Origin of the sequence: Ensifer sp. NPDC090286 (assembly GCF_044769565.1) — a bacterium.
GTDB lineage: Bacteria > Pseudomonadota > Alphaproteobacteria > Rhizobiales > Rhizobiaceae > Ensifer.
Genome location: NZ_JBIVYF010000004.1, coordinates 1 through 56,106, shown reverse-complemented (window position 1 = coordinate 56,106; position 56,106 = coordinate 1). Strand labels below are relative to the sequence as shown.

Sequence of the window (56,106 nt, the reverse complement as noted above, 5' to 3'; positions counted from 1 at the left end):
CCGGTTCACCGGCTGCGCGACCTGATCCGCAACGACTACGCCTGGGCCTTCAACCTCAACCTCGAACTTCCCGCCTCCGAGCGCTATGTTTGGTACAAGTCGGTGACTGCGGAAGAACCGCGTCGCGGACTGACAACAGAGGTCGGCCAGGATGTCGTCAATCTCGGCCTCGACCTGCCACGCCTCGTCGTTGCGCTTGATCGCGACCTCGCTAGCGCCGACCCGAACCTCAGCACGGCCCGCTTCCTCCTCGCCCATCCGGAGCACCGAGCCATCGCAACTCGCGTCCAGGCGCTTGCCGGCACGAGCCTGCATTCGCCCCAGGCCGACATCATGAGCGGCTCGTTTACGCCAGCTCATATCACCCGTCTCCTCAATGTCGGCATTCACGGCATCGACAAGACACGCGACTTTCTCGACCGCAACCTGCGCGGCGTCCTTTTCCATGGTGCGCCCATTCCCGAAGACATTGCTTCTGGGAGCGCCGACGAGATGTGGTTCTATCCTGCGGAGCCAAACCTGTGAGCACTTGCCAGTCCAATCTTCCTACTTCCATGACCGTCAGCCTGCGCGAGATGCGAATGGTGTTCGAGCGCCTGCTTCAGGTCACCCGTATCGAAAGCGGCATCGTGCCGGCCCTTCGCGATTGCGCACTTTATTCGGCCGCTCTCGGCCTCGGTGGGTTTTCTCGGCTGACGACAACACTCGAGTCGATCAGCAAGGCCATTCCCAAAGCCCTGACGCTCGACTCATCGGATGATCTCGTCATCGACTGTGGCGGCCAGCATGCCTGGCTTGCCGCCGACGCTGCTCTCGATCTGGCGGTCGATAACCTGAAGACGGGTGGCGGCGGTATTGTCACCGTACGCAACGCTGCGGAGATCGACGAATTGCGCGTCATTGAGGCGCTGGCGCAGCGCTTCGGCTTGAAGGCAACCGTCGCTGTCAGCGCCGATCGCGCGGCTATTGCCGTCACGCCAGCGACCGATCCCAAGGATATCGCCCTGCTCGACAGGATCCGCCGCAATGGCGTTGCCGTCGACGCGGCAACCTGGTGGGAACTCTACCATCGCTCGGCGCAAGCCCTCGCGCCCGACAGCTATCTTTCGCGCCGCCATGCCGGACCGATCATCGTTGAGGCCGACGGCAAGGTGATCGGACGCCAGGACGAGGATGAGACCGATTTTTCGTTGCTTCTCGCTGACGCGCCCAAAAGCGCCGCTTCCGCCAAACATTGAACGGAATGACCATGATTATCGATGCTCTGCAATGCGGCCATTTCAACCGCGAATCCTTCGAAGCCCTGAAACGTGGCGGCTACAGCGCCGTCACACCGACGCTCGGATTCTGGGAAGGGACGATGGAATCGCTGGATTCGCTTGCCCGCTGGCGCGATATGGAGCGTGACAACGCTGATATCGTCCTCATTGCTCGTACAGCCGCCGATATCGAAAAGGCCGAGCGCGAGGGCAAGCTAGCAATCGTGCTCGGCTATCAGAACTCCAACCTCTTCGAAGACCGCATCGCCTATGTGGAGTTCTTCGCCGAGCTCGGCGTTCGTGTCGTCCAGCTCACCTACAACAACCAGAACGAACTCGGCGGCTCCTGCTACGAGGAGAATGACAGCGGACTTGCCCGTTTCGGCAGGGACGTCGTGCGCGAAATGAACCGCGTCGGCATGCTCGTTGATCTCTCGCATGTCGGAGATAGGACCACGCTCGACGCGATCGAATGGTCCGAAAAGCCCGTAGCGATCACTCACGCCAACGCGGCCTCGCTCTTTGCGCATAAGCGCAACAAGTCCGACAAGGTGATCAAGGCGCTTGCCGAGCGTGGCGGCGTGATCGGTTGCGTCGCTTACCGCAACATCACGCCCGACAGCGCTTGCGCCACGGTCGACGGCTGGTGCAAGATGGTGGCGCGAACGGTCGACATTGCCGGCATCGATCATGTCGGCATCGGCACCGACATTTCTCACAACCATACCCAGCGTGACTACGACTGGATGCGCAAGGGACGCTGGACGCGCTCCGTCCAGTACGGCGCCGGATCGGCGGCTACCCCTGGTGCCGTGCCGAAGCCGGAATGGCTGTTGAAGCCGGAAAACCTTCAGGACGTGGCGCAGGCGCTCAAGCGCGTCGGTTTCAACCAGGAAGAGGCAAACAAGATCCTCAGAGACAACTGGCTGCGTCTCTATGGAGCGGTCTTCCGCGCCGACTGATCGACAGCAAAACGGAATCCAACAACAGAAGGGCCGCCGCCAGGATCGCGAGCGGCCACAGGGAACAGCAATCAACGACCGTTCGACTAAGGAGAACAACGAATGGATACGTTCAAAAAAGCATCGGCAATCCCGGTATCGCGACGCGCGGTACTCGGTGCGGGCCTCTTCGGGGCCGCAATGCTCGCATCGCCCTTCGTGCGCCGCGCAAGCGCAGAGGGCAATGTACTTTATGTCAACACGTGGGGTGGCGATTGGGAGGCCTCCGTCAAGAAGTTCCTCTTCGATCCCTTCACAGCGGATACCGGCATTGAGATCCGTACGGTCTCTCCGATCTCGTTTGCCAAGCTCGCAGCGCAGAAGACCACTGGTGTCTTCGAGTTCGACGTTACCACGCTCGGAGTCGCCGACGTCGCCCGTGCGAATGCAGCTGGCCTTCTGGAAACACTGGGTGACCACGTCGATGCCTCGAAACTGTGGCAGGGCGCCATTTATGAAAACGGCCTCTCGACCCATGGCTTCGCCACGCAGATGGCCTACAACAAGACGAAATACCCGGACGGCCTGAAGAACTGGGGGGATTTCTTCAACGTCGAAAAATTCCCGGGCAACCGCAGTCTGCAACGTCATGCCGCCCGCGTTCTGGCCATCGCACTGCTCGCCGACGGTGTTTCGCCCGACCAATTGTTCCCCTATGATCTCGACCGCGCCTTCGCCTCGCTCGACAAGGTCAAGGACAATGTGCGTGTCTGGTGGACAGCAGGTCCGCAGGCCCGCCAGATCCTGACGGATGGCGAGGTCGATATGGCCGGCCTCTGGGACAGCGATGCGGCCGGCGCCAAGAAGGCGTCCAAAGAGCCGATCGAGATCGTTTGGGATCAGGCGATCGTAGACCAGGCGTGCTGGATCGTCGCCAAGGATAGCCCACGAGCTGAAAACGGCTTCAAGCTGATCAGCCATATCGGCCAGAATGCCGAGGGCCTCGCGAAGTTCTGCATCGCCGACCAGAACGGCCCGATGAACCCGAAGTCGTTCGACTTCATCCCGCCTGACGTGGCCAAGACGATGCCGACCTATCCGGATCACCTCGCCCGCGCCGTCATGCTCGACGGCGCCAAGCTGACGCCGCAGATCGACGAACTGACCAGCCGCTTCGAGAGCTGGGTCGGCCTTTGATGTGAACTCCCGGTTCCGCGACAAGCGGAACCGGGAGCATCTGAAACAGGTGCATTGCCCGCAGGCGCCTCGCCGCTGGCATGAGGATCGGGTTACCCCCGATCAGGGTACTGAGGGAGCAGTGACATGAAACAGAGATCGTTTTCGCCAATTGCGGAGGGGCCGATACCGCTGATGGCCCCGGCGGCGGTCTTCCTCGCGGTGTTCTTCCTGGTGCCGCTTGCCTATGTCGGCTGGATGAGCATCTCGCAGCCCGTGCTCGGCCTACAGAACTTCGGGCGGCTGCTGCATTCGAGCCTGTTTGCGTCCGTGCTTTATCAGACCTTCAGGACCGCCTTCCTGGTCACCGCACTTGCGCTCCTGTTCGCCTATCCACTGGCCTATGCGGCCGCCAACGGATCGAAACGTTTCGCGACCTTCCTTTTGACCGTGGTCGCTCTCTCGTTCTGGACGAGCTATCTCGTGCGCACCTATGCCTGGATGGTTATCCTCGGCAACCAGGGACCGGTCACAGCACTCCTTTCCTGGATCGGCTGGGATCCCGCGCCCAAACTCCTCTTCACCACCTTCAGCGCAACGCTTGCCATGACCCATGCTCTCATCCCATTCATGACCATGTCGCTGTTCTCGGTGATGAAGCGCATCGATCCGCTCTATGTCCGCGCCGCCGAAAGCCTAGGCGCCAGCCCAGTTCGGGCCTTCCTCGCGGTATATCTGCCACTTTCGGCACCCGGCGTCGTCAATGGCTGTACGCTCGTCTTCATCTCGTGCCTCGGCTTCTACGTGATGCCCGTTCTGCTCGGCAGCCCGCGCGACCAGATGATCGCAGGCATCATCGGCGATCAGATCGAACAGACGCTCGACTTCGGACTTGGATCCGCTATCTCGATCGTGTTGCTCGGTCTAACGCTCGCCGTCTACGCCCTTTACAACCGCTTCTTCGGCCTTGACCGGCTCTGGGCAGGAGGTGGCCGATGAACCCGTTCGTCCGCGCGCTGGCGCTCCTCATCGCCTTTTTCGTCGCTGCACCGATGTTCATCGTCATCCCGATGTCCTTCAGTTCCGCCGCCTCGCTGACTTTCCCGCCGCCGGGCTATACGCTCGCGAACTACATCAATTTCTTCTCGGACCCGAACTGGACCGAACCGCTGGTCAACAGCATCATCATCGGTCTCGGCACGGTCTTCGTGACGCTCTGCCTTGCCATCCCAGCGTCCTTTGCCCTGGTGCGACACGTTTTCCTCGGCCGTGGCCTGTTCAATCTCGTGATCATGCTGCCGATGATCGTGCCGACCATCGTCATGGCGCTCGGCTACTACATGTACTTCGGGCAACTGCGCCTGGTGCAGAGCTACCTTGGCGTCATCCTCGCACATAGCTGCATCGCCATGCCGATGGCGACACTGATCCTGACGGCAGCACTCAAAGGATTCGACCGTTCTGTCGAACGCGCCGCCATGAACCTTGGCGCATCGCCGTTCACGACGTTTCGACTAGTCACCTTTCCGATACTGCGCCCCGCCTTCACCGTTGCCGGCCTTTTTGCCTTCATCGCCTCCTTCGACGAAGCCGTTATCGCGCTCTTCATCTCCGGCCGAGACAAGGCAACCCTTCCGCGCCAGATGTTCAATGCGGTCCGCCAGGAGGCGGATCCCACGATCTCGGCGGCATCTTCCTTCCTGTTCCTGCTCGTTCTGGCTGGCGTCTGCGTCTGGCTTGCGCCGCAATTCGTGCGCCGCCGGTCCGGTTCCACACGTCAGCCGATGGAAAACGGCGCAACCAACACCGCTACCGCGGCATCCTGATCAAGGAGCAAAGCCATGAACGCCCGTTCCCTCACACTTCTGAACGTCAACAAAAGCTACGACGGCAAGCATATGGCGGCCGACAACGTGTCGCTCGACATCAAGGCCGGGGAATTCGTCTCATTCCTTGGACCTTCCGGTTCCGGCAAGACAACGACGTTGATGATGATTGCCGGTTTCCAGCATCCAACGAGCGGCGAAATCCGCCTCGGCGAGCGTGCCATCGACAAGCTGCCGCCGCACAAGCGAAACATCGGCATGGTCTTCCAAAACTATGCGCTTTTCCCGCACATGACGATTGCCGACAACGTCGCCTTTCCGCTTCGCATGCGGAGCGTAGAGAAGACAGAGAAGGAACGCCGGTCGCGGGAGGCGCTGGCCAAGGTCGGACTGCAGGGCTTCGAGAAGCGCGTTCCCTCGGAACTATCCGGCGGGCAGCAACAGCGTGTTGCCCTTGCCCGCGCGCTCGTCTTTGAGCCCGACATCATTCTGCTCGACGAACCGCTCGGCGCCCTCGACAAGGCGCTTCGCGAGCATATGCAGGTGGAGTTGAAGCGCATCCACCGCGACCTCGGCGTAACCATGGTCTATGTCACCCACGACCAATCCGAAGCGATGACCATGTCGGACCGGATCGCCGTTTTCAACGAGGGACGCATCGAGCAGGTTGGTACCCCGAACGAGATCTATTTCGCACCGAAGACCCGTTTCGTCGCCTCCTTCATCGGGGACAGCAACATTATCGCGGCCACTTCGCTTGGCGATGGCCAATTCGAGACGCCAGTCGGCGTCGTCGAAACCAAGGTCGCAAGTGGCAACCGAAACAGCAAGGCCGAACTCCTGCTGCGTCCGGAAATGATCCGTCTGGCTGCCGGAGCGGAGGCTCAGCGTCAGCCGATGAAGATCGACAGCACCATCAACTACGGCGACAACCTTCTGGTCATCGGCAAGCTCGGCACGCAGGCGATCCGCATGCGTGTACCCGGAGCCGATGCGCGAAGGCTCGACGGCGCTTCCGAGTGCCACGTCACCTGGCGAAGCGAAGACGTGCACGTCATTGCCTGACGACTGCCACGCGCTATTCAAGCATACCCCCTGGAGCCTGCCATGAACGATCGTCCCAACTCCCTCCACGCCCTGGACCGGCAAAGCCTCGTCCATCCCTACACCAACCTTGCGGTTCACCAGGAAGTGGGTCCGCATGTAATCACCGGCGGTGAAGGCATCTACGTCGTCGACGATCAGGGAAAGCGCTACATCGAAGGTCTCGCCGGCCTCTTCTGCGCGGGACTGGGCTTCAGCGAACCGCGTTTGGTGGAAGCGGCGACGCGGCAGTTGAAGACGATGCCGTTCTATCATTCCTTCGCCCACAAATCGACGGAACCCGGGATTCGCCTTGCCGACAAGCTGCTCGAAATGGCGCCTGTTCCGATGTCGAAGGTGTTCTTCGCCGGCTCTGGCTCCGAAGCGAACGACACGGCGATCAAGCTTGTCTGGTACTACAACAACGCGGTCGGACGACCTGAGAAGAAGAAGATCATTTCGCGCCGGAAGGCCTACCATGGCGTAACGGTCGCGACTGCCAGCCTGACGGGCCTGCCGTTCAACCATCGTGACTTCGATCTGCCGATTGCCAACATCCTCCACACCGATTGCCCGCATTACTGGCGCTTTGCCGAAGCCGGTGAGAGCGAGGAAGATTTCGCAACCCGGCTCGTCGCCAATCTAGAGGCCATGATCCTCGAGGAGGGCCCGGAGACAGTAGCCGCCTTCTTCGCCGAACCGGTGATGGTCTCTGGGGGAGTGATCACACCACCAAGGACCTATTTCGAAAAACTCCAGGCGGTCCTGATGAAGTACGACATCCTTCTGGTGGCAGACGAAGTCATCTGCGGCTTCGGGCGTACGGGCAACATGTTCGGGTCGGAAACCTACGGGCTCAAACCGGACATGATCAGTTGCGCAAAGCAACTTTCGGCCGCCTACATGCCAATCTCCGCTTTGATGATTAACGAGAAGATTTCTGACGCCCTCCTCGACCAGAGCCGCAAGATCGGAACATTCTCGCACGGCTACACCTATGGCGGTCATCCTGTTGCCGCGGCTGTCGCGCTGGAGGCCCTGACGATCTATCAGGAGATCGACATCGTCTCCCACGTGCGCACCGTCGGCCCACGCTTTCAGGAGGGCATCGCCAAGCTCGGCCAACATCCACTGATCGGTGAAGCCCGCGGTGTGGGTCTTGTCGGCGGCCTCGAATTCGTCAAAGACAAGGTGACGAAAGAGAACTTCCCGCCCGCCTGGCAGGTCGCCAACCATGCCGGCAAGTTTGCAACCGAGCGCGGCGTCCTTACGCGCGGGCTTGGCGACATGGTGAGCCTGTGCCCGGCCATGATCATCTCCGAAGACGAGATCGACGATCTCATGAAGCGCATGCAGCTTGCCCTCGACGACACACTTTCGTGGGCACGCAGCCAAGGCTACATCGCATGATGCCGGAGATTGCCATGTCCACCCGCCCGCCCCATTCCTATGAACGGCTTGGCATGCTGATCGGCGGCCGCTGGATCTATGAGACCGAGCGGAGCGACGCTGTCTTCGACCCCGCCACCGGCGCGGTCATCGGCTATTTGCCCTGCGCCACCGATGCCGACCTTGCGGCCGCCGTCGCTTCCGCGCAGCGTGCATTCGAAAGCTGGAAGGATCGCTCACCGCTCGACCGCGGGCAGATCTTGCGGCGCTTCGCCGATCTTGCCCGAAACCACGCCGAGGAGGTCGGACGCAGCATGGTCCTTGACCAGGGCAAACCGCTCACGGAAGCGATCGGCGAGATCAGATTTGCGGCCGACCATGCCGATTGGCATGCGGAGGAAGCGCGACGCATCTACGGCCGCCTCATCCCCTCGCGTGATCCGCGTGTCCAGCAGGCCGTTACCCGCGAACCCGTGGGCGTCTGCATTGCCTTCACCCCCTGGAACTTTCCCTTCAGCCAGGCGCTTCGCAAGGTCGTCGCGGCTTTGGCGAGCGGCTGCACGATCATTCTCAAGGGTCCGGCGGAAGCGCCCTCCTCCACCGTCGCGATCGGCCGGCTTATGCAGGAGGCGGGCCTACCCGACGGTTGCCTCAACATCGTCTGGGGATCGTCTTCGTATATTTCCGAGACGCTGCTTGAGGCCCCCGAAGTGAAGAAGATTTCCTTCACTGGATCTGTAGAGGTCGGCAAATTGCTCGCTTCGCTCGCTGGCCGCCATATGAAGCGTTCTACGATGGAGCTCGGCGGCCACGCTCCAGTTATCGTCTTTAATGACGCAGATATTGACGCGTCCGCCGACGCGCTTGCCGCGCAGAAGGTCCGCAACGCCGGACAGGTCTGCGTTTCGCCGACACGCTTCTACGTTCAGGAAAGAGCGTATGACCGTTTCCTTTCACGCTTCGCCGAAAAGGTGTCCGCCACGAAGGTTGGCAATGGCTTTGACGAAGGTGTGCAGATGGGTCCGCTCTGCCACGCCCGCCGGGTGACGGCCATGGAAGGCTTCGTACAGGATGCCCGCGAACGGGGGGCGGAGATCGCGACCGGCGGCAATCGCATCGGCAATGCAGGCTTCTTCTATGCGCCGACGGTGGTCGCCGGCGGCTTCGACGCGTTGCGGCTGATGACCGAGGAGCCCTTTGGTCCCATTGCGGTCGTCACACCGTTTTCCGGTTTTGACGACGTGATTCGCCGCGCCAACAGCCTCCCTTTCGGCCTTGCGTCCTACGTGTTCACCGCATCCAGCAGTCGGGCCCAGCACACCGCACAAGCGATTGCCGCCGGGATGGTCAGCATCAATCACTTCGGCCTGGCGCTACCCGAAACGCCTTTCGGTGGCATCAACGACAGCGGCTATGGTAGCGAAGGCGGAACTGAAACCTTCGACGGTTATCTCAACACGAAATTCGTGACCCGCTTCGACGCGCGACCCGAATGAGCCGCACTATACTTTTTGGAGAACAAAATGTTTGAAGCCATCGATACCGGATCAGACCCCTGCGATGTGCCGGTCAGCGAAGTCGTCCGCGCCGGCAATCTCGTCTGGTCGGTCCATATTTCGGAAGACCCCGTCAATGGCGACCTCGTCACCGGCGACATCGAAGCCCAGACGCGCCGAACACTCGGAAATCTCGACATCGCAATCCGTGCGGCGGGCGGCACGCTCGCCGATGTCGTGCAAGTCCAGGTTTTCCTCACCGAAAGATCGGACGCACCAGGCATGAACAGGGTCTATGCCGAGTTCTTCAAGGAGCCCTATCCGGTACGTGCGACCGTGGTCGTAAAGGAGCTCTTGGCCGAAGGCCTTCGCATCGAAATCCTTGCCCACGCGGTTCTCGGAAACAGCGCATAGGGGCCGATCATGTTTGAGAAAATCGAAACGGGTATCGCTTCGTCAAAAGCGCCTCTGAGTGCCACGGTCAAGGCAGGGCGCATCGTGCGCTCCGCGCATATTGCTAAGAACCCGGCGACCGGCGAGCTGATCACTGGTGACATCAAGACACAGGCACGTCAGGTGTTCCTGAACCTTCGACAGGCGCTCGAGGCGGCAGGCGGCACGCTCGCCGATGTCGTGCAAATTCAGGCATATCTTACGGATAAGGCCGACGCAGCCGGCATGAACCAAGTTTACCGGCAGTTCTTTTCGGCTCCCTATCCTGTTCGCGCCACCGTCGTGGTCGATCTTCTCTCGGACGGGATACGCCTGGAAGTACTCGCAACCGCTATCCTGTCTTCCTCGGCGTGACGATCATGCCCTGCCTGTAAGCCAACGGTTACCCTCCTGTGGCGTTGCGAGCGCCCCCTCGATACATTATGCGATCCCAGATGCACACAACGGAAACAAACACGGCACATTCGTCGCGTCGCCCTGAAGCGTCGACCTTCCCGACCTGATCGGATCAATCAATTTGCTGTCGCCAGAAACTTTTAGCTCAATGGTCAGAGCCGTCGGCTTGAAATCGATTGGCGGCAGCATTCGCCACCTGCTTCCATTTTTTGATCTGAAGAGCAAGTCGCGCGATGGGGTACATCGAAGCGATTCGTTGGGCCAGAAAGATAATGCTGTCCGCAGACAGGAGCGCTCAATCCATCCTGCGAAAAGACCCTCTTGCTGACTAAGCTGCGGTCGCTTTGAGCCACTCAATAAACGCTCGCGAGCTTTCTTTCTTCGGCTTTCTCGCCGGGGTTACGACGAAGTATGCTGCTCTCGTTTGGATCGACGCGTCCGTCAGCCGTACCAGCCGCGATTGCTGAATGAGATCGGAGACCAAACGGCTCCAGCCAAGCGCTATGCCCTGTCCGTTCATGGCGGCGTAGATCGCCTCGGTGTAGAAGCTGCATCGCAAGCCACGGCCCTTCTTGGCCGTCTTGACTGAGAAGGCCGCGAGCCATTCGTCCCAGCCCGTCCAAGTCGGGTCGTCTATATCGCTTGAGATCAGCGGATGACCGACGAGGTCTTGCGGCGTCCGGATTGGAGTGGCTGCCTGCAAATAATCCATGCTACAGATCGGGAAGACCTCGTCCTCGAACAGAAACTCCGCCTGGCCGTCCGCCCAGGTGCCTGTCCCGTAACGGATCGCCAGATCCACATCGCTCGCCTCGATGCTCGTCCGAGTATCCTGCGTGATGATGCGAAGCTTGATTTCGGGGTGCGCACGCGAAAATGCGGCGATCCTTGGGAGCAGCCAGAAATGCGAGAAGGAGATGGTCGCAGAAATCGCCAGCTCGTCGTCTGCCCCTTCCGACCGAAGATCGGCGACGGTGTCGGCAATCAGGTTGAACGCATCACCGGCTGCCGCGGAAAGCAGCCTGCCCTTTTCCGTCAGTTCGATCTTGCGGTGCAGCCGTCGAAACAAGGGGAAACCGAAATCGTCTTCCAGCACATGAATTTGCCGACTGATCGCTGCCTGGGTCACGCCGAGCTCCATTGCAGCCCGTGTGAAGCTGGACAGACGCGCCGCCGCCTCAAAGGCGGTCAAGGCGGTCAGCGGCGGCAATTTCTTTCTCAGGTTTGCCATCTTTTTCCATTACATCTGGTAATGTCACGCGTGCATATTTATGCCGTTGAGCGCCTGCGACACCTGAGCGATCCTACCTTTGGAACCCATCGACCTCTCGATTGGCACATAAGGTGGAATTATGCTGCAGACATTTTCTTCTCCCATATCGTCGCTACTCGATGCAAGAGCGGAAGGACATTCGCTTCCGGCGGATCTCTATACGCGAGAGGATGTCTTCGAGGCGGACCTAGAAGTCTTTTTCCGCCGGCACTGGATCTGTATCGGCCTTGAATGCGACGTGCCAGAACCCGGGGATGCAACGGTTGTCGACATCGGCAAGACGAGCCTCATTCTCCTTCGTGACGACGACGGCGAGATCCGCGTCATGCACAACGTTTGCCGTCACCGCGGTTCCCGTCTGCTGGATCCGGGCAAGACGATCGTTTCGAAACTCGTCTGTCCCTATCACACCTGGACCTATGAACTGACGGGCGAGTTGAGTTACGCGCCCCACATGGGCAAGGGCTTCGACAAGGAGTGCCGCAGCCTCAAGCCCGTCACCTTCAAGTCGGTCGGCGGTCTCATCTATGTCTGTCTTTCGGAAAACCCGCCCGAAGACATCGACCGCCTCGTCGACGTGATGGCCGAACGTCTTGCTCCCTACGACATCGGCAATGCCAAGGTGGCCTATGAATCCGATCTCATCGAAGACGGCAACTGGAAGCTCACGATCGAGAACAACCGGGAATGCTACCACTGCTCCGCCAACCACCCCGAACTCTGCGTCTCCTTCGTCGATCTCGATTTCGGCTTTGACCCGGAGGCATTGAGCCCGGAAGATCGCGCGCAGGCAGAGGAGCATTTTTCTCTTTATGAGGAGCGCACCAGGTTGTGGGAGGCCGATGGCTACCCGTCATCCGCTGTCGAGCAATTGGTGGACTGCACCACCAATTTTCGAACTCAGCGGCTGATCATTTCTGGCGCGGGTGAAAGCCAGACCCCCGATGCAACCGCGGCCTCGGCAAAGTTGCTTGGCACCATGTCACGCAAGGACCTCGGTGACATGCATCTCTGGGGCCATAACGGCTGGAACCACTTCATGGGCGACCATGCGGTCGTTGCGATCGTCATACCGCTTTCGGCCGGCAAGACGCTCGTACGCACGAAATGGCTCGTGCATAAGGATGCGGTCGAAGGCGTCGACTACGATCTCGAAAAGCTGACCAACGTCTGGATCGCCACGACCGAGCAGGACGCCGAACTCGTCGCCCGTTCCCATGCCGGCGTCGAGGATCCGGCCTATGTGCCAGGCCCTTACTCACCGTTCTCCGAAACCAACCTCGACAAGTTTGCGTCGTGGTACATCGACCGGATGCGCGCCCATGGATACTAAGACCACTTTTTCCCCGGCAGAACGCCTTGAGCTTGTGGACCTGTGGAAGCGCGACACGGATGAAGATCTGGTCTGCATCGACGTGCATCAGGAAACGCATGACGTAAAGACATTCACCTTTGCGTCCACGCAGGGCAAGCGTTTTGCCTTCGAGGCCGGCCAATACTTCCTGTTCGACCTTGATGTCGACGGCGAACCGGAAAGCCGTTGCTACAGCATCTCGTCGTCACCGAAGCGCAGCAATGCGTTTTCGGTGACGGTCAAGCGTGTGGCCGGCGGCAAGATTTCAAACTGGTTCCACGACAACATGGCGATCAATGCCAGGATCAAGGCGAACGGCCCTCTCGGCCAGTTTACGCGCCCGAACGCCAGGAAGTATCTGCTTCTGTCCGCAGGGTCAGGCATCACGCCTGTCATGGCGATGGTTCGCGAGCTCGCCGACACGTGCGAACCTGCCGACGTCGTCTTCATGCATGCGGCGCGAACCCCGAAGGACCTCATCTTTCGCGAAGAACTCGCGACACTCGCCAACAGGGTGAAAGGCCTGCGGCTTCAGTTTCTGCCGGAACTCGTATCCGGCGAGGCCAATTGGCCCGGACTGACCGGACGTATATCGCCGGCCTACATGAAACTTGCGGTGCCGGATATTGCCGAGCGCGTCGTGATGTGTTGCGGTCCGGCGCCTTTCATGGCGGCGGCGCGCGCGATCACTGGCGAATTGGGCGTCACCCCGGCGAACTACATCGAGGAGAGCTTTGATGCGGCCGCGATCGACGACGCTGATGTTGCCGTTGTCGATGAGCCTGCCACCCGAACATTCCAGGTGGAGTTCTCCAAGCAGGCTCGCAAGCTCGAGATAGCGGGCGAGCAGACCGTGCTTTCCTGCGCGAAGAAGGCAGGCGTGAAGCTTCCCTCATCCTGTTCGAACGGCGTATGCGGCACGTGCAAGTCCAAGCTCGTTTCCGGCTCGGTCGAGATGAACCACAATGGCGGCATCAGGCAACGCGAAATCGATGCCGGGCTTTTCCTGCCCTGCTGTTCGAAGCCGCTGAGCGATCTCGTCATCGACCGCTAGGCACGCCGGTTGAGTGATCCCGACCCAGCCATCGCTGGGCCGGGATATGTCATGCCGGGAGCGCGCCGCTCTTCTTGGCAGCCCATGTGGCGATCACATCCATCAGGACCGGGTTGAGGCAATCATAGGGTTCAAGTCCCAGCTCGCGCAGCCGACCGCGCACGCCGTCCATTTTCGCTGGATCGTAGCCGCTCTCGATGATCGAGGAGACGAAGGCGGCAAAGCCGGGCTTCGCCCAGCCGCTTTCCTGGAACCGTTCGGGATGCAGGAAGGAAAGGCCTTTGAACGCATGATCGCGTTCGACCGGGCCGTACATGTGCACGCCACACTCCTTGCAGGCATGGCGCTGGATCAGCGCTGCCGGATCCACAACGGCGAGCTTGTCGCCGTTTTCGAGCACCTCGACATTGGCCGTCGGCGCGACGGCGACGACCGAGAACACGGCGCCATCGGGTTTCCAGCACTTGGTGCAGCCACAGGCGTGGTTGTGGGCGATGTCACCCTTGACGCGGACCTGCACGGGATTGCTCGCGCAGTTGCAGACGATCGTGCCGCCGGAAAAGGCGGCGTCCGTCGCCTTGAACCCGCCGTCGATGGATGGATGGATCGCTATGCTTGGCATGGGCTTCTCCTCCTTGTGGCCGGTGCACGACGCCCGGCGCCCGTTGGCGCCGCCCGCAGGAGCGCGGCGGCGCGAAAATGCGCTTTCAGTCTGGAAACAGTCCTCAACCCGCACTCAATATAGCACCACCGAGCGGATGCTCTCGCCCGAATGCATCAGTTCGAAGCCCTTGTTGATGTCTTCGAGCGGCATGGTGTGGGTGATCATCGGATCGATCTGGATCTTGCCCTCCATGTACCAGTCGACGATCTTCGGCACATCGGTGCGCCCGCGCGCGCCACCAAACGCCGTGCCCATCCAGGTGCGGCCGGTAACCAGCTGGAACGGACGGGTGGAGATCTCCTGGCCGGCGCCGGCAACGCCGATGACGACCGACTTGCCCCAGCCGCGATGCGAGGCTTCGAGCGCCTGGCGCATCACCTTGGTATTGCCGGTGCAGTCGAAGGTGTAGTCGGCGCCACCGATCTGGTCGGCGCCGCGCTTGGTCATGTTGACGAGGTAGGGAACGATGTCGTCGCCGACTTCCTTCGGGTTGACGAAATGCGTCATACCGAAGCGCTCGCCCCAGGCCTTCTTGTCGTTGTTGAGGTCGACGCCGATGATCATGTCGGCGCCGGCAAGACGCAGGCCCTGGATGACGTTGAGGCCGATGCCGCCGAGACCGAAGACGATCGCGGTCGCGCCCATTTCCACCTGTGCGGTGTTGATGACCGCGCCGATGCCGGTCGTCACGCCGCAGCCGATGTAGCAGATCTTGTCGAACGGCGCGTCCGGGTTGACCTTGGCAACCGCGATCTCCGGCAGAACCGTGTAGTTGGCGAAGGTCGAGCAGCCCATGTAGTGGTGGATCTTGTCCTTGCCGATCGAGAAGCGCGAGGTGCCGTCCGGCATCAGGCCTTGCCCTTGCGTCGAGCGGATCGCGGTGCACAGATTGGTCTTGCGCGACAGACACGACGGGCAGGAGCGGCACTCTGGCGTATAAAGCGGAATGACATGGTCGCCGTTCTTCACCGAGGTAACACCCGGGCCGACGTCGACGACGATGCCAGCACCCTCATGGCCGAGGATCGCCGGGAACAGGCCTTCCGGGTCCGCACCCGACAGCGTGAAATCGTCGGTGTGGCAGATGCCTGTGGCCTTTACCTCGATCAGGACTTCGCCGGCCCGCGGGCCTTCGAGCTGAACCGTCATGACCTCAAGCGGCTTGCCTGCCTGAACGGCAACGGCGGCGCGTACATCCATCGTCGAATTCCCTCTTTTGGTGGCTTAATGGCGGAAGTGGCCGGCCGCGGATCGACCAGCCAGCTATCAAATTGGATGGCCTTGAACGCTCACGACGCCTTCTGCAACTCCGGCAGAGCATCGAACAGGTCGGCAACCAGGCCGTAGTCGGCGACCTGGAAGATCGGCGCCTCTTCGTCCTTGTTGATCGCGACGATGACCTTGCTGTCCTTCATGCCGGCGAGGTGCTGGATGGCACCGGAAATGCCGCAGGCGATGTAGAGATCGGGCGCGACGACCTTGCCGGTCTGGCCGACCTGCCAGTCGTTCGGCGCGTAACCGGCGTCGACGGCAGCGCGCGAAGCGCCGACGGCAGCGCCGAGCTTGTCGGCAACCGGCAGGATCACTTCCTGGAACTTCTCGGACGAGCCGAGCGCACGGCCGCCGGAGATGATGATCTTGGCAGAGGTGAGCTCCGGACGGTCGGACGACGACAGGGCGTCGGCGACGAAGGAGGAAACGCCGGGGTTGGCGGCAGCCGAAACGCTTTCGATCGCAGCCGAACCGCCTTCAGCGGCGGAAGCGAAGGAGGCGGTGCGCACGGTGATGACGCGCTTGGCTTCCGTCGTCTGCACGGTCTGGATGGCGTTGCCGGCATAGATCGGGCGCAGATAAGTGTCGGAAGAGACAACTTCGATGATTTCGGAGACCTGGCTGACGTCGAGCAGCGCTGCGACGCGCGGCATGACGTTCTTGCCGACCGAGGTCGCGGCTGCAACGATCGTGTCGTAGTTGCCGGCGAGCGAGACGATCAATGCTGCCAGCGGCTCGGCGAGGTTGTTGGCCAGCGAGGCGTCGTCGGCGACGAGAACCTTCGAAACGCCCGCAAGCTTGGAGGCCTGTTCGGCCGCAGCCTTGGCGCCGGCGCCGGCAACGAGAATGTGCACGTCGCCGCCGATCTTGGAGGCAGCGCTCAGCGCCTTGGCGGTCTGGTCGGAAAGGTGGTTGCTGTCGTGATCAGCCAGAAGAAGAATGGCCATGATGATGTCTCCCTTTCCTGAACTTAAAGTACGCCGGCTTCGGTCTTGAGCTTTTCGACGAGCTCGGCGACCGACTTGACCTTGATGCCAGCCTTGCGGCCCGACGGCTCCTCGGTCTTCAGCACCTTGAGGCGGGCTGACGTGTCGACGCCGAAGTCGGCCGGCGACTTCTTGTCGAGCGGCTTCTTCTTCGCCTTCATGATGTTCGGCAGCGAGGCGTAGCGCGGCTCGTTCAGGCGCAGGTCGGTGGTGACGACCGCCGGCAGCTTGATGTCGATGGTCTGCAGACCGCCGTCGACTTCGCGCGTCACCCTTGCTGTGCCCTCTGGCGCCTTGCCGTCGCCGATCTCGACCTTGGAGGCAAAGGTGCCCTGTGCCCAGCCCAAGAGAGCCGACAGCATCTGGCCGGTCTGGTTGCTGTCATCATCGATCGCCTGCTTGCCGACGATGATCAGGCCCGGCTGTTCGGCCTCGGCCACACCCTTGACGATCTTGGCAACCGCGAGCGGCTCGACCTGGTCTTCGGTCTCAACCAGGATGGCGCGGTCGGCGCCCATGGCAAGTGCTGTGCGCAGCGTCTCTTCGGCCTTGGCCGGACCGACGGATACGACGACGACTTCCTCGGCCTTGCCGGCTTCCTTCAGCCGCAGCGCTTCTTCGACCGAGATTTCGTCGAAGGGGTTCATCGACATCTTCACGTTCGCAAGTTCGACGCCCGAACCGTCTGCCTTCACGCGGATCTTGACGTTGTAGTCAACGACCCGCTTCACCGTCACAAGTATTTTCATGGCAACATTTCTCCCACGCTCGGTTGAGCGCTTTTTCGTCAGTGTCTTGGTCGATCCGGCAACAGCGCCCAGAAGGCGAATAGTGGCCTTTCGCGCGAACGCATGGCGTGCCTGATGCCGGGAGGATTGTAGAACGATCCGCCTACCCCCGGCGTAAACCATTCGGAATCACCGTGTTGAAACTCTCCTTCCGACAGGACGAGATAGGTTTCTTCGGGCGCGTGGTCGTGGTCAGGGTAGCGCACGTTCGGCGCCATCAGCGTCGCGCCGAGCCAAAGATCTCTTCGATCCTCCAGGCCGCCCGGACCAACGATCATCGCATTGCCATGACCGGCCAGGAAATTCTCGCTCGCCGTGTGATCATAGACCGAGCGCCAATTCCATTCGAGCTCAGGCTCAAGCGCCTTGAAGCGTTCGATCAGCACGTCGAGTGATGCTCGCCCGGTGCACGTAGCCAGCATCTGATCCAGGTAGTGGTTACAAACGGGAAGACGCTTGCCCATGTCTAAGCGTTGCGGTTGCGTCGTTTCAAGCTGGGCAAACATCTGCATGATTGACCGGCGTGCTCTCAAATCCTGGGCGAATTGGTCGAACGCGACGAAAGCCGCATCGAGAAAGCCTTGCAGAGCTTCGCGTCGCACCATCGTCAAAGGTCCTTGGCCAGACGCAGCGCGTCGTAGATCGCCGCATGCGTGTTTCGGGCCGCGACCGCGTCGCCGATCCGGAAGAGCTGGTAGGCGCCTTGCGGATTGCGTTCAACCGATTGCGGGCTGCCGACAATGAGCTCGTCGTAGGAGACTTCGCCGAGGTTCCTCGATCCGGGCTTCAGTTCGAAGTAGAGGTCGTCGAGCGGAATGGTGCCGTGGTTCACGACGATCTGGTCGAAGGTCTGTTGCTTGGCGATGCCGCCATAGTCGCTGCCGACATGGGCGACGATCTGATTGCCGCTCTTCTCCGCTGCTTCCAGCCGGTAGGTGACAGTAAATTTCACATCGAGTTTTTGCAGCGAACGCATGTAGGGAACGAGGTTCATCGCCATGACTTCCGGCGCGAAAGACCGGTCCGGGGTCATGATCTCGACCTTGGCGCCGGCTTTGGCGAGGAACTCGGCAGCCTGGAGGCCAGCATGGTCGCCGGCGTCGTCGAAGACGAGGACATTCGTGCCCGGCTTCACGTCGCCTGAGATGATATCCCAGGAGGAAACGACAAGCTCGTTACCCTTCGAAAGAACCTCCGTGTGCGGCAGTCCGCCCGTAGCGACGATGACCACGTCGGGCGCTTCGGCAAGTACAGTGTCAGCCTCCGCCCAGGTGTTGAACCGGAAGGAGACGCCGAGCTTTTCGCACTGGCTCATGCGCCAGTCGATGATGCTGATCATCTCCCGCCGGCGCTCGCTCTGTGCTGTCAAGCGGATCTGGCCGCCCGGATTGTTCGCCGCCTCCAAAACCACGACCTCATGTCCCCGCTCCGCAGACACGCGAGCGGCTTCAAGGCCAGCAGGGCCAGCCCCCACGATCACCACCTTCTTGCGAACGGCAGCCTTCGGGATGCGATGCGGCATTGTTTCTTCGCGGCCGGTCGCCGCATTGTGGATGCAGAAGGCCAGGCCCCCTTGATAGATCCGGTCGAGACAGTAGTTGGCGCCGACGCAGGGGCGGATATCATCCTCGCGCTTTTCCATGATCTTGCGCACGATATGGGGGTCGGTCATGTGCGCGCGGGTCATGCCGATCATGTCCACCTTGCCGGCAGCGATCGCGTGACGGGCGGTCGCCACGTCCTGGATCTTCGCGGCATGGAAAGTCGGAAACTTGGTTGCCGCGCGCACGTCGCCGGCAAAATCCAGATGCGGCGCGCTTGCCATCCCCTGGATCGGGATGACGTCGGTCAGGCCCGGATCCGTATCGATATGACCGCGGATGACGTTCAGGTAATCGATGAGACCGCTTTCCTTGAGACGGCGGGAGATCTCCAGGCCTTCGGCCTTTCCGGTCCCGCCGGGAAGACATTCGTCTGCCGTATAGCGAACGCCGAGGATAAAGTCGTTGCCGACCCTTTCGCGCATCGCCTTGAAGACGTCGAAACAGAAGCGAAGGCGATTGTCGAGCGAACCTCCATAGGGTCCGTCAAGCTCGTTGGTCAGTGGCGAGGTGAACTGGTCGATCAGATGCCCGTAGGCTTCCAGCTCGACACCATCCATGCCGCCCGCCTTCATGCGTTCGGCGGCGTCCGCAAAATCCTTGATGATACGCTCGATGTCCCAGTCTTCGAGCTTCTTGGGAAAGGCGCGGTGCGCTGCCTCGCGATGGTGGGAGGGCGCAACGACCGGGAGCCAGTCGCCCTTGTCCCAACGGGTACGCCTGCCGAGATGCGTGAGCTGGATCATGATCGCAGCGCCTTCGTCATGCACGGCGTCGGTCATCTGCCGGATCCACGGCACGATCTCGTCCTTGTAGGCGAGCAGGTTGTTGAACACCGGAGGGCTGTCCTTGGAGACGGCGGCAGAGCCGGCCGTCATCGTCAGCGCCACGCCGCCCTTTGCCCGCTCGACCGTATAGGCGCGGTAGCGGTCCTTCGGCATACCGTCCTCCGGGTAGGCCGGCTCATGGGAGGTGACGATGATGCGGTTGCGCAGGGTCAAATGCTTCAACTGAAACGGCTGAAGCAGGGGATCGTTCGACATGCGACGGGCTCCGGTCTATGGGGATTTATCACAACGGTAAGCGGAAATGTACATATGTGTCAACAATCAAAAACACCATAGTTTGGTAAATCGACATACATGTACATTTTGCTTGAAACGGCCGATTGGATTTGTTAGGAGGCAATCATGGAACAAGCGATAACGGACAGTGGCTGGCGCGGTTCTCAGGAGGGGTGGCTCGAAGCCGCCTACGACTCCCTGCTCGAATCGGGCGTGGACTCGGTGAAGATCCTGCCGCTGGCCAAGCGGCTCAATCTTTCCCGGACCAGCTTCTATTGGTTCTTCAAGGACCGGGAGGAACTGTTGAGTGCCCTCGTAGCGCGCTGGCGGGAGAAGAATACGGGCAACCTCGTCAAGCAATCCGAGGCCTATGCGGAGTCCTTGGCCGAGGCGATGCTGAACGTCTTCGACTGCTGGGTGAACAAGGAACTGTTCGATTCCCAGTTCGAGTTCGCGGTTCGCAGCTGGGCGCTGCAATCCCCCGAGATACAGGCGGAAGTACACGAAGCCGATCGGGCAAGAATGGAGGCGCTCGGCCGCATGTTCATGCGGTTCGGCTACGAAGCGGGACCGGCGGATGTTCGCGCACGGACGACTTACCTGGTCCAGATCGGATACATCTCGATGCAGTCCCGAGAGGACCTCGCGCTGCGCATGAAGCGCATCCCGGAATACATCGCGATCTACACCGGACAAACGCCGCAGCAGAGGGAGCTCGACCGCTTCTTCGCCCGGCATGGCTACAAACCGGAATAGGCGAAGCATGGGAACGGGCGGACCATTGAGGGTTGGGGTGATTGGCGCCGCCGGATGGCTGGGGGGAGCAATCGCCGAAGCCATCCTCGAGGCCGGCATCGTCAAGCCTCAAGACCTGTCGCTGTCCTATCGGAGCGACCGTCCCGACCGTTTCAATCACGCCTTCTGGACAACAAACAACCAGGCACTTGCCGACCGTTCGGACGTTATCGTTCTCTCCGTCCGCCCGGCCGACTGGCAAGACCTCAGCGTCGATGCCGAAGGCAAGCTGCTCATCTCCGTGATGGCAGGCATTCGCCTGACTGCTCTCAGCGAACGCCACCGTACCGACCGCGTGGCCCGAACCTTGCCCAACGCAGCGGCTGAAGTTCGCAAGTCGTATACCCCTTGGATCGCCAGTGCTGGGCTGCAGCACGGTGATCGCGCGGTCGTGAAGGCGATCTTCGACGCTTGCGGTTCTCAGGATGAAGTGCGCTCGGAGGCCCAGATTGATTATCTGACCGGCCTCACCGGATCGGGCCCAGCCTTTCCGGCGCTGCTCGCTGCAGCGATGATGGCAGACGCCACCTCACGCGGACTGGAGCCCGAGATCGCCAAGCGCGCCGTCAACGCCCTCGTCGTGGGCGCCGGCCGGATGCTGGAACAGCGTGACGACTGTCCGACCGACATTGTCCAGACCTTCCTCGACTATCGCGGCACCACGGCGGCCGCGATCGAGGAAATGCGCGCGGCTGGCTTTGATGCCGCCGTTTCGCGTGGGCTTTCGGCGGCGTTCAGGAAATCGGTTCGCATGGGAGAAGCCTCCTAGCGTCGTAGGGACGGGGTACGCGGCGCCCCGTCTCGGAGAAAAAGCCGCCAAAGAGGGAACGATAATGAAAAGCTTGCTTGCATCGACATGCCTCTTCCTTGGGACCATCGCCGGATCATCACTCGCCAACGCGGCCGAGTGTGGCAGCCTCACCATTGCCAGCATGAACTGGCAAAGTGCGGAGGTGATTTCCAATCTCGACAAGATCATCCTCAATGAAGGCTACGGCTGCAGTGCCGAAATCACTATCGGCGACACCGTGCCGACCATCACCTCGATGGCGGAAAAAGGCGAACCCGATATCGCGCCCGAGGCCTGGATCGATCTGCTCCCAGACGTGGTCAAGAAGGGAACCGAGGAAGGCCGCATCGTGAAGGTCGGCTCCCCGCTTCCCGACGGCGGCGTCCAGGGCTGGTGGATCCCGAAATATTTTGCCGACGCCCATCCGGACATCAAGACAATTCCCGACTTGCTGAAGCACCCCGATCTCATCAAGGATCCTGAGGACCCGAGCAAGGGCGCGATCTTCAACGGACCGCAGGGCTGGGGTGGCACGGTCGTGACCGCACAGCTCTACAAGGCCTTCGAGGCTGAAAAAGCCGGCTGGACTCTCGTCGATACCGGCTCCGCAGCGGGTCTCGATGGCTCGATTGCCAAGGCCTACGAACGCAAGGAAGGCTGGGTCGGCTACTACTGGGCGCCGACCGCCCTGCTGGGCAAATACGAGATGGTGCAGCTCGAAGCGGGCGTGCCCTATGACGCGGCCGAGTGGAAGCGCTGCGTGACGGTTGCCGAATGCACCGACCCGAAACCGAGCGCATGGCCGGTCGACACGATCGTGACGCTGGTCGCCAAGCCCTTCTCCGAAAAGGCAGGCCCTGAGGTCATGGACTACCTCAACAAACGCTCCTGGAGCAACGAGACGATCGCCAAGCTGATGGCCTGGATGACCGACAACCAGGCGAGCGGCGAAGAAGGCGCCAAGCACTTCCTCGAAGAAAACCCGGACATCTGGAAAAAGTGGGTTTCGCCTGAGGCAGCCACAAAGATCGAGGCCGCGCTCTAACCAGCACTGCCAAAAGCCGGTGCGGTGCGCTTCAGCCACCGCACCGTTCCTGCCGACATAACAAGAAGAACGGATCGGCTCTTTCGAGAAGGGGAACCGAATGGACTGGTTTTTTCAATTTCCGCACATGAACGACAACGCGCTTCGAGACCTGAAGAAGGTCATCGACGAGACTTTTCGCGGTTTCACCCGCAGCTACGGCGATCTGATCGAGGGCTTCTTTGCGCCGCTGCAGACGTTTCTGATCGCCGCCGAACGGTTCATGACCAAGACGCCCTGGCCAATCATCACACTGTTGATCCTCGCCATCGCCTGGGCAGCGACCAGAAACATTCGAATCGCCGCCGGCTGTCTCGTGACGCTGTTGCTGATCGGCTACTTCGGCATGTGGGACGACACGATGCGGACAATCTCGATGATCTTTGTCTGCACCGTTCTGTCGATCGCCATCGGACTGCCGATCGGCATACTGATGGCACGCTCCGACAGGGTTCAACGGGTCGTCAATCCCGTGCTCGACGTGATGCAGACCATGCCGAGCTTCGTCTACCTGATCCCCGTCGTGATGCTGCTCGGCATCGGCAAGGTTCCGGGCCTGATCGCCGTCGTCATCTACGCCATCCCGCCGATGATCCGGCTTACCAATCTCGGCATTCGCCTGGTGGACAAGGATGTTCTGGAAGCCGCCGATGCGTTTGGCGCCGACAACAGGCAGAAGCTCTTCAAGGTACAGCTCCCGCTGGCGCTTCCGACCATCATGGCCGGCATCAACCAGACGATCATGATGGCGCTCGCCATGGTCGTCATCGCCTCGATGATCGGCGTTCAGGGGCTTGGCCAGCCGGTGCTGAAGGCAATCGCCAACCAGTATTTCACGCTCGGGATCTTCAACGGTCTCGCCATCGTCGGCATTGCCATCATGTTCGACCGGGTCAGCCAGGCCTATGGCGAACGGCTGCAGAAGCACCGGGAGGTCGTCCATGGCTGACCACGCTTTCGGCGGCATTGCGATCCGCCATCTCTACAAGATCTTCGGGCCGAATGCGCAGTCGCATGTCGAGGCGGTGAAGAACGGTCTGACCAAGGCCGAACTCAACGAACGCTACGGGCATGTGCTCGGCCTCCGCGACATCAACATAGAAATGCCATCCGGCTCCATCCAGGTCATCATGGGGCTTTCCGGCTCGGGCAAGTCGACGCTCATCCGCCACATCAACCGGCTGATCGATCCGACTGCCGGCGAAGTGCTCGTCGACGGCGTCGACGTGGTGAAGATGCCAGAGGCGGAGTTGCGCGAATTCCGCCGCCACCAGACAGCCATGGTGTTCCAGAAGTTCGCGCTGCTTCCGCATCGAAGCGTGCTCGACAACACGATCTTCGGGCTCGAAATCCAGGGTGTCGCGCGTGCGCAGAGCATCGACACCGCGATGCGATGGTTGGAGCGGGTCGGGCTCAAGGGTTTCGAGAAGAAGTACCCCAACCAGTTGTCGGGCGGCATGCAGCAGCGCGTCGGCCTTGCCCGGGCGCTTGCCAATGACGCACCGGTTCTCCTGATGGATGAAGCCTATTCGGCGCTCGATCCGCTTATCCGCACCGACATGCAGACGGTGCTGTTGGACCTGCAAAAGGAGATCAAGAAGACGATCGTCTTCATCACCCATGATCTCGACGAGGCCCTTCGACTGGGTGATCAGATCGCCATCCTTCGCGACGGCGAGGTCATCCAGCAGGGTTCGAGCCAGGATATCGTGCTGAGGCCAGCCGACGAATACGTTGCCAACTTCGTCAAGGAGGTGAACCGGGGCCGCGTCGTGCATGTCGGGGCGATCATGGCGCCGCTCGGTACGACGGCTGCCGGCAGCGGGCAGACGATTGCAGCCGATCTCACGGTCGAAGAGGCGGTGCGTGCGCTTGCGTCAGCACCCGAAGGCGATGTCACCGTCGTTGATCCCGCAGGCAAACCTCTCGGCACGGTCACCTTCCGCCAGCTCGCAAGCGCCATGGTCAATGCGCATGAGACCAACGATCGGACGATGGCGATTGCGGCCACCGCCGCGTGATGCGCCAAACCGACAGTCCAATTGCCTTGCCTCCGGGCGGTGTGTTCGCCGCCCGGAAGGAACGATGAGCCCCCTTCCCAACCCGATCCTCTGCCCCCACCGGAGTTGCGCCATGTCCAAGAAGTTTCCCCGGCTGTTCTCTCCGCTCAAGCTGCGGTCGCATAGGCTGAAGAACAGAATCGTCTTCGGCGCCCACACGGCGAACATGGCCGTCGAAGGCCTGCCGACGGAACGCCATGCTGCCTATTACCGGGAACGCGCGATCGGCGGCGCCGCGATGATTGTCGTCGAACCGATGCCTGTGCATGCTGCCGCGGTTCTGACCCGTGGCAATTTCCGCCATTCCGACGACAGCGTCATCCCCCACTTCAAGAAGGTGGTCGAGGCGATCAAGAAGCATGGGGCCGTTGCCATACAGCAGCTCTACCATGTCGGCGCCCATGGGGACTCCGACAACTCCTTCCATCCGCACTGGTCGCCTTCTGGCGGGCCAAGCTATCACGACAGCGACGGCTCACATCCGATGACCGAGGCCGAAATCCTTGAGACGATCGACGGCTTCGTCGACGCAGCGCGGCGATGTCGGGACGCCGGCTTCGACGGCGTCGAAGTGTGGGCGGCCTATCTTGGCATGGTCGACCAGTTCTGGACCCCCTGGTGCAATCGGCGCGACGACCAATGGGGCGGTTCGCTCGAAAATCGTACACGGATGTCGCGGGAGATCCTGACGCGGATCAGGCAGGTCTGCGGTCCAGACTTCATCGTCGGCCTTGCCGTCAGCGACGAACCGGACGTGAAGGTCGCGCTTCAACGCGACGAACTTGCCGAAATCATCCGTCTGCACGACGAGCTTGGCCTCATCGACTATGTCACCTGTGGCTCGGGCGGCTATCTCGATTTCTACAAGCTGATGCCGACGTTCCTCTATCCCGAGAAACTGGGCGCCGACCTCGCATCCGTCCTGAAGGGTGTCGTCAGGAATGCTGTGGTGATCGCCGAAAGCCACATCCGCACCCCAGAAAATGCCGAGACGGTGCTCGGCGAAGGATCAGCCGACCTCGTTTCGATCGTGCGCGGCCAGATCGCCGATCCCCATCTGGCGACCAAGGCGGGCGACGATCGCCCGGATGACATTCGCGGCTGCATTTCGTGCAATCAGATGTGCTGGGGACGCCGGTCGCGGGACTACTGGATCAGCTGTCTGATCAACCCCTCGGTCGGGCGCGAAACCGAATGGAACGGCGACCGGTTTGTAAAGACCGGCGATCCGAAACGGCTGCTGGTCGTCGGTGGCGGACCCGCCGGTCTCGAGGCGGCGCGGGCGGCAGCAGAACGCGGGCATAAGGTCGTGCTCGCAGAAGCATCGAACCGTCTCGGGGGCAATTTCCTTTTGGCGGGCATGCAGCCGCGAAGGGCACAGATCCTCGATCTCATCGCCTGGTATGAGCGGCAACTCGACAAACTCGGCGTCGAGGTTCGCCTGAACTCCTACGTCGAGGCCGAGGACATCGACGTTGCCGAATTTGACCGCGTCGTCGTTGCCACCGGCTCCTATTCCCCGGAGACTGGCTTCCAGAAGGCGCTGCCGACAGTCGAGACGATGCCAGGCCTGGAGAAGGGCAATGTCTTCACGGTCGAAGCGGTCATGGCGCGCCAGGCGAGACCGGGCAAACGCGTGCTGCTCTTGGATGAAGGTGGCGGCTGGCGCGGTTGCGGCACCGCTTGGAAGCTTGCTGAGGAAGGCCACCAGGTGACGATCCTGACGCCCGATCCGTTCGTCGGCAAGGAGCTCCAGAGAACGGCGGCCGACGTTCCCATGCGGCAGGCGCTGAGGAAACTCGGCATCGAATGGATCGTCGAGGCGAGCGTCACCGAGTGGCATGGCAACGGCGCGACGATCGTCGAACACACGACCGGAGAGCGCCGGTTCATCGAGGCAGACGCCCTTGTCACGGCCACCACGAATTCCCCGGCCGACTGGCTGATGCCCGGGCTCACCGAACGCGATATCGCTGCGCGCCAGATCGGCGACTGCGCCGCGCCACGACAGGCGCCCTATGCATTCTACGAGGGCCGCAAGGCGGGACTGGAGATCTGACATGCAAGAGATCGAACTCAGCGAGAGTGACGCACGAGATCTGGCGCTGAGAGCCTGCCTTGGTGCCGGCGCCAATCCGGCGAGCGCCCGATCGCTCGTGGACGCAACAGTGTCGGCCGCCCGCTTCGGCCCGAGTGCTGTCGGGTTTCCGCACCTCGTCGATTATCTGAACAGTTTTGGCGAGGGGCGCATCAATTGCGCTCCCATGCCGGTCGCCACTCGCCCCTTCCCCGCTTATCTTGCCTGTGATGCCGACCGGGGCATCGCGCAACTCGGTTTCGACCTTGCCTTTCGCGACTTCGTCGATGCCGCCCGCACCTTCGGGATTGCGCTCTTTACTCAGAAGAACAGCTACACGACGGGTGAACTCGGCTACTACGTGCGCCGGCTTGCGCTGGAAGGCTTGAGCAGTCTTGCGGCGACCAACGCCAATGCCATGGTCGTTGCGAAGGCGGGAGGGCCTCCTGTCTACAGCACAAACCCCATCGCCTTCGGATTTCCGCTCGGCGACAACGCGCCGCCGCTCATCGTTGACCAATCGTCGAGTGCGACTGCCTACGTCAACATTGTCGCTGCTGCAGCCGAGGGGCGACCAATCCCCGAAGGATGGGCGGTCGACGCAGAAGGCGCAGATACGCAGGATCCGGAAAAGGCGCTTATAGGCGCTCTTCTCCCGTTCGGTGGCCGCAAGGGTGCGAACGTCGCGCTGGTCATCGAAATGCTGTCGGCCGGCCTCTCGGGCGGATCGTGGTCGCTCGATACGCCGAGCTTCCGGTCGGGTGATGCATCCCCGGCCGTCGGCCTGACGGTGATCGCGATGATGCCGGGTGAGGAGGGCAGCGATCACGTCGCCCGCGCCCACAACCAGGTCCGGCGGCTGGAAGAACTCGGCGTGCACGTCCCAGGCGTCACCGGCAGGCCGGCTGGCTCGATGGAGCAATCGTTGTGCATGTCCCGCGCTGTCTTCGACGCCATTGATCGTTTTGCGTCCAACTGGCCTGACAGACCGGCGTAGCCAGCGACGCAGATCCCGTTACACGCCGAGTGAAATCGCCATCCCTTCCGGAGCGGCATACATCGCCATGTTCTTGCGCGACAGATCGAGATGCGCGCGGATCAACGCCTCCGCCCGGTCAGCATCGTGGTTCGCGATTGCATCGATGATTTCGTCGTGCTGGCGCGACGCCTCATGCAACTCCTCCAGCATGCGCGCGTTGCTCGGCCTGTAGAAAATCTTGCCGATGCGCGCATGATCGATCAGCAGCCGGCGAAGGCTTGGAAGAATGTACGCATTGTTCGCGATCTCGCCGACCCGAAGGTGAAATTTGTCATTGTAGAAGACGCGCCCGTCGACGTCGTTGCTGTGGACCGCGTCGCGAAAGCTGTCCTGTATCTCGCGCAGACCTGCGATATCTGCCTTCGACGCGTGTTCGGCGGCGAGCCGCGTCGCCGCGACATAGATCATCGGCGCGATCAAGAAAAAGTCCCGAAGGGATTGGTAACTCATCGAGGTCACGCGGGCGGGCCGGTTCGCCTCAAGTTCGATGAACCCTTCCCCCGCAAGCTGCCGCATCGCTTCGCGCACCGGAGGGCGGGATAGTCCAAATTCCTCGCTCAGAGCGACTTCGTCCAGAACCGATCCAGGCGCGATCTGCATCGTCAGGATGCGGTGGCGCAAAGTGTGGTTCAGTGCAGCCTTTCGATCCGGACCAACGCCTGCTTCAGGTGAGCTTTGATTGTGCGCCATGACAAACTCCTTCTGCGGGCACCATGTCTACAAAAAGTAGACTGGTCAACATATTTCGATCTTCGTTGACTCTCCCCTGCGACCACGCGGCTCTTTTTGCCCCCTCTTCAGACGATGCGCAAGGCCCGGCCTGTTACGCTTGCGCGTTAGTCCTTCTGCATGTTCGTTCATCGCCGCTCGCTCCGCAAGAGGAGCCGCCGCGCCGCCTTGCCGTCGCATTTCACGTGTCTATTGACAGTAGATCAAATGTCTATCTATTGTATTATGAGAGCTGGCCGATACGAGCATCGAGCCAGGTCGAGCGTTGCGGATGATTTTACGATTGATGGGAGCAGACGAATGACGGAACTTCTGACCAGAGCCCAGTACGAACAAATCGCGTCGAAACTGACCTTCCCTTCAAAGGCCATCATCGACGGCCGCTCGGTCGAGGCGAAGTCGGGACGCACATTTGCCACGACCAATCCCGCGACAGGAGAGAAGCTCGCGGACTTGCCCGCCTGCGGCCCCGAGGACGTCGACGCGGCGGTTGCGAGCGCGCGGCAGTCATTCGCCGGCTGGGCAAAGCAGCATCCCGCCGTCCGCAAGCAGGCGCTTCTTCGCCTTGCCCAGCTTATCGAAGACAACCTCGTCGAGCTCTCCGTCATGGAGAGCCTGGACAGCGGCAAGACGATCCTGGATTGCCAGACCGTCGACGTGCCCGAGACCGTCAACTGCCTGCGCTGGCATGCCGAAGCGATCGACAAGATCTACGATCAGGTCTCTCCGGCCTCGAACGACCACATCGCGCTTGTCGTTCGCGAGCCGGTGGGCGTCGTTGGGCTGGTCCTGCCGTGGAACTTCCCGCTCCTCATGCTTGCCTGGAAGATCGGCCCGGCGCTGGCCGCCGGCTGCAGCCTGGTGGTCAAGCCGGCGGCAGAGACGTCGCTGACGGCGCTTCGGGTGGCTGAACTGGCGCTGGACGCCGGCATCCCGGCCGGCGTCTTCAATGTGGTGACTGGGTCCGGCTCGCAGGTCGGCGAGCCGATCGGCCGGCACATGGACGTCGATGCGGTGTCGTTCACGGGCTCGACCGAGACCGGGCGCCGTTTCCTCAACTATTCCTCGGAGTCCAACCTCAAGGAAGTCGTCCTCGAAATGGGCGGCAAGAACCCCTCAATCGTCATGGACGACGCCGACGACCTGGATGCCGTCGCCGCGCATATCGTCAACGGCGCCTATTGGAACATGGGCGAGAATTGCTCGGCCATTTCTCGGCTGATCGTTCACTCCGCCGTCAAGGGGAAGCTGCTCGACAAGATCGTTGCCGAGGTGAAGAACTGGCACGTGGGCGACCCGCTGGATCCGGACAACCGTGTCGGCCCGCTGGTCTCCGAGGCGCACTACCGGAAGGTTGCGAGCTATCTCGGCGATGGGGTGAAGGTGCTTCACGGTGGCGAAACCAGCAAGGGCCGCTTCGTTCACCCGACCATCGTTGAGGTCGAAAGCAACGCCGCCCGGCATGCGAAGGAAGAGATCTTCGGACCGATCCTGACGGTCATCACCGTCGACAGCCTGAAGGAGGCGGTCGCGATCGCCAACGAGACGGAGTACGGCCTGACCGCTTCCGTCTTCACCGGTAACGGCAAACGGGCCATGCGCGCCGCCCGCGCCCTTCGTGCCGGCACCGTTACCGTCAATTCCTTCGGCGAGGGCGATATCACCACACCGTTCGGCGGCTACAGGCAGTCCGGTTTCGGCGGACGCGACAATTCCGTCCACGCCCACGACCAATACACCCAGCTCAAGACCATCTGGCTCGATCTCAACGACGACGAAACCGCGGACTTCTAATCATGACCAGCTTCCCGTTTCCCGGACTGAACCTCGCAATTGCAACGCCCTTCGACGCGGAAGGCCGCATCGACTACGCCAAGCTCGAGCAGAACATCGAGCATTACCTGGCGCTCGGCGTACCCGGCTTCGTCTTGAGTTCGGGCACCGGCATGCACGTGTATCTGACGAAAGAGGAATCGAAGGAACTCGTGCGGCGCGGCTCAAGGATCATCAATGGTCGTGCCAAGGTGATCGCTCAAACCTCGGCATTGCTGACGGCCGACGTGGTCGAGCGAACGAAGTTCGCGGCCGATTGCGGCGCCGACGGCGTCATGGTCCTGCCACCCTTCTTCGAAGGGCCGACGGACGATGAAGGCATCATCGATTTCTACACGGAGGTGGCTGCCGCCGGTCTTCCGGTCATCGGCTACAACGTCCCTCACGCTGTCGGCGTGACCGTGACGCCGGAGCTTCTCAAGGAGCTTTGCGCGATCCCGAACTTCTGCGCCGTCAAGGACTCCAGTGGCGATCTCGGCAAGCAGGCATCGCTCATTCGTACCGGCCTTCCGGTCATGAACGGCGCCGACCATCTCGTGCCCTTCGCGCTCTGGTCCGGAGCGAGCGGCCTCATCTGGGGCGGCGCCAATTTTGCGCCGCGCACCGCGCTCGCGCTGGTCGCGGCTGCTACCGCCGGCGAATGGGGCAAGGCTCGCGACATCTGGTCCCTGCTCGAACCGGCGATGTCGCTCATTTGGGAAGGCGACTATGTGCAGTCGGTGTATGCCGCCGCGCAACTCACCGGCTTTGGTGCCGGCGCGCCGCGCAAGCCGCTCCGTCCGCTCTCGACAGATCGCGTCGCAACCATCCACGCTGCTCTCGGCAGCCTGATCGAACGGGAAGCCTGAGCCGTGAACTCGCCCTCGAAAAAGGTCTTTGTCGCATCGAGGCTCCCGAAGAACACGGGCGTTTCCGGGTGGGTGGCGATGCTCCCTCCCCGCCAGGCAAAACCCCGGCTCGAGGGGCATATCACCGCTGACGTCGTCATCGTTGGCGGCGGCTTCGCAGGTCTTTCGGCAGCCCGCAGGATCATGGAGCTCGATTCGACACTCCATGTCGCCGTCCTTGAGGCCGGCGTCATCGGGGAGGCCGCGGCCGGACGGAATTCCGGCTTCATCATCGACCTGCCGCATGAGGTCTCCTCCGAGGATTATGGCGGGGAGTCGATCGCAAGAAGCCGCGAGGCCATCGAGATCAGCCGCACCGCAATCGCCCTTGCCAGTACCGTTGCTCAGGAACAGGGCTGGGGCCGCGAGGTCTTCGATCCGTGCGGACGCTATAGCGTTGCCATCAGCGACGAGGGCGACCGGCATCTCATCGACTATGCCAAGGGACTGGCGAAACTTGGCGAAAAGCACCAGCTGCTCAATGCGCGCGAAATCGCCGGCGTGACAGGCACGAACACCTATACGTCAGCGCTTTTTACGCCCGGAACCATCATGGTGCAGCCGGCGGCCTACATTCGCGGCGTCGCAGACAGCCTGCGCGAACCGGTCAGGGTCTACGAAAACACACCTGTAATGCAGTTGGAAAACACCGGTCGCGGGTGGCTCGTCAAGTCGCCCCAAGGCTCGATCAACACAGGCCGGATCATCCTTGCGAACAATGGCCATGCGGAGAGCTTCGGCTTCTTTAAGAGCCAGCTTCTCCATGTATTCACCTTTGCCTCGATGACGAAAGAGTTCGATCCGAGCCTGTTGCCGGGTCAGCGCAAATGGGCGGCGACACCGGCGCTTCCGATGGGCACAACCGTCCGGCGCATTCAGGGTCAGGCAGGCGACCGGATCCTCATCCGCTCCCGCTATACCTATCACCACAACATCGAGGCGAGCGAGGCAACCCTGCGGCGCGCGGGTGTGAAGCATGACCAGAAATACCACGCCCGCTTTCCCCAGTTGCCGGATGTCCCGATGGAGTTTCGCTGGGGCGGCGCCATGGCGCTGACATGGAACTCGGTGCCCGCCTTCGGTGAGATCGAGCCCGGCCTGTTTGCGGCCTGCGGCTGCAACGGCGTCGGCGCCACGAAAGCCACGGCAAACGGCATCGCAGCGGCGGACCTGATGCTCGGCATCAAATCACGTCTGACCGAAATCTTCGCGCGCTTTGACGCACCGAAATCGTTGCCTCGCCAGCCGTTTCGGACGATCGGCGCCAAGGCGAACCTCGCGTTTCGCGAGTGGCGTGCCGGTGGCGAGTAGATAGTCGCCGCGAACAGGCGCGGCAGGTTCTTTCGATAACTAAGCCGGTGCTCGCGGCACTCCGGCTTTGATGGAACACGCCGCCAAAAGAGGGAACGGAAAAATGAAAAAACTGCTTGCATCGACGTGCCTGATGTTCGGCCTGATTGGCGGAGCATCGGTATCCAATGCCGCGGAATGCGGAAGCGTGACCATCGCCAGCATGAATTGGCAGAGCGCCGAGGTGCTGTCGAACCTCGACAAGTTCATCCTCAACGAAGGCTATGGCTGCAGCGCCGAGATCACCATCGGCGACACCGTGCCGACCATCACTTCGATGGCGGAGAAGGGCCAGCCTGACATCGCTCCGGAAGCGTGGATCGACCTCCTGCCCGATATCGTCAAGAAGGGAACGGAAGAAGGCCGCATCATCAAGGTCGGCTCTCCCCTGCCCGATGGCGGCGTGCAGGGCTGGTGGATCCCGAAGTATCTCGCCGACGCTTACCCGGACATCAAGACGATTGGCGATGTGCTGAAGCATCCGGAACTCTTTCCCGATCCGGAAGACGCAAAGAAGGGCGCCATCTTCAACGGCCCGCAGGGCTGGGGCGGCACCGTCGTCACGGCCCAGTATTACAAGGCGTTCGAGGCCGAAAAAGCAGGTTTCACCCTGGTCGATACCGGTTCGGCGGCAGGCCTCGACGGCTCCATCGCCAAGGCCTATGAGCGCAAGGAAGGATGGGCCGGCTACTACTGGGCGCCGACCGCGCTGCTTGGCAAGTATGAGATGGTCAAGCTAGACGCAGGCGTGCCGCTTGATGCCGCCGAATGGAAACGCTGCATCACCGTTGCCGATTGCTCGGATCCCAAGCCAAGCGCCTGGCCGGTCGATACGATCGTGACGCTGGTCGCCAAGCCGTTCTCAGAGAAGGTCGGGCCCGAGGTGATGGACTATCTCAACAAGCGCGCCTGGAGCAACGACACGGTCAGCAAACTGATGGCCTGGATGACCGACAATCAGGCAAGCGGTGAAGAAGGCGCCAAGCACTTCCTCGAAGAGAACGAAGCGGTTTGGTCGAAATGGGTCTCGCCGGAAGCTGCCGAGAAGATCAAATCGGCCCTTTAAGCGTCGTCCGGGTGCGGTGAGCCCAGGCATACCGCACCCATTGCCAAAATCGGAAACTTGCGCCGGCTTCTTCAAAAAGGAGGAACCGAATGGAATGGCTTTATGAATTCCCACACATGAACGACGACGCTCTTCGCGCGCTGAAGAAGGCGATCGACGAAGGTTTCCGGTCGTTCACGCGCGCCTATGGCGACGTCATCGAGGGCTTCTTTTCACCCCTCCAGAGCTTCCTGATCGCCTCCGAGCGCTTCATGACCCAGACGCCCTGGCCCATTATTATCATCATCATCCTGGCGATCGCCTGGGGTGCGAGCAGAAGCTTGAAGGTCGTGCTCGGCTGTCTGGTGACCCTCTTGGCGATCGGGTATTTCGACATGTGGGACGACACGATGCGGACGATCTCGATGATCTTCGTCTGCACGCTGCTGTCGATCGCCATCGGCATTCCGATCGGCATTCTGATGTCGCGGTCCGACCGCTTGCAGCGGGTCGTCAACCCGGTGCTCGACGTCATGCAGACGATGCCGAGCTTCGTCTATCTGATCCCTGTCGTCATGTTGCTCGGCATCGGCAAGGTGCCGGGGCTGATCGCCGTCGTTATCTATGCCATCCCGCCGATGATCCGGCTCACCAACCTTGGCATTCGCCTTGTCGATAAAGACGTGCTGGAGGCGGCGGATGCCTTCGGCTCGTCGAGCTGGCAGAAGCTCAAGAACGTGCAGCTGCCACTGGCGCTACCGACGATCATGGCGGGCATCAACCAGACAATCATGATGGCGCTCGCCATGGTCGTCATCGCCTCGATGATTGGGGTCCAGGGCCTCGGCCAGCCGGTGCTGAAGGCGATCGCCAACCAGTACTTTACGCTCGGTATCTTCAACGGCCTCGCCATCGTCGGCATCGCCATCATCTTCGACCGGGTCAGTCAGGCCTATGGCGAGAGACTGCAGAAGCACCGGGAGATCGTCCATGGCTGACACCACGTTCGGCGGCATCAAGATCCGCCACCTCTACAAGATCTTCGGACCAAACGCCTCTGCGCATGTCGGGGCCGTGCAAAAGGGCCTGACGAAAACCGAACTCAACGAACGGCACGGGCATGTCTTGGGCTTGCGCGACATCAACATCGAAATCCCCTCCGGCTGCATCCAGGTGATCATGGGCCTGTCGGGGTCGGGAAAGTCGACCTTGATCCGGCACATCAATCGCCTGATCGACCCGACGGCCGGCGAAGTGCTCGTCGATGGTGTCGACGTCGTCAAGATGGCCCAGCCGGAACTGCGCGAGTTCCGGCGCCATCAGACGGCGATGGTGTTTCAGAAGTTCGCGCTGCTCCCGCATCGCAACGTTCTCGACAACACCCTCTATGGCCTCGAGGTTCAGGGGGTGGAGCGCGCGAAAGGCGTCGATATCGCCATGCGATGGATAGAGCGCGTGGGGCTGAAGGGCTTTGAAAACAAGTATCCCAATCAGCTTTCCGGCGGCATGCAGCAGCGTGTCGGGCTTGCCCGTGCGCTTTCCAACGACGCGCCGGTTCTCCTGATGGACGAGGCTTACTCGGCGCTCGACCCGCTCATTCGCACGGACATGCAGACCGTGCTTCTCGACCTGCAAAAAGAGATCAAGAAGACCATCGTCTTCATCACCCATGATCTCGATGAAGCGTTACGGCTGGGTGACCAGATCGCGGTCCTGCGCGACGGCGAGGTTATCCAACAGGGCACCAGCCAGGACATCGTCCTCAGGCCAGCGGACGACTATATCGCCAACTTCGTCAAGGAGGTGAACCGTGGCCGGGTTGTTCATGTCGAGGCCGTAATGACACCGGTCGCCGCCGATCATGCCGTCAATGGCGCGACACTGAGCACGGGAAGCACGATCGAAGCCGCCCTCAAGATCCTGGCGCACAAGGACACCAAGGATCTGGTGGTGGTCGATGCCGTCGGCATGCCCGTCGGCACCGTCGATCTGAAGCGGCTGGCCGCAGCGGTCGTATCGCCGCACTGAGCGGCGGGAGACCCGCCCGCATTCAACCGAAACCCAGGAGCCCGGGCCAAGCGTTGCCGCAGCGAAAGCCCCTCGCCCAAGTTACGGGCCTATCGAGGAGATAGACATCATGAAGTTCGAAGGCATCTACACCCCGGCGATCACGCCGATCGGGCAAGACGGGCAAATCGACCGCAAGGGTTTTGCAGCCGTGCTCGAGTCCCTCATCGAAGCGGGCGTTCACGGCATCATCATTGGCGGATCGACCGGTGAATACTACGCCCAGAGCGCAGAAGAGCGTTTCAATCTCGCCGCCCTCGCCAAGGATGTGATCGGTTCACGACTGCCGCTCGTCGTGGGGACGGGCGCCACCAGGACGGAAGACTCCGTCGCGTTCGCCAAGGCGGCCAAGGAGATCGGCGCCGACGCCATTCTCGTATCATCGCCGCCCTACGCCTTGCCGACGGAGGAGGAGAATGCGGTTCACGCGTTGACGGTGGATCGGGCGGCGGGTCTGCCGATCATGCTCTACAACTACCCGGCCCGCATGGGCGTGATGATGGGAGACGCCTACTTCTCCCGCGTCAGCGAATCCAGAAACGTCGTGGCCATCAAGGAAAGCTCCGGCGACATGGCCAATCTTCACCTGCTCGCCCGCAAGTATCCGAACATCGCGCTTTCCTGCGGCTGGGATGATCAGGCGCTCGAATTCTTCGCCTGGGGCGCAAGAAGCTGGGTCTGCGCCGGCTCCAACTTTCTGCCGAAGGAACATGTCGCCCTCTATGAGGCCTGCGTCATCGACAAGAACTTCGACAAGGGACGCGCGATCATGAAAGCGATGCTGCCGCTGATGGATTTCCTCGAATGCGGCAAGTTCGTCCAGTCGATCAAACACGGTTGCGAACTGTCCGGCCTACCGGCGGGACCGGTCCGCGCGCCGCTCGGTCCGCTCAACGCCAATGAGAAGGAAACCCTCGAGACGATCGTCGCGACTCTGAAACGCGATGTCGCGCAAGTTGTGGCAGGAAATCGCCATGCGTGAGCGAACAATCGCGACCAAAACGATCGGCAGGTTGCGCCAACCCAAGAGAGCGTCGATCCGATGATCACGCGGCCCGTCAAACGTTTGCCTATCGAAAATGGCATCTCGGGCTGGGAGGCGATCAGCCGGCGTACGTTTCCGCTCCGCTTTCTCGACGGCCACGTGAACGCGGACTGGCTGATCATCGGCGCGGGCTTTGCCGGTCTCTCTGCAGCGCGCCGTCTGCTGCAACTGCGTCCCGAAGACAAGGTCGTCATTCTCGAGGCGAGCGAAGTGGGCAAGGGCACGTCGGGCCGGAACTCCGGCTACATGATCGACGTGCCGCACAACCTGTCATCTGGCGAATATTCAAGCGGAGGTGCCGACAGCACGCGCCGGGAAATGGCCCAGAACCGATACGCCATCAAGTTCGCCGGCCAAGCGGCTGAAGCCTATGGAATGTCGCGCGAGACCTTCGATCCCGCAGGCAAGATCAATGCGGCTGCGACAGTGCGCGGCATGAAGCTCAATGTGAATTTCGGCCATTCGCTCAAGGCTGCGGACGAGAAGCACACCTTTCTCGACGCCGCCGAGATGCGGGAGATAACAGGGTCGAATTATTACCTCGGCGGGCTCTACACTCCTGGTGCCGTCCTGATCCAACCGGCGGACTACGTGCGCCGGTTCGCTGCCGGGCTTTCACGCGAGCTCGATCTCTTCGAGCGATCTCCCGTGACGTCGCTCAAGCGCGACAACTGGATTTGGACGGCAGTGACGGCACGTGGCTCGGCAAGCGCGCCCAAGGTCATCCTGGGCGTCAACGGCCACGTGGAAGACTTCGGCCATTTCAGCGGGCGGCTGATGCACATCTTCGCCTACGCCTCGATGACGGCGCCGTTTCCGGCAGATGATTTCGGCCACAAGGCTTCCGGTCGGGATCGCTGGGCGTTGCTTCCGGCCGACGCGATGGGCGCGACCGTGCGCAAGATCACCTCAGGCGGTCAGTCGCGCATCGCGATCCGCACCAAATACACCTACGACACGACGCTCGCCCTTTCGGAAAGCCGCCTCGCAAAGATGGCACAAGCGCATCGCCGTTCAATGGATGCAAGATTCCCTGATCTCGAGGGAATACCGTTCGAGCACAATTGGGCGGGCCGTCTCTGCCTCAGCCTCAATCACGTGCCGGCCTTTGGCGAGATCGACGAAGGGCTCTTTTCCGCGTGCTGCGAGAATGGGCTCGGTACCGTCAAGAGCACGCTTGCCGGTATCATGGCCGCCGATTTGGCGACTGGGAACGCTTCTCAGGAGCTCGCGGAATATATGGACCATCCGGGCCCGGCCCGGCTCCCACCCGAGCCGATTGCGTGGATCGGGATAAACTCGGCGATCCGATTGCAGGAACTGCGCGCGGGTCGAGAGGGATGATGCGCCATCAGACGCGCGTTTGGGCGAGGCCCCGCCATGATGGACACTCCATACATGCCAACCGAAGCCTGGGCGGCGAGGATAGATTGCTATGACGACGGCCCTGAAATCCAATACACCGGCGACGAACCGCCTGAAGATCGGTTTCGTGCTTGCGCGATCGTTCACCCTTTCCGCCTTCGCCCTTTTCGTCGACACGCTCCGGCTCGCAAGCGACGAACTCGACAAGTCCGGCCGGATCCGCGCCGACTGGCAGGTGCTTGGCAACACGCGGCATCTAATCGCGTCCAGCTGCGGCGTCCAGGTGGCGCCGACATCCGATCTCGTCGACCCCAGCCAATTCAATTACATCGTCGTGGTCGGCGGCCTGCTCAACAGCAAAAACCCGATCGACGACGAGACGATCGGGTTCATCAAGAAGGCGGCCGCGCGAAAAGTGCCGTTGATCGGCCTGTGCACAGGCACCTTCATTCTGGCCGATGCTGGCCTGATGGGCGGACACAATGTGTGTGTCAGCTGGCTCCACTACCAAGCCTTCCGCGAGCGTTACCCCGATCTGAAGGTTCGCTCGGATCGCCTCTTCAATCTGGACCGCACCCGTGGATCCTGCGCCGGCGGCAGCAGTGCGGCCGACATGGCCGCTCAGATCGTTCGCTTGCACATCAGCAAGGAAGCCGAGCGGAACGCCCTTGAAGTGCTGCAGATCGACAAGGCGCGCTCGCACCTTCATGTTCAGACAAGAAGGCCGCTGGAGATCGAGATCAACGACCCACGTTTGAACGCCGCCCTCATCATCATGGAACAGCATACGGAAAACACGATCTCGATCCCTGACCTAGCCTCGTCGGTCGGTTTGTCGCGCCGACAGCTCGAGCGGCTGTTCATGGAAAAGGCGAAAATGTCGCCGGCGCTTGTCTACAGAAAGTTCCGGCTGGAGCGTGCCAAGTACCTTCTCACCCAGACCGATGCTTCGCTGATCGAAATCGCCCTCGAAGTCGGTTTCGAAAGTGCCGGCCACTTCTCCAGGATTTTCGCAAAGACCTATGGACAAACGCCGAGCCGGCTCAGAGCAGAGCGGTCGATATGATCCAGCGGCCGTCACAATGCTAGCGGCGCGTGACAAGAATGTCGTCGAGCAAACGATCCAAGCGCGATTAGGTTTTCGTGGACGTTCCGGTCGATAGATTATGCGATAATTTTGGCCCAGAAGGTGAACATCCTGGCAATAAGCCTGCAGAGCTCGTGGAAGGACGGTTCTGTCCGCACCTGAGGCTACGTCCACACTAAAGCCTGTGAATGGCAGCATCGCGCCCGCATTTCCCCCATTCAGACCACCGTTGCAGCTTGCCGAAAGCTGAGGCCTCGAGTGGGGTGTTAGCGGTTAGGCCGCCGGTCACAGGTCCTGTGAACACCGCCCAAGGCGTTGATGTCAATGTCCACATCCAGAGAATATCAAACAAGTACTCCTTTGCCGCCTCATCAGCTGGGCAAAAAGATTGCCTTCGACCATTTAAAGGTCTATCTTCTGGTCAAATTGGAGACCAATGTATGAAGCTTTCGCAGCAGGTAAAACCTATCAGCTATCTCAAGGCGCATGCGCCCGAGATCGTTCGTTCGCTGGCTGAAAATCGCGAGCCTGTCGTACTCACAGTACATGGCGAGGCAAGAGCCGTGCTCCAAGATGTTAGCGTTTACGAGGAAACCCAAGAGACAATCGCTCTGTTGAAGGTGCTGGCGCTCACCAACAAGCAAGTCGAAGCGGGCAAGGTCGATCGCGCATCCGAAGCATTCAAGCGGATCCGACAACGCGTTTCCCGATCCTGATGCCTTATACCGTTTTACTCTCCGAGGACGCGGAACAAGATATCGAGGACCTCTACCAGTTCATTGCCAACCGCGACGGCGTAGAAACAGCAGATCGGATACTGGGCGAACTCGAGGCCGCCGCCTCGAGCTTAGAGGATATGCCGGCTCGAGGGAACGTTCCAAAGGAACTCGCACCGATCGGAATCACCGAATACCGCGAGCTACACCACAAACCGTGGCGAATGATCTACCGGATCCTCGGCTCGGATGTGATCATTTACTGCGTCGCCGACGGGCGCCGAGACATGCAGTCATTGCTTGAAAGGCACCTGTTTCGCACAGCAAGGTGAGAACAATCCCTCAAGGTCAACCGATCGCGACCTGACTTCGGTTGCGCTCAGTCTGGTCGGACGACTCCATCAATCGCAGCTCAACCGTGCCGTTAAAATGCTAGGCTACTCTCGAAACTCGAAGACCTCCTTGGCGGTCGGACGTGAAGCTTGTTCGACAGTACGCTCCAGTCGATACATTATGCGATCCTGAACGCACAGAACGGGAAAAAAGTGGCACAATCGTCATGCAATCCACTCGCAACTGAAAACCAAGATTGGGCTGATCACTTCCAGATTTTCCATCTAAAACCTGCACTTCCGTCTGATTTTGACTAGCAGTGACGATGTCCTTGGCAGGGGGTAGCACGAGCGCCGTCTTTTCGGACCGAGCCGGGAATGGTCACCTTGTCGTAGCGGGCAGGCTGACGAGCGGATCATCGCTCGTCGCGTCGACGCATTTTGTTGGTCGTCACTAGAGAACCTGCGGCCACTGCTGGTGAGCGTGCATGACGGTCAGGATCTCGACGTCCCGACTTACGCGGTAGGGAATGATGTAGGGAATGTCAGCCAGCACGAGCTCGCGCGTGCTCTTGATACGACCAGGCCGCCCACTGGCAGGGTACTCTGCTAACGCATCCACGGCAGAGACAATCCGCGCCACGACGGGGGCCGCAGCATCCGGATTGTCTCGTTCGATATACGCGCCGATCTCATCAAGCCGCCGCAACGCCCGAAGCGTCCAGCGAATACGCTTCCCACTCATGATTGGCGGGCAGACTTGAGGTACTTCCCGATGACTTTCGCCACATCTTCATCGCTGGCGAATTCACCCCGGTCGGCCTCGGCCAATCCCGCTTCAATCTCGGCAAGCTGCCATTCCTGCTGCTCAACGAAAGCTTCAATGGCTTCGGCAGCCATATAAGAGCGGGACCGATCCAGCTTCGCAGCGAGCTGATCCAGCTTGCTCGCAGTTTCATCTTTTATACGCACAGTAAACGCAGTCATCGGACGTAACTTTCCTTGGTTCACTTTGATTATCGGTGAACCACTCTGGTGCGTCAAGGTTCACGACACCTTCTTCAAAGCATCGGCTAGGGGACTGATCCATCGGTTTTGCTGTGCTTAGAAACTCTCTGATGGGGGTGGCTCACAGTCAGACTCGTCGGCTCATAACCGACTGGTTGAAAGTTCGAGTCCTGCCGGGCCCACCACCGTAGGTCATGCTAATTGCCACCTCCTGAGCACAGCGCCGGTGACCTTTATCTCCTCGCTAAAGTCTTGTATTTTAGCTTTTGCGCACATTATGGGGAGGAACCGTTGGTCATCACTGCCGAGTTTCGGAACACTACCGTTGCTGTCGTGTCCCAATATCCGCTTTTGGGCACTCTGGACTTGGCATCCTCCACCGGCGACACGATCGAGGTTTTGCTCGACCGCCCAAGCGCCGAGGCCCTGCGAAATCCGCTGATCTGGCAAATCGAGCGCTTCAAGGAAGAACAACGCAAGAATCGCATGATAGGAAAGCCACCCAGAATCGATCAGGGAGTGGACGAAATGGGCGTTGATGTGCTTGCCCGCGCGAGAGATAAAGTACAAGGGGTGGCCCCGGGAGAGGTGACATTAGCTGAACTGAACCTAGCGCGAGAAACACTGGGATCTGGCGGTGGTGACATAGGAGCGGCGCTCTACGTTGTCGCTCTGCGAGGGGGGGAGGCCGATGCCGGTCTTATCGAGTCGTTTCTTTATGGTGACTCAGCCGAAGAGTTTGGTGACCTAGCGCTCAAGTGCCTTTGCCGCTACTTAGGCCTCATCGAACGTTATCGGTCACTCGTTCGCAGCCTCATAATGTCCGACCAGGATGCGTGGTACGGTAGCCGGGCAGCCGCGATTTTTCTAAGCGATGTATATTTCAAGAATTACGCCGATGATGAACTAGGATGTCGCTTAGTTACGATCTTCTGCAACTCCAGAGACCGGGAACAAGGGGCCGCACGAGATGCTCTTGTGGTGCTCTTGGACATTAAGGACAAGCTGGAGGATCCCCATGGATTGCTGCCAGTAACACCTACTGCCGATGTACGTCTTATTCGCGAAGTTGCGCAGCGCCGATTTGGATGCGTATAGTTTGCAGCCCAACGCAATTCCGGCACCTGGTTGCGCGGTGACCTGCCCCTGAGAATTTCCTCCAGAATGGATTAGAGTCCGGCCCATTGAGGACGGACGAATGAAGAAGCAGAGATTTACGGAAGAGCAGATTATTGCGGTGCTGAAGGAGCAGGAGGCAGGCGCAAAAGCCGCTGATCTTTGCCGCAAGCACGGTGTTTCAGAAGCGACCTTTTACAATTGGAAGGCCAAATACGGCGGCATGGAAGTGTCCGAGGCGAAGCGTCTGAAGGCGCTCGAGGACGAGAACGCCAAGCTAAAGAAGTTGCTGGCCGAACAGATGCTGGATACAGCCGCACTTCGCGAGCTTCTTTCAAAAAAATGGTAGGGCCTGCCGCCAAGCGTGACGCCGTTGCGCATCTGAAGGCCGTGATGGGCCTCTCGGAGCGACGGGCCTGCCAGATCATATCCGCCGACCGCAAGGCGATCCGTTATCGGTCAAGTCGACCGCCGGAAGTAGAATTGCGGGCGAAGCTGCGTGACCTCGCCAATGAGCGGCGGCGTTTCGGCTATCGGCGACTGTTCGTCCTCCTCCGGCGGGACGGAGAACTGTCCGGGGTCAATCGCATCTACCGGCTCTATCGCGAGGAAGGACTTTCCGTTCGCAAGCGGAAAGCCCGGCGGCGTGCCGTCGGCACGCGTGCACCGATCCTGGTCGAGGCGAAGGCCAATACCCGCTGGTCGCTGGATTTCGTGCATGACCAGTTCGCCTGCGGCAGGCGCTTCCGCGTTCTCAATGTCGTCGACGATGTGACGCGCGAATGCTTAGCCGCCATCCCCGACACCTCGATCTCTGGGCGTCGCGTGGTGCGGGAACTGACGGCTCTCATCGAGAGGCGTGGCAAACCCGGCATGATCGTCTCTGACCACGGCACGGAATTCACCTCGAACGCCATTCTTGCCTGGTCGAAGGATCATAAGGTCCAGTGGCATTACATCGCGCCAGGAAAGCCCATGCAGAACGGCTATGTAGAGAGTTTCAATGGCCGGATGCGCGACGAACTGCTGAACGAGAGCCTGTTCTTCGGCCTCGATCATGCCCGCAGTGCCATCGCCGAGTGGGCGGATGACTTCAATCCTGTTTCATAACGCCCATCTTTCTATGTTGTTGAAGAGAATAAACTTTCCTGATTGGCAGGCGATCCTGTGGGGTGTCGAGGGTTTTGCCGGGCACGATCGAGGATCTGACGTGCTTGTGGAGTCGCGAGTCTTGAACGGCTGAAGATCCATGGGCCATCCGGTAGCGGATGAGCTCCCTCAATTTCTCCGGCCTCGGCCGCCAGACGCAGCGTCTTTGGCGTTATCCCGAGCAACTTCGCCGCACCGCCCAAATTAAGCCACGGCTCGACCCCGTCGATCTGGGGACGGAAGACCGGAATCTTGCGATATGACCTCAGCGCAGTGACCCGCTCCCGTGTCCAGCGATTGCTATTGCCGGTCGTCAGTCCATTGCGATTGAGGACACCGGCAATCACATCGTCATTGGCAATAAGGACGAGCTGTCGCACAGCGTCGACTATGTCGTCAGGCGTCGCGTTTCTTTGCCCGCGGCGCCGCTTCGGCAGGCGCAGCTCGGTATGGACGCCACCAACCCAATGAATGACGAGGACGATCTCAGAGGTTCCATCATCGAGATCGGCAACCACTTCATTGATGAGCGTGCGCACGATGCGCTTCTTCAGCCTCGCGTCGGTTGTCGGCGCCGTCCAGACGGTGCGAAGGTTTCCCGCAAGTGCGGTTGCCTGTGATGCGGACATGGGCAACGGCTGCGGCGTAACTGTCCGATGTTTGGCAATCTTGGCCTCGATCTCGCCGACGCGAGCAAGCGCCTTGTTCCAGCGCGCTTCGAGCTCCGACGTCACCAGCCTGTTCTCCGGATCAGCCGCGTCGTATTGTCGGAATGCCCGGTCGGCGGCATAGCGCGCCGCCTCGAGGTCGCGCAGCAGGGCATCCTGAACCTGGTCGCGTTGGCTGGCCATATTACGTTCCGCCTCGATGGCGGCGGTAACGGCTCCTGGTTCGACCACGCCGAGCAGTGCCTCTTCGATCGCGTCATCGACCCGCAGACCGCCGAAGGCAATGCAGCGGGGCTCGCCATTATCGAGTAGGCCACGCCAGCAGGAATAGCGCGGAATATTATGATTGTTTCCGGTGTACCGGACTGTCAGCTTCCGACCGCACCTCTTGCAACGGAAAAGGCCGGCAAGCAGAGCGTCACCATGCTTCGGCGCTCCGTGATGGCGGCTGGACGGCACATTGTTGCTGACCATCTTGCGGATCTCCTCCGCCCGTTCCCAACTGACGTAACCTTCGTGTGCATCCGGGATCAGCGCCAACCATTCATCACGCGTCTTGCGACGAATTCCAGATCGGCCATCGTATCCCGGCACGGAGCGACTCTTACCATAAGCGTATGCTCCGCCGTAGATCGGGTTCGCAATCATCCGGTAGATGGTGGCATAATTTGGCCTGCGCCAGATGACGTCACCATTGGCGTACCTGACCGGCAGGTCCAGCCCCTGCTCAAGGAACCATAGCAGAGCCTGCCGCGCACTGCCGAGTTCGGCAACCTTGTTGAAGACGAGTGCAATGGCTTCCTGGATGCGTCGGTCGGGATCCTTCTCGATACTGTCACCGGCCTTTACGAAGCCGACCGGAACAGTGACGACGAGTTCACCCCGGCGAGCCTTCTCATAGCGGGCGGAAAGGGAACGCTGACGCAAGAGATCGAGCTCATACTCGTTGAGGCTGCCCTTCAAACCCAAAAGCAGGCGGTCGTTGCCCTGGCGGGGCGCATAAACCGCTTCCTGGTCGACCAGGACGGTATCGACAACACGGCACATCTCGATGAGTTGCTGCCAGTCCCGGCTGTTCCGGGCGAAGCGCGATACCTCACGCGCGGCCACGGCGCCCACCTTGCCAAGGCAGACTTCCGCCACCATCCGGTCAAATCCAGCGCGGGTCACGCCGCCGGCGGCCGAACGACCAAGGTCGTCATCCACCGTCTCTATATGTGACCAGCCGAGTGCTGCCAGTCGGTCCCGCATAGCGTACTGGAGGGCGCTGCTTTCGCGATTGTGCAGAACCTGGTGAGCTGAGGACTGCCGAACATAGAGGATGGCCTTCCGCTCAAGATGGTGCGGTCCGATCTTCTCATGCATCATGACCGGTCTCCTTCTGCTGGGAGACGCGCCCGCAGTTTGCGTGATCGACGAACAGTCGCACGATGAGCACCGTCAGCGCTTGGCGGGTCTCCTGCGGCAACTCCGGCCATTGCGGCGTCCCTGCCGTCTTCCCCCGCTGAGGGGCCGAGAACAGATCGAACTGGTATGTCATGGACTGGCGAGGCATGGACATCTCTCCGACTCGTTTCGTGAGAGACCAATGCTGCGCCCATTACCGCTGTTTGCGATGAGGCATCAGCGTCTTCCAGTAACTTTGCCAAAGCATGCAGGGTTGCGAGATCGACGTGCGGAACTGGCAGGCTGCGCCAATATCCGCTCACGGAGCGGTCGAACATCCATGCTGGGACTTCAAGAAGTCGATCAGAAGAAGAACCAGAAAGGCTGCAGCGGAAAATATGCGTCCCTTTGGACAGCGCCTCATGGACGTGAACAAATCGCCCGGACCAGGGATGCCACGGATACAAAAGCTCGCGAACCTCGGTCCCGTGGGTGTTCTGTCGTCGTGTTGTACAATCATTTCCGGCCGCACTCATCGCTCGGATACCAGACCCCGGCAGACTATGCCGGGTCCATCGCCGCAACCGGCTCCAACGCTGCGCAAGATCAAGCTTCGCGTTTCCGCCGGTTGCTCCCACCGCGCCACTTGGCGTATTCAGAACCGCGGAGGCTCTAGTCGCAGCTGGATGAAGATTCAGTGGCAGGTCAGCGGTATCCTAATATGCCAGCATATCCTGCATCGCCAGTTTGAAAGCGGCACTAGTGGGGAGTATTGTTCCGGTACTGACACTGCTGGCTGAGGAGCGTGCCCGGCGCAGGATCTATCCGGCGAAGGCCGCGGGCTAGGGAGCCTGATCTTGCAGGGTCTAGCTGGGCTGTCAGTATCACCGGAGCGATTGCACCCCCCACCGTTCAATGGGATCAGGGAGCGGGCTGAAGATCTCACGGGTTTTAGAACTTGATTTCTATAGTTGAGACCTGCATCACTTGCAGCACGATGTGGTTGAGCGAACGCCAAACGACTCTGGCTATAAAGAGCACTAATCATGAAGGTAAGTCCAAGGCAGATGGAGGCAGTACTAGCCTTGCCGGTCGTTAAGCGTTTCGAGCACTTTGTCAAAGTCATCGCCGATTGGGAGGAAGTATGGGGGCTGTATCAAGATGGATGGGCTCTTGCCGAAGCGGATGATGGAACAACCGTTTTTCCGCTGTGGCCTGCAAAGGAATATGCACGGGTATGCACTCTGAACGAGTGGAGCGGGTTTGAGCCGCGCGCAATCAGCTTGGGCGATTTCACGGAAGTGCTATTGCCAAAGTTGAAGCTGGAAGGTGTCTTGCCAGGCGTGTTTTTCACGCCGACCAGCAAGGGGGTTACGCCGCCGGTCGACGAGTTGATGGCGGCACTTCAGGAAGAGTTGCAAAACTATTGATCCGGTTACGCAGAAAGTTCCATAATCCGCGTTATGCGATTAACTCTTTGTTTTTTATGCCTTTTTTCTTCCAATCCATTTCCTTTTTCGGAGATGATCCGGCGCCCTTTTCGGAAAACCACGCTGCGGTAACAAATTGGCAGACATTTTCCCCCAGAACAGATTGGAATGGGCGATTTCCACCGGACGTGAAAGCAACGAGCTGGTCAGTGCAAGAGTCGGAAAATGTTGGAATTAAGCGAAGCAAACATTACAAGGTTGTTAGAAGCCGATCGGGAGGAATTGCTCCGAGAAATTGGAGCCAGTACAGGAAAATTTGCGGGCCCAACCGATCTTGTTGCTCGCGGACGAGAAATTTATGAAAACATCCGTAGCAAGCTTCGCGACAAAATCTGCAGGTCACCTACGGTGTTCCGCATTTGGTCAGAAAACCAAACAGAGACTAAACATTTGGTGATAGCTGCGATCACGGATTGTATCGCTGGTTTTATCTTGGGTCTCAGCCCAGCTACTGTTGCGGTGCTCCTTTACAAAGACGGCCTTCCGGACTTTTGCAAAGCAGAGTGGACAGCCCATTTCGACTATCACCCGACAAACTGACCATGACAAACGTCAAGGCTCCGATCGTCGATCACTACGACAAGGTGGCTTTCTACAGAGATTCAGACTCGTCGCGCTTAACACGTTTCACCGACGAAAGCCGAACCGTTACCGTCAATTTCGATGAAAATTGGATATCGGACCTCAAAAGAAGGGTGTTCAACGACAATCGTCGGCTCTTCCGCGATTTCGATTATAACTGGGCTTTGGAAGACCAGAACTTCTCGACACCGATGGAGCAATACATACAGCTAAAACTCTTAGATGTACTCGCCGATGTATCGCCAGATCATCCTAATTATCTTAAGTTTGGCAATATCTGCTTTCGCATCTCCAACACCGCCAATATGAATGCCGAGAGTTTCACAAGTGAAAGCTATAAATATGTTTGCGTAACGTCCGCATATGTAAAGTATATAAAGGAATTTCTTTACACTTTCTTCGAGATATATGCGAAGAGCGGCGCAGACAATGCAAGTAGCGGCCGGAAGAGAACGTCCGGGCAGGCCGTATATGACGAGCTTTCGCGGCGCCCGCTTGAACATGAGACTTCTCTTGCCCGCCTCATCCATACAGGCTTCTCGTACAGTAGGTACAAGATCCCACTTGATCTCGCGCCCCCGGTTTGGAACCATCCCTTATTCGGCGAACATATCAAGGCGGAATACGGCCCACTAATCATTGGCGCAGACCTGTTCCTCGCTCTGCATGAGCTCGGGCATATTTTAGAGCATACTTTCAAATCAACGCGCAGAAACCACAGGGAGGAAATCGAAGCTGATAGGGCGGCTAGCAGCTTGTTTTTGATCGCGTCTGCGCGGGATCCGGTGCTTGCCAGTGTTCACGCCCGGGCGCCTGCTCTGGCGTTTTCGGTTTTGCGCCACTTTAATATGATCCGACGTGTCGCGAAAATTGTTGATAAGTCGATCTCAGATCCGGACCAAATGGCCGGAGAGTTGGAGGAGGAACGTCTTTTGCTGCAACGGGTTCAAGTCTACCGAAACTTCGTGGCAGACAATTTTATGGCGCGCGATTTTGCCGATGCGTATTGGAGCGGACTCGATGATTTTTTTGTCCTGATCGCTGCCTCGCAAGTCTGGCTACTAAGATGGGCCGGTCAAAGAACAAAGCTGTCTGATCTCATCAAGCGTCCATCGCGGGCGAAACACCCCGAAGCAACGCGTTAAGCCTACCAGATGATTGAGCGGGACCGAGGGATGGATATGCCACGCCTAATTGGATCCAATATTATGGCACCTCGCGCGAACATATTTATGGAAATTGTCGGATGTCTGCGGCTTCTGCCTTTTTTGCCGGCTCTGAAAACCCCGCTTTCAAATCGGAGATGGCGAGCATTATCGCCAAAATCACGCCTTTAAGAATTGAGAGATGCGAAGTCGGCTCACGAACCGTTGCATTACATCCCCAATCCCAGCCCCTTCTTCAATCCTCGGGAAAGTTCATACTTTCGGCTCAGCTCGGCTCGGTGCGCCCGATCGACAAGCTGGGCGACCTCAGTGATGCGCTCGATCTTCGCCGTCTCAGCCAGCCCAAGGCGGTTCAGCTCCTTCTTGAACGTGCGCGGGTCTGAGCTGCCAAAGCGCTGCTCGAGCGTGTGTGCGATCTTCTTTGCCTCATCGAGCGCTTCCCGTCCCTCAGGATTGCGCGCGAGTTCTTCCATGAACTGCGCCTTCTGTGCCTGGGGCAACTGATCGAGCTGCTTCAGAATGCTCTCGCTGCGCTCTGTAAGCCCCGGCACTTCGACCACGTCTCTCTTTTCCCGCTGCCAGGTCTCAGCATCGCGCTCAGCTTTCAGTCGCCGCGTCCAGGTCTCGGCGGCTGCTTCAACGTGATTGCCGAGCGCGCGCGCAAACTGACGAGCTGCCTTGCGCTCCTTGTTCTCGCCAAGTAGCCCCGCCCTGCCCCGGAGCTCGCCGAACTGCTCCGGACGCTCCGCCACAGTTTTCGCAAGCGCATCTCCATCGATGCCTTTGTCGACGATCGCCACGGCAATCTTGGCAGCAACGCCATTCGCACCGGCAAAGATGTCCCGCGCGAGAGAACGCACTGGCTCCATTGCGCGGTCAAAAACCGGCGTGGCTTTTTCGCGGGCTATGTCATCGACGCTGCGTGCGTACGATGTAATTGCCGGGACAAGCGGCTCGACGGTACGGCGTTCCCCGAGTGACCGATCAGGGGACGGCGCAGCCACCTCCCTCTGGCGCTCTCGCTCGTCGGTCGGCTTCGATGAACGTGCCAGCGGTACATGTTCCTGACTCGCTGCGATCTGGATCTCGCTGCTGAGACCAAGCCGCTCGGCGATCCCCCGACGCTCGGCAAAGGCACCGGTGTAGTCGAGCGTCGTTTCCTTCGCCCCCGAGCGTCCCATGCTTGCGCTCAGCGTCTTCATATCTTTGAGCTCGTCGCGTCCCGCATAGAGATGCACCGCGTCGCGATGGCGTGTCATGGCAACATAGGAAAGGTGGCGGTCCATGGTTCTCGACGCCATGACAAAGGCGCGGTCGACCGTCGACCCCTGCGACTTGTGAATCGTCGTGGCGTAACCGTGATCAAAGCTTTTGTAGCTGTTGACCGGTATGGAAACCGCCCGGCCGCTGTTGTTCCCGCCGGTCCCGCCATCGAGACGTAAATGTAGTGCGTCCGGCTCGACGGCGATCACGGTCCCGAGCATGCCGTTCTTCACACCGAGATCGCGGTTGTTCTCGAGCAGCACGATGCGATCGCCGTGCGCGAAGGACCGCTCCCCGTCATTCGTCCGATAGGCGACTTCCCGGCCAAGGACATCATGCTCTTCGGCGCCCTTCGCCAACGATCCACGCTGCTGAAGACCCACGCGGATCTCGGCATTGATCGCTCTGACGTCGACGCGGCGATGGGCAAGCGCAATGCGTGATCCGGAGGGCCGGGTATCGGTGTCCGCCAGGTAGTCTCGCACCAGTGCTGCCCTCGCCTCATCGCGACTATCGCCAAACTGCACAGCCCCACGCTCGGCATAAAGCGAAAGCCCCTCGCCCGTGCGATGCGTGGCAAAGGCCACGGACGCCTCGCGTTGCCAGGCGTGCCTCTGCCTGCGGATTTCCGAGAGCTCGACTGCACCGACCCTTTCGACGATCGCCCGAAACGGCGAGCCGGCGCCGATCGCTTGCAGTTGCTCATGATCACCGACAAGAACCAGCTTGGCGCCGGAGATCTCCGCTTGGGCGACGAAGCGCGCCAGCTGGCGACTTCCGATCATGCCGGCTTCATCAATGACGAGCACGTCGTTGCTTGAGAGCAGACCCTTGCCGTTCTGCCAACCGTATTCCCAGGATGCGAGCGTACGCGCGGCAATGCCGGAAGACTCCTCCAAGCCTTCGGCTGCCTTACCGGCAAGAGCGGCGCCATGCACACGATACCCTTGGGCAGCCCAGGCATCACGCGCAGCGGCCAGCATCGTCGACTTGCCCGCTCCGGCAAAGCCGATCACCGCAGCTATCTGCTCAGAGCCGGTGATGTGATGAACCGCCAGACGCTGTTCGTCGCTCAGGCCAACCTGGCCTGCAGTCCCGGTGCGATCCGACACCCGTTCCTCCCCCGCAAGCCCAGACGGTTTCGAATTGGACGTGGCGGCCCTTGCCCGAATGGCATCGTCCTGAATGCTCAGCGCCCGCTCGACATGACGACGATGGACCGGATGTCTTTCCGACTGGCGCATGCGCTCCGCCCCCGCCGCCATCGCGTGCTCGATCTCGACCATCTCGCGCGTCGAATAGCGCGCAAGCTCGGTCTTGGTTTCGGGCTTCAGTTCCACCAGCGCCGATGATGCCATGACCGCGGCAAACGCATTGCGGAACCAATCGGGATCGTCGATGTAGCGATGCAGTGCGCGCGCCACATCGTGACGATCAAACACGCTCTTTTCCCCGGTGATAATCGCAAGCACCTGCTCCGGTTGTCTGCGGATCAACTCGGCATTTTTTCGCGCCGCCTTCTGATCGATCCGCTCGCGCGACACGTCCAGACCGCGCCGGTCCATCTGCGACGCATGCACGCCCATATGCTCGGTCGGCTCGATCTCAAGACCGCGCTCCAGATGCGAGCGATGGTCGACGCGAATATCCAGACCGAGCCGCGCCAGATGCCGGTTAGTGTGATGTTCCCAAAGCTCTCGGATCTCGCGTAGCTGCATGTGCGAGGTCGGCTGATGATGGTTCAACAGCCACTTGTTCTCGCGCTCGATCAACGTCTTTTCGCCGAGCCCCTGTTCCGTCACCACCCGCGTCGTCATCACCACATGCGCGTGGACGTTGCGGATGTCGCTTTCACTCTGTGGTAGGTGGATGGAGAAGTCGACAGCGGCGCCGTAACGGTTGGCGAGGTCACGCGCAAAGTCACGCGTCAGCGCCAGCCGATCGGCCGCAGTCATCTCATGCGGCAGCGCCACTTCGAACTCACGGGCGACCCGCGCATCCTTGCGGTTCTCGGCTTTCTCGACTGCGTTCCAGAGCGTCGAACGATCGAGCGCCCAGGCAGCCTCGACGCCATCCGGAAGCAAGATCTCGGAATGCTCGACGCCCCGCTTGTTCGTGAAGTCGTGCACGATGCCGTCGCGCTCATTCAGCATCTTTGTCGCCGTGCGATAGGCGATGGCGGCAACCGCGCTACGGCCGCCGCTTCGAGCGATCGGTTTCATGCTGCAATGGTAGATGGCCAAGCGACACTCTCCAAAGTCGCACAACCATACCAAGCACTGAGTTGCGCAGCAACTCGTAAGTGCGCCCTTCAGTGCTTCGTTCGCTCCGCTCTCTCCGTCCGGGATTATGCAAGATGCACCCTCCCCATAACAATTCGGGGTTGTGCATTCCGCACCGGCGACTAACTTCCGGCCACAACGCGCAATGGCAAAACTCTCGGATACCACAAGCATCAGGAGAATCTCATGGCACGCAAGTCGATCTCACAGCGCCTCGCCGAACTGGAGGAGCGCAAGAAGACGCTCAAGGCTCGGCTCGGAAAACAGGAGCGCGCCCAGGATACCCGCCGCAAGATCCTGCTTGGCGCCCTCGTGCTGCACCGGCTGGAGCAATGCAACGATCCTGAGTTTACCCGCCGACTGAGAGACTGGCTGCAACGAGAATTGCCCGGCTTTCTCGTGCGCGATGGCGACAGGGCGCTGTTCGACGACATTCTGAACTCAGCTGAGATCGGGGCGGACATCCGAGCCGTAGAATGACGATCGCCTCGTTCCTGAAGTCGCTGATCAGGGCGCCGTTTTTTGCGATCGTCTGCGTGCTCATTGGCATGGTGCTTTCGGCGCTGATCCTGTTTGCAAACGTTCTCATCCACCTGATCGCCGGCGCCGAATACGGCCTTGCCAACGACGTCGTCACCGTGATCGCGAAACATCTTCCGATCGCGCTCGGCGTGCTCGGCTTCATCGCCGCCTTCGTCACTGAGAACATCGCGACCTCGGTATTCGGAACGGCGCGCTGGGCCAACGACCGCGAACTGAAAGAGCTCGCCGCGGGTGATGACGGCTTGCTGATCGGGCGCGATCCGGCGTCGGGAGATCTGTTGCGTTATGATGGACCGGCCCACCTTTTGACCATGGCGCCGACGCGGACGGGCAAAGGCGTTGGCACAGTTATCCCGAACCTCTTGACTGCCGATCGTTCGATCATCTGCATCGACCCGAAGGGCGAGAACGCGGATATCACAGGCCGCGCGCGTGAGCGATTTGGCCCGGTCCATGTTCTCGATCCCTTTGAAGCAACCGATCAGAAATCATCAGCCTACAATCCGCTCGACGTGCTCGGTCCGGAGGGCCTCGATGTTGCCGAAGACGCAAGCACGCTTGCCGACGCACTTGTCTATGACGAACCTGGGACAGGTGGCGAAGCACATTGGAACGAGGAAGCCAAAGCGCTGGTCGCCGGTCTGATCCTCAAGATCGTTGTCGCGGAGTCGCCTGGGCGCCGGCACCTTGGAACCTTGCGCGAATATCTCACCTTGGCACCGGAACGCTTCCTCGCGCTGCTGGCGCGCATGCAGGCGATGGATGAAGCGAACGGGCTGATTGCCCGTACTGCCAATCGGCATCTCGGCAAATCGGACCGGGAGGCCGCCGGCGTGCTGTCGGCCGCGCAACGCCACACCCATTTCCTCGACAGTCCGCGCATGACGGCGGTGCTCAGCCGTTCGGACTTTGGCTTCGCCGATCTGAAGCGCCGAAACGTGTCGATCTTCCTCGTACTGCCGCCAGACAGGCTGTCGAACTATGCCCGCTGGCTTCGTTTGCTCGTCGCGCAAAGCCTCTCTGCGATGGCCCGCGAACGGACCGCAGCTCGCCGTCCGGTCCTCTATCTTCTCGACGAGTTCGCAGCCCTTGGTCACCTGGCTCCGGTTGAACGCGCCATGGGTTTGATGGCCGGCTACGGTGTCCAGCTCTGGCCGATCCTCCAGGACATCCATCAGCTCAGAGCCACCTACGGCCGCCTCGCCGGAACGTTCCTGTCGAACGCCGCGATCCTTCAGGTCTTCGGCGTCAACGACATCGAGACCGCCGAACTGATCGCCCGCACGATCGGCAAGAGAGATGCAAACTACATCACCCAATCCTGGAGCAAGGGCGCCACTTCCAGTTCCGAACACATCGCGGCGCGCGATCTCATCAACGCCGACGAGATCCTGCGGCTGTCGGGAAAAAAGATGATCCTGCTGCGCCAAGGGCAGTCGCCGGCCGTCGTCGCAAAAATCCGGTACTTCGAGGACAAGGAGTTCGACGGCCTGTTCACCCGGCCGCAATAGCGAGATTGCACCACTTCAAGTCTTAGCCCACACGCACTAGATGCTCTGCAGTTGAAGTGATGTCGTCGGCTTGCATGTGCGTGACCTGTCCTGACCGACGGCGTTTTTTGGATGGGACGAATTGCGATGGGTCAGAAACAACCGACGATCAAATCTCCTCGGGGGACTTCAAGCCTGGTTCTGGCGCGAGAACGGGAGGTCGCCAAGACCGCGGCGATCAATGCCCTACTCATTCGGCCCATCGCCGTTCTTCCCGCCAAGGTTGGCGATCCGATCCGGCCGTTTGCGCTTGGGCTCTGGAGCGAGGTCCGCCTTCTCCTGAAACCGGACGTCAGCGTCTCAGCTCTGCGCAAGGCGCTGGCAACCTACGTGCACGCGCGCAGCTACCAGGTCGCGGTCGCACGGCCGGGTTCTATGCGCCATGACATCAACGGCGAGCCGGTTGAGCCGGTCTCAGACGCCGATCGTCTGGATGCGCTCAAGAAGTACGAAAGTTTTAAGGCGCGCAATGGCTCCAGCGCCGAAGCCTCGGTGTCTTCCCTTGCCGCATCAGCGTCAAAGCGCGACGCGATCAGCGCTCTTCTGCTCAGACGGAAAGACGCGCCGCGCTAGAAAAGGCGCCGCTTCCGTCAGCAATTCAAAGGTCAAGCCCGCACGGTTGCGAGCGAGGCTCGCCGAAACCTCGTTCATCACGAAAATGAATCGATGGCGCCAGACCGATTCATAAGTGTCGTTGGACGGTCGGGCGGGAACGCGCGATTCTACGTCCATGATCACGCAGCCCTATCGCCTGTACATCGAGCGCCGAGACGCGAGCCGCAACATGGCGCGGTTCTATTCGCTTGAGATCGGCAGCAACCTCTTCGGCGAAATCTGCCTTACCCGCCGCTGGGGACGCATTGGTGCGCTGGGGCAAACGGCAGCCCACGGGTTCTCTCGGGAGGACGAAGCAATTCGTCTCTTCCTTGTGCTCGTGCGCCGAAAGCTTCGGCGCGGGTATCGCCCGCGAATGCGGGCGCCGGCAGAAAAGCCGGTCACCTGATCTTGGTCGCCCCGCACGCGGGGCGACGCCGGCAAAATGCCTCCAAGCTGGATTTGAAACATCCAGCCCGGAGGCCAAAGAACATCTTCCCTATGCCATAGCCGGTTCGCCGGCGGTGGCTGCCGCGTCTTCTGCGGTCTGCTGCAGTCCGTGCAGGTAGGTCACCGCACGCTCGGCGTGGGCGGCCATCTGGAACACGGCGCGTTTGTCGTTCTTCAGGATCTTCAGCCATGAGGCGATATAGGCGGCATGATCCTCGCGCGGTTCGATCGCAATGCCAAGATCGGCTGAGAGGAAGACGCTGCCGAGTTCGGCAACCAGTTCTTCCTTGGCGTATCCCTCATCGCCCCACTTCTTGTAGCCAAGGTTTCTGGCGAGACGCGTCTCCTTCATTGTCCAGTGGATGTTATGCCGATATCGGCATAACACCCATTATGCCGGGTTCCGGATTATGCCGCGCGGAGCGAGGAATAAGCCATGTTTTCGGCGAAGGATCTCGGCATAAGAACGCTTGCGGTCTGTCC

At 60.5% G+C, this 56,106-nt stretch carries 52 protein-coding genes and 3 pseudogenes (1 of these 55 only partly in view); 41 read left to right on the top strand and 14 right to left on the bottom strand.

Features of this window, described 5'->3' with window-relative positions; translation table 11 throughout:
- The 11 genes and pseudogenes from ACIQUG_RS20845 to ACIQUG_RS20795 form a co-directional block, all read left to right on the top strand.
- A pseudogene (locus tag ACIQUG_RS20845) lies at positions 1–525 on the top strand (hypothetical protein) (it extends 1,211 nt beyond the left edge of the window).
- Positions 522–1,238, top strand: a complete 717-nt coding sequence (locus ACIQUG_RS20840) for a hypothetical protein (protein WP_402323814.1) — start codon at positions 522–524, stop codon at positions 1,236–1,238. The pseudogene ACIQUG_RS20845 and the gene ACIQUG_RS20840 overlap by 4 nt, the downstream one beginning before the upstream one ends.
- Positions 1,239–1,249: 11 nt before the next feature.
- Positions 1,250–2,221 (top strand): membrane dipeptidase, encoded by a 972-nt coding sequence (locus ACIQUG_RS20835; protein ID WP_402323812.1) that lies wholly within the window; start codon positions 1,250–1,252, stop codon positions 2,219–2,221.
- A gap of 102 nt (positions 2,222–2,323) precedes the next feature.
- Positions 2,324–3,397, top strand: coding sequence for an extracellular solute-binding protein (locus ACIQUG_RS20830; protein WP_402323811.1), 1,074 nt, complete (start codon positions 2,324–2,326; stop codon positions 3,395–3,397).
- A 126-nt stretch (positions 3,398–3,523) separates the two neighbouring features.
- Complete coding sequence (locus ACIQUG_RS20825) at positions 3,524–4,375, top strand: ABC transporter permease (RefSeq protein WP_402323810.1); 852 nt, start codon at positions 3,524–3,526, stop codon at positions 4,373–4,375.
- Positions 4,372–5,202: an ABC transporter permease gene (locus ACIQUG_RS20820; protein ID WP_402323809.1), complete on the top strand. Its 831-nt coding sequence runs from the start codon at positions 4,372–4,374 to the stop codon at positions 5,200–5,202. Before ACIQUG_RS20825 ends, ACIQUG_RS20820 begins: the two co-directional genes overlap by 4 nt.
- Positions 5,203–5,217: 15 nt before the next feature.
- A complete protein-coding gene (locus tag ACIQUG_RS20815; RefSeq protein ID WP_402323808.1) occupies positions 5,218–6,267 on the top strand; it encodes an ABC transporter ATP-binding protein in 1,050 nt (349 codons plus the stop codon).
- A 42-nt stretch (positions 6,268–6,309) separates the two neighbouring features.
- On the top strand, positions 6,310–7,695 hold the full coding sequence (locus ACIQUG_RS20810; protein WP_402323806.1) for an aspartate aminotransferase family protein: 1,386 nt from the start codon (positions 6,310–6,312) through the stop codon (positions 7,693–7,695).
- Between the two features lie 14 nt (positions 7,696–7,709).
- Complete coding sequence (locus ACIQUG_RS20805) at positions 7,710–9,170, top strand: NAD-dependent succinate-semialdehyde dehydrogenase (protein WP_402323804.1); 1,461 nt, start codon at positions 7,710–7,712, stop codon at positions 9,168–9,170.
- Between the two features lie 27 nt (positions 9,171–9,197).
- On the top strand, positions 9,198–9,584 hold the full coding sequence (locus ACIQUG_RS20800) for a RidA family protein (protein WP_402323803.1): 387 nt from the start codon (positions 9,198–9,200) through the stop codon (positions 9,582–9,584).
- 9 nt (positions 9,585–9,593) lie between these two features.
- Complete coding sequence (locus ACIQUG_RS20795) at positions 9,594–9,977, top strand: RidA family protein (RefSeq protein ID WP_402323802.1); 384 nt, start codon at positions 9,594–9,596, stop codon at positions 9,975–9,977.
- 370 nt (positions 9,978–10,347) lie between these two features.
- On the opposite strand, the gene ACIQUG_RS20790 is transcribed toward ACIQUG_RS20795, so the two are convergent.
- Entirely contained in the window at positions 10,348–11,250 is a 903-nt protein-coding gene (locus ACIQUG_RS20790) for a LysR substrate-binding domain-containing protein (RefSeq protein ID WP_402323801.1), read from the bottom strand.
- Positions 11,251–11,371: 121 nt separating this feature from the next.
- Here ACIQUG_RS20790 and ACIQUG_RS20785 point away from each other — a divergent pair, with 121 nt between their 5' ends.
- Complete coding sequence (locus tag ACIQUG_RS20785; protein WP_402323800.1) at positions 11,372–12,625, top strand: SRPBCC family protein; 1,254 nt, start codon at positions 11,372–11,374, stop codon at positions 12,623–12,625.
- Positions 12,615–13,700 carry an FAD-binding oxidoreductase gene (locus ACIQUG_RS20780; protein ID WP_402323799.1) on the top strand — a complete coding sequence of 362 codons (1,086 nt, stop codon included), beginning with the start codon at positions 12,615–12,617 and terminating at the stop codon, positions 13,698–13,700. Before ACIQUG_RS20785 ends, ACIQUG_RS20780 begins: the two co-directional genes overlap by 11 nt.
- 49 nt (positions 13,701–13,749) lie before the next feature.
- On the opposite strand, the gene gfa is transcribed toward ACIQUG_RS20780, so the two are convergent.
- The 6 genes from gfa to ACIQUG_RS20750 form a co-directional block, all read right to left on the bottom strand.
- Entirely contained in the window at positions 13,750–14,322 is a 573-nt protein-coding gene (gene gfa, locus ACIQUG_RS20775) for an S-(hydroxymethyl)glutathione synthase (RefSeq protein ID WP_402323797.1), read from the bottom strand.
- A gap of 114 nt (positions 14,323–14,436) precedes the next feature.
- Positions 14,437–15,564 (bottom strand): S-(hydroxymethyl)glutathione dehydrogenase/class III alcohol dehydrogenase, encoded by a 1,128-nt coding sequence (locus tag ACIQUG_RS20770; RefSeq protein ID WP_402323796.1) that lies wholly within the window; start codon positions 15,562–15,564, stop codon positions 14,437–14,439.
- An 89-nt stretch (positions 15,565–15,653) separates the two neighbouring features.
- Positions 15,654–16,583 (bottom strand): electron transfer flavoprotein subunit alpha/FixB family protein, encoded by a 930-nt coding sequence (locus ACIQUG_RS20765; RefSeq protein ID WP_402323794.1) that lies wholly within the window; start codon positions 16,581–16,583, stop codon positions 15,654–15,656.
- Positions 16,584–16,606: 23 nt separating this feature from the next.
- On the bottom strand, positions 16,607–17,371 hold the full coding sequence (locus tag ACIQUG_RS20760; RefSeq protein WP_402323793.1) for an electron transfer flavoprotein subunit beta/FixA family protein: 765 nt from the start codon (positions 17,369–17,371) through the stop codon (positions 16,607–16,609).
- A 38-nt stretch (positions 17,372–17,409) separates the two neighbouring features.
- Complete coding sequence (locus ACIQUG_RS20755) at positions 17,410–18,015, bottom strand: dimethylsulfonioproprionate lyase family protein (protein ID WP_402323792.1); 606 nt, start codon at positions 18,013–18,015, stop codon at positions 17,410–17,412.
- 2 nt (positions 18,016–18,017) lie between these two features.
- Positions 18,018–20,054: an FAD-dependent oxidoreductase gene (locus ACIQUG_RS20750; RefSeq protein ID WP_402323791.1), complete on the bottom strand. Its 2,037-nt coding sequence runs from the start codon at positions 20,052–20,054 to the stop codon at positions 18,018–18,020.
- A gap of 147 nt (positions 20,055–20,201) precedes the next feature.
- Here ACIQUG_RS20750 and ACIQUG_RS20745 point away from each other — a divergent pair, with 147 nt between their 5' ends.
- The 7 genes from ACIQUG_RS20745 (at position 20,202) to ACIQUG_RS20715 (ending at position 27,878) form a co-directional block, all read left to right on the top strand.
- The gene (locus ACIQUG_RS20745; protein ID WP_402323790.1) at positions 20,202–20,831 is read left to right on the top strand and encodes a TetR/AcrR family transcriptional regulator; all 630 of its coding nucleotides are present in this window, start codon (positions 20,202–20,204) and stop codon (positions 20,829–20,831) included.
- Positions 20,832–20,838: 7 nt separating this feature from the next.
- Positions 20,839–21,639: a pyrroline-5-carboxylate reductase family protein gene (locus tag ACIQUG_RS20740; RefSeq protein WP_402323788.1), complete on the top strand. Its 801-nt coding sequence runs from the start codon at positions 20,839–20,841 to the stop codon at positions 21,637–21,639.
- Between the two features lie 64 nt (positions 21,640–21,703).
- The gene (locus ACIQUG_RS20735; protein ID WP_402323786.1) at positions 21,704–22,705 is read left to right on the top strand and encodes an ABC transporter substrate-binding protein; all 1,002 of its coding nucleotides are present in this window, start codon (positions 21,704–21,706) and stop codon (positions 22,703–22,705) included.
- A 100-nt stretch (positions 22,706–22,805) separates the two neighbouring features.
- Complete coding sequence (locus ACIQUG_RS20730) at positions 22,806–23,693, top strand: ABC transporter permease (RefSeq protein WP_402323785.1); 888 nt, start codon at positions 22,806–22,808, stop codon at positions 23,691–23,693.
- Positions 23,686–24,765 (top strand): glycine betaine/L-proline ABC transporter ATP-binding protein, encoded by a 1,080-nt coding sequence (locus ACIQUG_RS20725; protein ID WP_402323784.1) that lies wholly within the window; start codon positions 23,686–23,688, stop codon positions 24,763–24,765. The genes ACIQUG_RS20730 and ACIQUG_RS20725 overlap by 8 nt, the downstream gene beginning before the upstream one ends.
- 112 nt (positions 24,766–24,877) lie before the next feature.
- Positions 24,878–26,863 (top strand): FAD-dependent oxidoreductase, encoded by a 1,986-nt coding sequence (locus ACIQUG_RS20720; protein ID WP_402323783.1) that lies wholly within the window; start codon positions 24,878–24,880, stop codon positions 26,861–26,863.
- A gap of 1 nt (position 26,864) precedes the next feature.
- Entirely contained in the window at positions 26,865–27,878 is a 1,014-nt protein-coding gene (locus ACIQUG_RS20715; protein WP_402323782.1) for an Ldh family oxidoreductase, read from the top strand.
- 18 nt (positions 27,879–27,896) lie between these two features.
- On the opposite strand, the gene ACIQUG_RS20710 is transcribed toward ACIQUG_RS20715, so the two are convergent.
- Positions 27,897–28,610, bottom strand: coding sequence for a GntR family transcriptional regulator (locus tag ACIQUG_RS20710; RefSeq protein ID WP_327496180.1), 714 nt, complete (start codon positions 28,608–28,610; stop codon positions 27,897–27,899).
- Between the two features lie 339 nt (positions 28,611–28,949).
- On the opposite strand from ACIQUG_RS20710, the gene ACIQUG_RS20705 reads away from it, so the two are divergent.
- From ACIQUG_RS20705 to ACIQUG_RS20655, 11 genes are all read left to right on the top strand, one after another.
- Positions 28,950–30,443 carry an aldehyde dehydrogenase gene (locus ACIQUG_RS20705; protein ID WP_402323781.1) on the top strand — a complete coding sequence of 498 codons (1,494 nt, stop codon included), beginning with the start codon at positions 28,950–28,952 and terminating at the stop codon, positions 30,441–30,443.
- A gap of 2 nt (positions 30,444–30,445) precedes the next feature.
- On the top strand, positions 30,446–31,330 hold the full coding sequence (locus ACIQUG_RS20700; RefSeq protein ID WP_402323780.1) for a dihydrodipicolinate synthase family protein: 885 nt from the start codon (positions 30,446–30,448) through the stop codon (positions 31,328–31,330).
- Between the two features lie 3 nt (positions 31,331–31,333).
- Positions 31,334–32,680 carry an NAD(P)/FAD-dependent oxidoreductase gene (locus ACIQUG_RS20695; protein ID WP_402323779.1) on the top strand — a complete coding sequence of 449 codons (1,347 nt, stop codon included), beginning with the start codon at positions 31,334–31,336 and terminating at the stop codon, positions 32,678–32,680.
- A 103-nt stretch (positions 32,681–32,783) separates the two neighbouring features.
- The gene (locus ACIQUG_RS20690) at positions 32,784–33,785 is read left to right on the top strand and encodes an ABC transporter substrate-binding protein (protein WP_402323778.1); all 1,002 of its coding nucleotides are present in this window, start codon (positions 32,784–32,786) and stop codon (positions 33,783–33,785) included.
- Between the two features lie 89 nt (positions 33,786–33,874).
- Positions 33,875–34,762, top strand: coding sequence for an ABC transporter permease (locus ACIQUG_RS20685; protein WP_402323777.1), 888 nt, complete (start codon positions 33,875–33,877; stop codon positions 34,760–34,762).
- Positions 34,755–35,792, top strand: a complete 1,038-nt coding sequence (locus ACIQUG_RS20680) for a glycine betaine/L-proline ABC transporter ATP-binding protein (RefSeq protein WP_402323776.1) — start codon at positions 34,755–34,757, stop codon at positions 35,790–35,792. The genes ACIQUG_RS20685 and ACIQUG_RS20680 overlap by 8 nt, the downstream gene beginning before the upstream one ends.
- 109 nt (positions 35,793–35,901) lie before the next feature.
- Complete coding sequence (locus tag ACIQUG_RS20675) at positions 35,902–36,813, top strand: dihydrodipicolinate synthase family protein (RefSeq protein WP_402323774.1); 912 nt, start codon at positions 35,902–35,904, stop codon at positions 36,811–36,813.
- 60 nt (positions 36,814–36,873) lie between these two features.
- Complete coding sequence (locus tag ACIQUG_RS20670) at positions 36,874–38,220, top strand: NAD(P)/FAD-dependent oxidoreductase (protein WP_402323772.1); 1,347 nt, start codon at positions 36,874–36,876, stop codon at positions 38,218–38,220.
- Between the two features lie 91 nt (positions 38,221–38,311).
- Positions 38,312–39,307 (top strand): GlxA family transcriptional regulator, encoded by a 996-nt coding sequence (locus ACIQUG_RS20665; RefSeq protein ID WP_402323771.1) that lies wholly within the window; start codon positions 38,312–38,314, stop codon positions 39,305–39,307.
- 461 nt (positions 39,308–39,768) lie between these two features.
- Complete coding sequence (locus tag ACIQUG_RS20660; RefSeq protein ID WP_402323770.1) at positions 39,769–40,044, top strand: type II toxin-antitoxin system Phd/YefM family antitoxin; 276 nt, start codon at positions 39,769–39,771, stop codon at positions 40,042–40,044.
- Complete coding sequence (locus ACIQUG_RS20655) at positions 40,044–40,376, top strand: type II toxin-antitoxin system RelE/ParE family toxin (RefSeq protein WP_402323769.1); 333 nt, start codon at positions 40,044–40,046, stop codon at positions 40,374–40,376. The genes ACIQUG_RS20660 and ACIQUG_RS20655 overlap by 1 nt, the downstream gene beginning before the upstream one ends.
- Positions 40,377–40,830: 454 nt before the next feature.
- Here ACIQUG_RS20655 and ACIQUG_RS20650 read toward each other — a convergent pair whose 3' ends face one another.
- Both ACIQUG_RS20650 and ACIQUG_RS20645 read right to left on the bottom strand, forming a co-directional pair.
- Entirely contained in the window at positions 40,831–41,121 is a 291-nt protein-coding gene (locus ACIQUG_RS20650) for a type II toxin-antitoxin system RelE/ParE family toxin (RefSeq protein WP_402323768.1), read from the bottom strand.
- A complete protein-coding gene (locus ACIQUG_RS20645; RefSeq protein WP_402323767.1) occupies positions 41,118–41,363 on the bottom strand; it encodes a CopG family ribbon-helix-helix protein in 246 nt (81 codons plus the stop codon). Before ACIQUG_RS20645 ends, ACIQUG_RS20650 begins: the two co-directional genes overlap by 4 nt.
- Positions 41,364–41,675: 312 nt before the next feature.
- Between ACIQUG_RS20645 and ACIQUG_RS20640 the strand changes: the two genes are divergently transcribed.
- Both ACIQUG_RS20640 and ACIQUG_RS20635 read left to right on the top strand, forming a co-directional pair.
- Positions 41,676–42,482: a hypothetical protein gene (locus ACIQUG_RS20640; RefSeq protein WP_402323766.1), complete on the top strand. Its 807-nt coding sequence runs from the start codon at positions 41,676–41,678 to the stop codon at positions 42,480–42,482.
- 100 nt (positions 42,483–42,582) lie between these two features.
- Positions 42,583–43,598 (top strand): annotated as a pseudogene (locus ACIQUG_RS20635) (IS3 family transposase); the annotation flags it as partial.
- Positions 43,599–43,621: 23 nt separating this feature from the next.
- On the opposite strand, the gene ACIQUG_RS20630 reads toward ACIQUG_RS20635, so the two are convergent.
- Together ACIQUG_RS20630 and ACIQUG_RS20625 are read right to left on the bottom strand one after the other, a co-directional pair.
- Entirely contained in the window at positions 43,622–45,685 is a 2,064-nt protein-coding gene (locus ACIQUG_RS20630) for a recombinase family protein (protein ID WP_402323765.1), read from the bottom strand.
- On the bottom strand, positions 45,675–45,872 hold the full coding sequence (locus ACIQUG_RS20625; protein WP_134888141.1) for a hypothetical protein: 198 nt from the start codon (positions 45,870–45,872) through the stop codon (positions 45,675–45,677). The genes ACIQUG_RS20630 and ACIQUG_RS20625 overlap by 11 nt, the downstream gene beginning before the upstream one ends.
- A gap of 342 nt (positions 45,873–46,214) precedes the next feature.
- On the opposite strand from ACIQUG_RS20625, the pseudogene ACIQUG_RS20620 reads away from it, so the two are divergent.
- The 4 genes and pseudogenes from ACIQUG_RS20620 to ACIQUG_RS20605 form a co-directional block, all read left to right on the top strand.
- Positions 46,215–46,393: pseudogene (locus tag ACIQUG_RS20620) on the top strand (IS3 family transposase); the annotation flags it as partial.
- 356 nt (positions 46,394–46,749) lie between these two features.
- Positions 46,750–47,133, top strand: a complete 384-nt coding sequence (locus tag ACIQUG_RS20615) for a DUF2750 domain-containing protein (RefSeq protein WP_402323764.1) — start codon at positions 46,750–46,752, stop codon at positions 47,131–47,133.
- A 225-nt stretch (positions 47,134–47,358) separates the two neighbouring features.
- Positions 47,359–47,733 (top strand): hypothetical protein, encoded by a 375-nt coding sequence (locus ACIQUG_RS20610; RefSeq protein ID WP_402323763.1) that lies wholly within the window; start codon positions 47,359–47,361, stop codon positions 47,731–47,733.
- A 2-nt stretch (positions 47,734–47,735) separates the two neighbouring features.
- Entirely contained in the window at positions 47,736–48,920 is a 1,185-nt protein-coding gene (locus tag ACIQUG_RS20605; protein WP_402323762.1) for a hypothetical protein, read from the top strand.
- 230 nt (positions 48,921–49,150) lie between these two features.
- Here ACIQUG_RS20605 and traA read toward each other — a convergent pair whose 3' ends face one another.
- A complete protein-coding gene (traA, locus tag ACIQUG_RS20600) occupies positions 49,151–52,447 on the bottom strand; it encodes a Ti-type conjugative transfer relaxase TraA (RefSeq protein WP_402324601.1) in 3,297 nt (1,098 codons plus the stop codon).
- A 225-nt stretch (positions 52,448–52,672) separates the two neighbouring features.
- Here traA and ACIQUG_RS20595 point away from each other — a divergent pair, with 225 nt between their 5' ends.
- The 4 genes from ACIQUG_RS20595 to ACIQUG_RS20580 all read left to right on the top strand — a co-directional run bounded on the left by ACIQUG_RS20595 (position 52,673) and on the right by ACIQUG_RS20580 (position 55,582).
- Positions 52,673–52,966, top strand: coding sequence for a mobilization protein (locus ACIQUG_RS20595; RefSeq protein ID WP_402323761.1), 294 nt, complete (start codon positions 52,673–52,675; stop codon positions 52,964–52,966).
- Positions 52,963–54,540: a type IV secretory system conjugative DNA transfer family protein gene (locus tag ACIQUG_RS20590; protein ID WP_402323760.1), complete on the top strand. Its 1,578-nt coding sequence runs from the start codon at positions 52,963–52,965 to the stop codon at positions 54,538–54,540. The genes ACIQUG_RS20595 and ACIQUG_RS20590 overlap by 4 nt, the downstream gene beginning before the upstream one ends.
- Before the next feature lie 126 nt (positions 54,541–54,666).
- Complete coding sequence (locus ACIQUG_RS20585; protein WP_402323759.1) at positions 54,667–55,152, top strand: ProQ/FINO family protein; 486 nt, start codon at positions 54,667–54,669, stop codon at positions 55,150–55,152.
- Between the two features lie 157 nt (positions 55,153–55,309).
- Positions 55,310–55,582: a WGR domain-containing protein gene (locus tag ACIQUG_RS20580; RefSeq protein WP_402323758.1), complete on the top strand. Its 273-nt coding sequence runs from the start codon at positions 55,310–55,312 to the stop codon at positions 55,580–55,582.
- Positions 55,583–55,672: 90 nt separating this feature from the next.
- Here ACIQUG_RS20580 and ACIQUG_RS20575 read toward each other — a convergent pair whose 3' ends face one another.
- The gene (locus tag ACIQUG_RS20575; RefSeq protein WP_402323757.1) at positions 55,673–56,011 is read right to left on the bottom strand and encodes a zincin-like metallopeptidase domain-containing protein; all 339 of its coding nucleotides are present in this window, start codon (positions 56,009–56,011) and stop codon (positions 55,673–55,675) included.
- Positions 56,012–56,106 lie beyond the last annotated feature (95 nt).

What these genes read in the sequence shown, in the direction of transcription:
- ACIQUG_RS20835 (WP_402323812.1), top strand. Translation starts at nt 1,250, where the DNA reads ATGATTATCGATGCTCTGCAATGCGGCCATTTCAACCGCGAATCCTTC.
- ACIQUG_RS20830 (WP_402323811.1), top strand. Translation starts at nt 2,324, where the DNA reads ATGGATACGTTCAAAAAAGCATCGGCAATCCCGGTATCGCGACGCGCG.
- ACIQUG_RS20825 (WP_402323810.1), top strand. Translation starts at nt 3,524, where the DNA reads ATGAAACAGAGATCGTTTTCGCCAATTGCGGAGGGGCCGATACCGCTG.
- ACIQUG_RS20820 (WP_402323809.1), top strand. Translation starts at nt 4,372, where the DNA reads ATGAACCCGTTCGTCCGCGCGCTGGCGCTCCTCATCGCCTTTTTCGTC.
- ACIQUG_RS20815 (WP_402323808.1), top strand. Translation starts at nt 5,218, where the DNA reads ATGAACGCCCGTTCCCTCACACTTCTGAACGTCAACAAAAGCTACGAC.
- ACIQUG_RS20810 (WP_402323806.1), top strand. Translation starts at nt 6,310, where the DNA reads ATGAACGATCGTCCCAACTCCCTCCACGCCCTGGACCGGCAAAGCCTC.
- ACIQUG_RS20805 (WP_402323804.1), top strand. Translation starts at nt 7,710, where the DNA reads ATGTCCACCCGCCCGCCCCATTCCTATGAACGGCTTGGCATGCTGATC.
- ACIQUG_RS20800 (WP_402323803.1), top strand. Translation starts at nt 9,198, where the DNA reads ATGTTTGAAGCCATCGATACCGGATCAGACCCCTGCGATGTGCCGGTC.
- ACIQUG_RS20795 (WP_402323802.1), top strand. Translation starts at nt 9,594, where the DNA reads ATGTTTGAGAAAATCGAAACGGGTATCGCTTCGTCAAAAGCGCCTCTG.
- ACIQUG_RS20790 (WP_402323801.1), bottom strand. Translation starts at nt 11,250, where the DNA reads ATGGCAAACCTGAGAAAGAAATTGCCGCCGCTGACCGCCTTGACCGCC.
- ACIQUG_RS20785 (WP_402323800.1), top strand. Translation starts at nt 11,372, where the DNA reads ATGCTGCAGACATTTTCTTCTCCCATATCGTCGCTACTCGATGCAAGA.
- ACIQUG_RS20780 (WP_402323799.1), top strand. Translation starts at nt 12,615, where the DNA reads ATGGATACTAAGACCACTTTTTCCCCGGCAGAACGCCTTGAGCTTGTG.
- gfa (WP_402323797.1), bottom strand. Translation starts at nt 14,322, where the DNA reads ATGCCAAGCATAGCGATCCATCCATCCATCGACGGCGGGTTCAAGGCG.
- ACIQUG_RS20770 (WP_402323796.1), bottom strand. Translation starts at nt 15,564, where the DNA reads ATGGATGTACGCGCCGCCGTTGCCGTTCAGGCAGGCAAGCCGCTTGAG.
- ACIQUG_RS20765 (WP_402323794.1), bottom strand. Translation starts at nt 16,583, where the DNA reads ATGGCCATTCTTCTTCTGGCTGATCACGACAGCAACCACCTTTCCGAC.
- ACIQUG_RS20760 (WP_402323793.1), bottom strand. Translation starts at nt 17,371, where the DNA reads ATGAAAATACTTGTGACGGTGAAGCGGGTCGTTGACTACAACGTCAAG.
- ACIQUG_RS20755 (WP_402323792.1), bottom strand. Translation starts at nt 18,015, where the DNA reads ATGGTGCGACGCGAAGCTCTGCAAGGCTTTCTCGATGCGGCTTTCGTC.
- ACIQUG_RS20750 (WP_402323791.1), bottom strand. Translation starts at nt 20,054, where the DNA reads ATGTCGAACGATCCCCTGCTTCAGCCGTTTCAGTTGAAGCATTTGACC.
- ACIQUG_RS20745 (WP_402323790.1), top strand. Translation starts at nt 20,202, where the DNA reads ATGGAACAAGCGATAACGGACAGTGGCTGGCGCGGTTCTCAGGAGGGG.
- ACIQUG_RS20740 (WP_402323788.1), top strand. Translation starts at nt 20,839, where the DNA reads ATGGGAACGGGCGGACCATTGAGGGTTGGGGTGATTGGCGCCGCCGGA.
- ACIQUG_RS20735 (WP_402323786.1), top strand. Translation starts at nt 21,704, where the DNA reads ATGAAAAGCTTGCTTGCATCGACATGCCTCTTCCTTGGGACCATCGCC.
- ACIQUG_RS20730 (WP_402323785.1), top strand. Translation starts at nt 22,806, where the DNA reads ATGGACTGGTTTTTTCAATTTCCGCACATGAACGACAACGCGCTTCGA.
- ACIQUG_RS20725 (WP_402323784.1), top strand. Translation starts at nt 23,686, where the DNA reads ATGGCTGACCACGCTTTCGGCGGCATTGCGATCCGCCATCTCTACAAG.
- ACIQUG_RS20720 (WP_402323783.1), top strand. Translation starts at nt 24,878, where the DNA reads ATGTCCAAGAAGTTTCCCCGGCTGTTCTCTCCGCTCAAGCTGCGGTCG.
- ACIQUG_RS20715 (WP_402323782.1), top strand. Translation starts at nt 26,865, where the DNA reads ATGCAAGAGATCGAACTCAGCGAGAGTGACGCACGAGATCTGGCGCTG.
- ACIQUG_RS20710 (WP_327496180.1), bottom strand. Translation starts at nt 28,610, where the DNA reads ATGGCGCACAATCAAAGCTCACCTGAAGCAGGCGTTGGTCCGGATCGA.
- ACIQUG_RS20705 (WP_402323781.1), top strand. Translation starts at nt 28,950, where the DNA reads ATGACGGAACTTCTGACCAGAGCCCAGTACGAACAAATCGCGTCGAAA.
- ACIQUG_RS20700 (WP_402323780.1), top strand. Translation starts at nt 30,446, where the DNA reads ATGACCAGCTTCCCGTTTCCCGGACTGAACCTCGCAATTGCAACGCCC.
- ACIQUG_RS20690 (WP_402323778.1), top strand. Translation starts at nt 32,784, where the DNA reads ATGAAAAAACTGCTTGCATCGACGTGCCTGATGTTCGGCCTGATTGGC.
- ACIQUG_RS20685 (WP_402323777.1), top strand. Translation starts at nt 33,875, where the DNA reads ATGGAATGGCTTTATGAATTCCCACACATGAACGACGACGCTCTTCGC.
- ACIQUG_RS20680 (WP_402323776.1), top strand. Translation starts at nt 34,755, where the DNA reads ATGGCTGACACCACGTTCGGCGGCATCAAGATCCGCCACCTCTACAAG.
- ACIQUG_RS20675 (WP_402323774.1), top strand. Translation starts at nt 35,902, where the DNA reads ATGAAGTTCGAAGGCATCTACACCCCGGCGATCACGCCGATCGGGCAA.
- ACIQUG_RS20670 (WP_402323772.1), top strand. Translation starts at nt 36,874, where the DNA reads ATGATCACGCGGCCCGTCAAACGTTTGCCTATCGAAAATGGCATCTCG.
- ACIQUG_RS20665 (WP_402323771.1), top strand. Translation starts at nt 38,312, where the DNA reads ATGACGACGGCCCTGAAATCCAATACACCGGCGACGAACCGCCTGAAG.
- ACIQUG_RS20660 (WP_402323770.1), top strand. Translation starts at nt 39,769, where the DNA reads ATGAAGCTTTCGCAGCAGGTAAAACCTATCAGCTATCTCAAGGCGCAT.
- ACIQUG_RS20655 (WP_402323769.1), top strand. Translation starts at nt 40,044, where the DNA reads ATGCCTTATACCGTTTTACTCTCCGAGGACGCGGAACAAGATATCGAG.
- ACIQUG_RS20650 (WP_402323768.1), bottom strand. Translation starts at nt 41,121, where the DNA reads ATGAGTGGGAAGCGTATTCGCTGGACGCTTCGGGCGTTGCGGCGGCTT.
- ACIQUG_RS20645 (WP_402323767.1), bottom strand. Translation starts at nt 41,363, where the DNA reads ATGACTGCGTTTACTGTGCGTATAAAAGATGAAACTGCGAGCAAGCTG.
- ACIQUG_RS20630 (WP_402323765.1), bottom strand. Translation starts at nt 45,685, where the DNA reads ATGATGCATGAGAAGATCGGACCGCACCATCTTGAGCGGAAGGCCATC.
- ACIQUG_RS20625 (WP_134888141.1), bottom strand. Translation starts at nt 45,872, where the DNA reads ATGCCTCGCCAGTCCATGACATACCAGTTCGATCTGTTCTCGGCCCCT.
- ACIQUG_RS20615 (WP_402323764.1), top strand. Translation starts at nt 46,750, where the DNA reads ATGAAGGTAAGTCCAAGGCAGATGGAGGCAGTACTAGCCTTGCCGGTC.
- ACIQUG_RS20610 (WP_402323763.1), top strand. Translation starts at nt 47,359, where the DNA reads ATGTTGGAATTAAGCGAAGCAAACATTACAAGGTTGTTAGAAGCCGAT.
- ACIQUG_RS20605 (WP_402323762.1), top strand. Translation starts at nt 47,736, where the DNA reads ATGACAAACGTCAAGGCTCCGATCGTCGATCACTACGACAAGGTGGCT.
- ACIQUG_RS20595 (WP_402323761.1), top strand. Translation starts at nt 52,673, where the DNA reads ATGGCACGCAAGTCGATCTCACAGCGCCTCGCCGAACTGGAGGAGCGC.
- ACIQUG_RS20590 (WP_402323760.1), top strand. Translation starts at nt 52,963, where the DNA reads ATGACGATCGCCTCGTTCCTGAAGTCGCTGATCAGGGCGCCGTTTTTT.
- ACIQUG_RS20585 (WP_402323759.1), top strand. Translation starts at nt 54,667, where the DNA reads ATGGGTCAGAAACAACCGACGATCAAATCTCCTCGGGGGACTTCAAGC.
- ACIQUG_RS20580 (WP_402323758.1), top strand. Translation starts at nt 55,310, where the DNA reads ATGATCACGCAGCCCTATCGCCTGTACATCGAGCGCCGAGACGCGAGC.